This is a genomic window from uncultured Sulfitobacter sp. (assembly GCF_964021855.1).
Lineage (GTDB): Bacteria > Pseudomonadota > Alphaproteobacteria > Rhodobacterales > Rhodobacteraceae > Sulfitobacter.
Window position 1 is genome coordinate 346,030 of the sequence record NZ_CAXHZD010000001.1, and the last position, 56,458, is coordinate 402,487.

The following is a 56,458-nucleotide window of genomic DNA, read 5'->3' on the forward strand; positions in this document are numbered from 1 at the left end:
ACGCTGCCGATTTTCGCGCTAAACGGCGACGCGGCAGACCCGCCGGTCAGAAACACCCCTTCGAGGACGGGCAGCGCAGTGAAGTCGAGCGCGCCAATCGACCGCAGCTTTTCGGCGTTTTTCTGATCGGTGACGCCTTTGTCTTTCATGACGCTGATCATCTCGTCGATGATGCTGCGTTCGGACCCCAGAAAAACCGAAGCTGCGATGGTGTCTTCGGTCAGGTCAGCGGGTTGATCGAACAGCGCCAGCGCGTCACCCCATGTCAGCGGCACCTCGAACCCTTCGCGTTCGCCAACAATGGCGCGGGTCAGTTTGCTGAAATCCTCGCCAGTGTAATGCCGGGCAAGGGCGACCACGTACTGCCCATCATCGCCTTCCACCATTTTATCGACAATCTCGGCGCGCAACAGATCGGCGGCGCGGTCTTCGATTTCGGTGAACTGCGGGCTTACCCCGGCCTCAAGCGGGAAACGCCGCAGCAAGGACGCGCAAAACGAATGGATCGTTTGAATTTTCAGCCCGCCGGGCGTTTCAATCGCGCGGGCAAACAACGTGCGCGCCATGCGCAGCTTTTCGGGGGTAAATGCGTCGGTGACACCCAGTTCAGCCAGTGACGCGCGCAGATCGTTATCCTTAAGCATCGCCCAAGCGCCCAGCCGTTTGAACAACCGGTTTTGCATCTCTGACGCGGCGGCCTTGGTGTAGGTCAGGCACAAAATATGCTGCGGTTCGACCCCGTTCAGCAGCAAACGCGCAACGCGGTCGGTCAAAACACGCGTTTTACCGGACCCCGCATTCGCACCCAACCATGTGGACGCATCGGGGCGGGCGGCATCGATTTGCGCGCGGGTTGCATCATCGAAATGCGCGGTCATGTCAGATCCTCCGGCACGGGGTCGTTCGTGCCATCCCATTCGCCAAAGCGGGCAAGTTGGTCATAATCGCCCGCGAAATCGGTGGTTTTCACCATACGGCGGGATGTGAACCCCTGATCGTCGGACAGATAGCTGGTCATTAGCGCATGCAGCTTGGCCAGCACCTCGTGCGGCGGCTCTTCCTCTAGCGGGGCGGAAAGCTCGACCGGGTTGCTGCCCAGCCCGATATAGGCGGCATTGGCCACATGGGCGGGGCCGATCTGTTTGAAACCGCCTTCTTCGACCATCGCCGCCTCAAGAAGCAGTTGTTTATCAAAGGCTTTTTGTTCGGCCTTGCTGGGCGGCGTGCCGGTTTTATAGTCATAGATCAGGATGTCGCCGTCATCCGTCCGGTCGATCCGGTCGGCAAATCCGGTGAGGGTAAAGCCAAGATCGGCAAAGCTGTGGCTGCCTTTTGCGGCCTTTTCAAAGGCGGCTGGGCTGGAATAGCTTTGGCGCTTGGTCTCGTTCTCGATGAACCAATCGGCGATGCGTTCGATTTTGGTTAGCCACATAACACGGGCAGCGGGCCAGGGGGCCTCGGCCTCAAGAACTTGCGCGGCAGTCTCTAACAAGTGGGATTTTGTCAGATTTGCGGGGTTTGCGGCCACAGATTTGATGAAACGTTCCATGATTTCGTGCACAATAATCCCGCGCACAGGCGCGTCAGGCGATTGAACCAGCGGATTCAGCGCGCGCAGTTTCAGGCTGTGCTTGGCATAAACCGCATAGGGGTCGCGGATCAGGCGCTTGATCTCGGTCACCGACAGCGCATGTGGCCGCGCGGCCCGTGGTGGCCGGGGCGAGGGGCGCGTTGCGGGATCGACGCGGGTGACCGTTTCCAAGGCGCGCGCCTGTTCAAGCCAATGATCGCCACGTTTGATCATCGCATCCCACGCAGTTTTACCGCCCTGATCAGGCAACCCGTTCAGCAGATTGCCAAGCCGGTTCAGCCAACGCGATGGCACGGTTTCAGCCTCGTCCGATCGGATGGCGCGGGTCAGGCAAACCTCGGGCGCGGCGATGGATTGCTGATAGTCGTGGGCAGACAGGCCGATGCGCCGTTCCGGCAACAGCAACCCGGCCTTTAGACGCATTTGACGGTTCAGCCACGGATCGGGCGGCGGTGCCTCGGGCCAGGTACTGTCGTTCAGACCGCCCATAATGATCAGCTCGGCCCCTTGAACGCGGGCCTCCATCGTGCCCCAGATCATAACATGGGGGTGGGGGGTGTCGCGTTCGCGGATTTCACCGTTTTGCAGCAGGGCACTGACCAGATCGGCATAATCAGACGCAGACATCTCGCCGCCATACTGCGCGTTTTCAGCCAGATCGGTCATGACCTTGAGCGCTTCTTCGCCCGCCGTTTGATGCCACAGCCAGCTGTCGGATGTGGGGTTTGATCCGTCTGCGATGGCTTTGGCTTGGCTTAGATGTTGCGCCACCCAAGTGTCGAGCGGCAGGTCGCCAACGATCTCAAGATCGGTGAAATTCTCGCCGACCCAAGTGGCCCAAGCGTCCATCTGATCGGGCTGCTTTGACCGTGCCACGGATTTTCGCGCCAACCGCAGGATGCCTTCGGCGTCAGGATAGGGCAGGCCGTCGCGCCGCAACTGCAGTTCTAACCGCTGGGTGTTGAGCTGATGCAGGTTCCGGTCGCCGCCACTGTGGGTCAGCGGATGTTTAAGGATGGTTAACAGCGCCTCTGAATCCAGTTTGCGCAGGAACAGATCGGTTATGTGGCGCAGGAAACGGCCGGGGGGCGACAGGTGCAAGGGCGATCCGGCGCTGTCATCGGGCAGGATGTTCCAGCGGTCCAACGCCGACGTGACCTGCCGCGACAGCATCCGGTCCGGCGTGATTAACGCCGCAGTTTGCCCGTCTTCCACGGCTTGGCGCAGACGCATCGCAATGGCCAGCGCCTCGGCGCGGGGGGTCGGGGCCTGTATCAGGGTTAACCCTTGGGTTGCGCGGTTAAGATCGGGCAGTTTCGGCCCCTCGGTCAGCCACACATGGGTCACGGGGGCAGGGCGCAATGACAACGATACCAATGCGTTACGTTCGGGCGAGGGGGATGGTTGATCCGTCCACGCCGCGACATTTCTGTGTGACATATCAAGCGCGCGCAGCATGTCGCGGAACCGGTATTGCGGATGGTCTTGCGACAGTTTTTCCTGATCCTCGCCCAAATCTGTCCAGACATTTCCGGGCATTTCAAAGTCGAAACCGGGCAAGATGATCGCACCTTGGGGCAGTCGGGAAACGGCCTGCATCAACAGTGCTGATGTGCCGCGTGATCCGGTTGAACCGGCCACGATAATGGGGTGCTGGGGCGGGTTTTCTGCCCAGCTTGCAATCAGCTGTGCCGCGACCTGACGTTGGCGGGCGCGGGGATCAGGGCGGGTGACGCTTTCCCCCAGATACCGGTGCGCGATGTCCAGAAATTGCTTGGCGCGTTCCCAATGGCCTGACTGATCGCTGACATCCAGATTGGTAATCGCCTCGACCGGGACACCTTCGCCCTGCATTTCGTCGATCAAACCGGCCAAACTGTCGGACAAATCATAAAGCGATGCGCGCGGGGCCAGATCGGGCGCTTGATCCAGCAGTTTTGACACCAGCGTGATCAGCTCCAACCGCCGCCGCAACGCGGGGCTGGGGCGGGGCAGGGCCACTCCGGATGACAGGGTGTCAAGGTTGTCGATCATGTGGATGCGCGGCAACAGACTGGCCGGACCGGTATCAAAGAACCCACGCAGCCGGCGCTGCATACGGCGGGTGTTCACGACCAGATCAATGCGCGCAATCGCTTGCGGGGGATGCCCCTTTAGCCGGTCCAGCAGACCGTTCAGCAGCTCTTGGGGGAAATCCACGCCGGGGGCGAGGCCAAAGACGCGCGGCGTGTCAGAGGGTTCAAACATCGGCATCCTTTAGCATGTTTTCCGCAAGGGTTACCCCCTCGGGGTGGCCCACGTCGCACCATTTTCCAGTATAGCGCACACCGTACATGCGGCCCATCGTCAGCATCTTGTCCCACAGCAGGTTCAGGGAAAATGCGCGGTCAGGAATCGTCTCTAACAAGTCGGTTTTGATGATTTGCACGCCACCATAGATCACGCCGGGGCCACGGGTCAGCCGCCCGTTTTGATCCATAACAAAGTCACCCGTGCCTGAATGGCCGACAGCCTGCGCGGTGGGGATGCCGATCAGCAGCGCATCCATGATGGCGGGGTTCCACGCGTCTTGCAGCATCGCCAGCGGGTTCGGCCCGGCCCAGATGGCATCGGTGTTCATGGTGAAAACCGGCCCCTTGCCCAGCAACGGCAAGGCATTGCGCAACCCGCCGCCGGTTTCAAGGATATCCGGGTCCTCCACAGTGGTCTGAACGTTGCGCCCCTTAAGATGCGCCAGCAGCGGCTCGGGTTTGTAATGCAGGTTCGCGACGATGCGATCCGGCGCAATCGCGTTCGCCAGATCAAGCGCGTGATCGATCAGCGGCCGGCCGGCGACCTTGACCATCGGCTTGGGCTGATCTTGGGTCAAATGCTTCATCCGCGTGCCAAAGCCGGCGGCGAACATCATCACGGATTTGGGTGTGTCGCGCATCGTGCTTTCAAATCCTCAAGTAAATCGGGGCTGGGGTGGGGCAGGGTTTCGGCCAGAAATGCGGCCAGCTCTGCCAGATCGGGGTGTTCAAGATTGCGCTGTAGATAGCCCCAGACGCGGGGGATAAAATCCACATAATGCGCCTTGCCGTCGCGCAGGCAAAGCCGTGCAAATATCCCCAGAATGCGCAGGTTTCTCTGGGCCCCTATGATCGCATAGGCGGTATGAAATGACGCAATATTTGTGCGGGTGTTGGCGCAGTAACGGGCGATCATCTCGGCCTCGATTTCAGGGGCAACATCGCGGCGAGCGTCTTGGAGGATCGACACCAAATCATAGGCGGGATGGCCCAGCAGCGCGTCCTGAAAATCAAGCACACCAACGCGTGCGATGCCCGTGCGTTCGGGGAGCCATAGCAGGTTTTCAGCATGGAAATCGCGCAGGATCACGACGCGGGGAACGGGGTCAAGCAGCTGCGCCAAGGGGCGGAACAGCGTGTCAAAACGGGCAAAAGCCGCGCCATCATCCGCGTACCAGTCGAAAACCAGATCGGTCATGGCGACCAGCCAGTTGGAATCGCAGATCGGCAATTCCAGCGGTTCGGCCTTGTGCAAGCTCACCAGCATGTCGGTGGCGGCTGCATAAAGCGGGCCGGTCATTTCCGGCTGATCGACCATTAGCCGCGCAAATAACGCGTCGCCCAGATCCTCGATCAGTAGAAACCCGTTGTCCGGATCCTGCGCCAGAATGCGCGGGGCGCTCAGGCCGTTCTGGATCAAAAACGTGGCAATGCGCACAAAGGGGCGCACGTCCTCCCCCTTGGCAGGGGGCGCATCCATGAAAATCGCGGTGCTGCCATCCGCCGCTGTCAGGCGGTCATAGCGGCGGTTTGATGCATCCCCGGCCAGCAGGGATTGCCGGGCGTCGCCCCAACCCGCGGCTTTGATAAACTCTTGTGACGCGATCATGCGGTTGGTCATTTGCGCCAGCTTTTTAATTTGGCCACCCATTTATCGTCGTCCCAAGATGCGGTCAGCACCCGGCTGTCTTCGCCTGTCGTCTCAAGGGTGATTTCCAATGCGCCGTCTGGCTTCAACTCTCCAAGGCGATCGGGCCATTCGACCAAGCAAATCGCGTCCTGAAACGCGTCAGACAGGCCCAGCTCCTCAATCTCGAATGTGGATGTCAGGCGGTACAAATCGGCGTGCCAAATCGCCCCCGCTGATGTGTCATAGGTTTGTACCAGCGTGAATGTCGGCGATGGTACGTCTTCGGGTGTGGTCAGCAGGGATTGGATCAAGGACCGCGCAAAATGGGTTTTGCCAGCCCCCACGTCACCGGTTAACAAAATCGTATCGCCTGCCGTCAACGCGGCAGCAAGGGCGCGCGCCGCTTGGCTGGTTTCTTCCGCGTTTTGCAGATCAAGGGAAAGGGTGTGGTCAGACATGTGCCCAAGCTACTTGGCCGGGCAGGTGCGCCGCAAGGCGAAAGGCGACGTTAAACGTTGCTCAGCATATCTTGGGGCGATCCTAGGCGGGCGCGGGCATCAGGCCGTTTCACGATGTGAAACCTGATAAGCGTCGCACCGGCAACGATGGGCGAAATCAGGCATGTCATATGGGTACCGTCGGTCAGGTAGACCGGAATGCTCCAGCTTTTGCGGTCCTCGAAACTGCGCACAAAGCTTTCAATCTCGGGCCACATGGGGTTTTCCGCAGCCTTGCGTTTCCAGTCCTGAATGGAATCGTGGATTGTCACATCGGCAAAGCTGGTTTCGGCGTCCACCTTCCAAAGGCTTTGATAGGCTTTGTTCGAGAATGTCAGAATACCGGTGCCGGAGAATACCGCGATGCCGTCATCCAGCGTGTCGAAAATGGATTGCCCCAGCTCAAGCTCGGCCCGGAAATGACGTGTCAGGCTGACCTCGGCAGTGATGTCTTCGATCAGCAGGGCCGTGGCCCCATCGGGGTGCGGGCGGCCCTTTACCCGAAAGGTCTGACCTGAATCCAGCGACCACGTGTCATCATACCTGCCATCATTCGCCGCGTTTACCAGTTCGGAAATCGCAGTGCGCCAATTGGCATAGTTCTTCGGCTCGGGCATTTTGCGGGTTTCACGCAGGCGGTCAAAGAAGGTTTGCAGGGTGGGTCTGGTGCTTAAAAACTGCGCCGGGAGGCCGGTCAGATCGACCAGTGCCGGGTTGAACAACGCGAGCTGCCCGTTCCGGTTAAAGATCGCCAGCCCAATCGACAATTGCGCAAATGTCTTGGTCATGGTTTGCACGAAATTGCGCTGGGCCTCTTCGGCGTGGACAAGGTTACTGATGCAGATGGCTTGGTAATTCAGCACGCCGTCAACCTCGCGGTAGGTGACGTCGAACCATTCTTTCTTACCGGTGGAGACGTCGCGCACGGAAACCCGCTGGCAGGTTGTTTCGTCTTCAGGCGGAAAAATCAGCTTATCCTCGATAGGAAGGGCCGGAAAAACGCGGGCGTGCAGCGCCTCGTACGCGGGGTTCCACCAGATCAAGGCCCCATCGTTCGAGACCTGCCAAACAGGTATGGTCAGGCTGGCGGTCAAGCCATGCGACATGATCCGGCTTTCCAGCGCATCTGACGGTTGATCGTCTTCAAGGCTTAGAAATTGCACCCAGTTCAGCCCGTTGTCCCAACTGATGTTGATTTGTGTCGGCCCGTTCATGTCAATCGCATCAAGGGTCATACTGCCGGTGCCATAAAGCTTGGGCTGCTTTGGAAATAACGTAAAACGATCTACGATCTTTTCGCGCAGGTCGGTCCATTCATGAAAGCCAGCCTCGAGCGGGACCAGATTTTGGGTGGCTTCTGATGCATGTTGCAGGACGCCTTGATCAAAAAGATAAACCTGATCTGTCGTGGCCTCCGCAGGGCTGGGCGTGGGATGTTGTTGAGGGGTATTCAGCCAGGCAAACGCCATCGCACCGCAAACGGTGGCGGCGCAAAAGACTAAAAAGATATCAAAGAGCAGCATCAACCAACACTCCGGGCTTCTTAACGGAATGGTAGGTCCCCAGATATTAACTTTTCGTTAATCGCTTGAGTGGTGTCCGTAAGGTAAATACACCCTTAGGTAGTGATCGGCATGTTTTTACCGGTGGGGATCGACGTCTCGCCATACACGGCGTCAATCTTGCTACGGGGCCAGACCAGTTCGACCACGGCACCCAATTTGCGTTGGTCCGCCCGCGATGCGCTGTCTGATCCGTTGGCAAAGTGTAGCTCTGCGCCGGAGCGTTCCAACAAGGTTTTTGCGATGAACAGCCCCAGTCCCATCCCCTCGTATTCGGGGCGCTGGGGTGCGCTGCCGTGGGACCGGCGTCGGCGCATCAACGGGTCGCCAATGCGACCCAACAGATGTGGGGGAAACCCCTTGCCATCGTCAAAAATACGTATCGAAATCTGCGTGTCGGTCCAGTTCGCCTCGACCCAGACGGTGCTATCGGCAAAATCGACAGCGTTTTGTATCAAATTGCGCAGACCATGGATAATCTCGGGCTTGCGTAGAATTGACGGCTGATGGGACGTTGATCCGCTGTCTTGGCCAAAGGAAAACTCGATGGTTTTGCCGCGGGCGATATGGGGTTCGGCGGCCTCTTCGATGACCGCGCTCAGCGGGGCCTGGCGTAGGTGCAAATCGTCTTTGCCCGCGCGGCCCATGTCGCGCAGAATATCGCGGCACCGGTCGGCCTGATTGCGGATCAATGCGGCATCGGCGGCCAGCTCTGGGTTGTCCTTTAGCTCGTCCAACAGTTCGGCGCTAACCAGTTTAATCGTGGCCAGCGGGGTGCCCAGTTCGTGCGCGGCGGCGGCCACCACACCACCCAGATCGGTCAGCTTTTGTTCACGCGCCAGCGCCATCTGCGTGGCAACCAAGGCGTCTGACATCGAATGGATTTCGGTCGTCACCCGCCGCGAATAGGCGGTCGAAAACAGGATCGAGATCACAAGCGCAATCCAATGGCCGAACACGAAAATGCCGGGCATCACCAACACGCCGCCGTTTTGGGTGTTCAACGGAAAGTGATAGACGCCCAACAGGCTGGCAAGGCCGATTGCGGTGCAGCACAAGATCACCGTCGATCTCAGGCTCAGCGTCGTGGCCGAGATCGTGACCGGCCCCAGCAGCAGCAAGCAAAACGGATTGTGCAGGCCGCCCGTCAGGAACAACAAAAACCCAAGCTGAAGCAGATCGAACAGAACCATCGACAGGTTCTCGTACTCTGAAAGGCGCTTGTTTTCGGGAAAAACAAATATCGCGACCAGATTGCCCACCACCGAAACGCCGACGGCAAAATAGCACAGGCCCAGCTCAAGCTGGAGCCCGAACAGCCGGTCCGCCACAGTAATCGCAGTAAGCTGCCCCGCAATGGCGACCCACCGCAGCACGATCATGGTACGCAGCCTGATCCAATTCGCACGGGTGCGATCGCCCAACGGTTTGATTGTGGCCTGCGTCATTGGCGCACCTTTTCAAGTTAGCCCATTGCATTGATAGGTAAGAAGCGTAGGTCTGCCGTAATCAGTGATCAAGAGCGCCTTTCGGCGTAGGAGAATGGATATGAACAAAATACTGGCAATAGGTGCCGTCGTCGTAGCGGTCGGGTTTGTGGCGATTTCCTATGTAATGGGCCTGAATGGTGATGGCGATGACAAGTATGCGCAATGTAAAAATTCTGCCGTTGCCGGCGGGGATAATCTGGGCGGCCCGTTTGAACTGGTGAATGCCGAAGGTCAAACCGTGACCGATGCGGACGTTATCACCGAACCCAGCTTACTCTACTTTGGCTATACTTTCTGCCCTGATGTTTGCCCCCTTGATGTTGCCCGCAACGCAAGTGCGGTTGATGTGCTTGCCGAACGCGGCATGTCGGTCACGCCGGTATTTATCTCGATCGATCCGGCGCGGGACACACCCGAAGTCGTGGGCGATTTTGCGGACAATATGCACCCCAAGATGATCGGGCTGACCGGATCGCCCGAGCAGGTAAAGGCCGCAAGCGAGGCATATCGCACCTATTACAAGGCCCATGACGCCGAGGATGAATTTTACCTCGTGGATCACTCTACCTTTAGCTATCTCGTGATGCCCGGCGAAGGGTTTGTGGATTTCTTTAGGCGCGATGTCACGCCCGATCAGATGGCCGACAAGATTGGCTGTTTCATCGATAATCAGTGAAAATTTGACATAAATTGGGCAGCACTACATAGCTGCTTGGTAATGTGACGACGAAACCAATGATTGCGAGGCATGAAATGGCTGAGAATAACGCGCTTGATCTAGGTGAAGATCCGACATTGCTGTTGGTGGATGACGACGAACCGTTTCTACGTCGTCTGGCCAAGGCGATGGAAAAGCGCGGGTTTTCCGTTGAAACTGCCGGCTCTGTCGCCGCGGGTCGGGCCATCGCAACCGCGCGTCCGCCAGCCTATGCCGTGATCGATCTGCGTCTGGAAGACGGCAATGGTCTCGACGTCGTCGAGGTGCTGCGCGCCAAGCGTCCTGATGCGCGTGTTGTCGTGTTGACCGGATATGGGGCGATCGCGACGGCTGTGGCGGCCGTGAAAATCGGTGCGACCGATTACCTGTCAAAACCTGCGGATGCGAACGACATTACCAACGCCCTACTGGCGACGGGGGATGATCTGCCACCGCCCCCCGAAAACCCGATGAGCGCGGACCGCGTGAAATGGGAGCATATTCAGCGCGTGTACGAATTATGCGACCGCAACGTGTCGGAAACCGCGCGGCGCCTGAACATGCACCGCCGCACATTGCAGCGTATTCTGGCCAAACGAAGCCCGCGCTAGGGTTTAGATGTCGTACCGCTTGCTGATCCTGTCCACGACCAAGCCCGACGCAATCTCGACACCCTCGTCATAGTGCCAGTCGCGAAAGCCGCGGCTTTGGTAATAGGTCAGCCCGCCGGTATTATCGGCGCGGATTGTTGCGTTGATCCAGACATAGCCCAATTGTTTTGCCGCGTCAGAGGTGGCGTTAAACAGCCCTGACCCGATGCCAAGCCCCGTGCGCCCGACCTGCACGAATGTCGCGATATCGCAGGCCTCGGCTGGCAACTTGGTATGAGGGCTGATCCATTGAAACCCGACGACCTTTTCATCGCCGTCCAAGGCAACGTGCCATGCGCTTTGATCCGGGTTTGCTGCCATCCGTTCTTTTAGATCATCGCCGGTGACTGGCCGCGTCATTGCCGTGGTGCCGCCAATTTCAATAATCTCGTTCAGCAGCTGCGCCATACTTGCGGCGTCCAGTTCGCTGGCGCGTCTTACGTTGATCATGACATCTCCGATAGCAGGGCAGCGTGACGGGCCGTGAAATCATTGCGGGTTTCAACAGGCGGGCGCAGCACGATTGTCAGGTCTTGGGTAATGCTGGTATCGGGCTTGCCGAAAAACCGTGTGGCCTCGGCCTCTTCAAATCCGGCGATTTGGGTGGCTTCCATCCAGGCGCTGATCCGGTCGGCCTTTTTGATCTGCTGCTTGACCGTTTTGGGGATCGCTGCAGGCAGGCCAAACCGAATGTGTATCGCTGCGGTCAACCGTTCGTCCAGCGCGCCATACCCCGGCCCAACGGCCGCTTTGACCGGAGAAATCATATCGCCGATCACATATTCCGGCGCGTCGTGCAAAAGCGCGGCCAGCTTCCATTTCGTCGGTGCCTTTGGGTTCAGCCGCGCAAACAGCGTTTCCACCAACAGCGAATGTTCGGCAACCGAATAGGCGTAATCGCCGTGGGTTTGGCCATTCCAACGGGCAACAAACGCCAGCCCATGCGCGATATCTTCAATCTCGATATCGACCGGGGTGGGGTCCAGCAGGTCCAGCCTGCGACCCGAAAGCATGCGTTGCCACGCGCGGGGCTGCTGCGCCATATCGGTTCTCCGTTTCTGTGTGCCTGTCCGTTCTTCCCACGATGCCCGCGATCATGAAACCGTAAATACACGCGGCATCGGCGCAAAATAGCGGTGGTACGCCACCATTCCCATCAATCGTTGAGATTAAAGATTTAAAGTGCTACGCGCGTGGCAAATATCCGATCTTTTGAAAAGGGATGCCAAATGGCCAACGATTATATCGTTAAAGACATTAGCCTTGCCGCGTATGGTCGCAAGGAACTTGATATCGCCGAGACTGAAATGCCGGGCCTGATGGCGTTGCGTGCCGAATATGGTGAAAGCAAACCGCTGGCCGGTTCGCGCATCGTTGGGTCGCTGCACATGACGATCCAGACCGCTGTTCTGATCGAAACGCTGGTTGTGCTGGGTGCCGATGTGCGCTGGGCCTCGTGCAACATCTTTTCGACCCAAGACCACGCCGCCGCTGCAATTGCTGCGGGCGGCACGCCTGTTTTCGCGATCAAAGGCCAGTCGCTGGAAGAGCACTGGGATTACCTTGATAAATCCTTCCAGTTCCCCGAAGGCCCGAACCTGATCCTCGACGATGGCGGCGACGCGACGTTGTACATCCTGCTGGGCGCCCGCGCCGAAGCAGGCGAAGACGTGATCGCCGTGCCGACATCCGAAGAAGAAGTCGCGATCAAAGCGCAGATCAAAAAGCGCATGGAAGCCTCCCCCGGTTGGTTCACCAAGATGCGCGACCAGATCAAAGGCGTGTCCGAGGAAACAACAACCGGCGTTCACCGCCTGTACGATCTGGTGAAACAGGGCCAACTGCCTTTCCCTGCGATCAACGTGAATGACAGCGTGACCAAGTCGAAATTCGACAACAAATACGGCTGCAAGGAATCGCTGGTCGACGGCATCCGCCGCGCCACAGACACCATGATGGCCGGTAAGGTCGCCGTGGTTTGCGGCTATGGTGATGTTGGCAAAGGGTCGGCGGCATCGCTGGCCGGCGCTGGCGCACGGGTCAAAGTAACCGAAGCCGATCCGATTTGCGCGCTGCAGGCTGCTATGGACGGTTTCGAAGTCGTGCTGTTGGAAGACGTGTTGGCCACCGCTGACATCTTTATCACCACCACCGGCAACAAAGACGTGATCCGGATCGAGCATATGCGCGAGATGAAGGACATGGCGATCGTTGGCAACATCGGCCACTTCGACAATGAAATTCAGGTCGCCGCGCTGAAGAACCACAAATGGACGAACATCAAAGAACAGGTCGACATGATCGAGATGCCTTCGGGCAACCGCTTGATCCTGCTGTCCGAGGGTCGTTTGTTGAACCTTGGTAACGCCACGGGCCACCCGTCGTTTGTGATGTCTGCGTCCTTTACCAACCAAGTGTTGGCGCAGATCGAACTGTGGGAAAACACCGGCAAATACAAAAACGAAGTGTACATCCTGCCCAAGCATCTGGACGAGAAAGTCGCCCGCCTGCATCTGGATCGTATCGGCGTAAAGCTGACCCAGCTCAGCAGCGAGCAAGCGGCCTATATCGGCGTCAAACCCGAAGGTCCGTTCAAGCCGGAACACTACCGCTACTAAATCCGGGCCAACCCGCCCAAGATCGCGCCGCTTCGACATCTGTCGGGGCGGCGTTTTTCGTTTCAGGGGGCCGCAATTCCTGTCACCCTTTAAGCTTGGCTTTTGATCCCGGACCGCGTTATCAAAATAGGTGCAAACGCATGTATCTCATGCAAGGAGAGCCTGATGCCCATACGCCCCGCCCGCCGGATTACCGACACCAGCCCGAAAAACTTTGGGATGTTTGCCAAAGCGGTTGGGATGCCGGAGGATTTGATCCATCTTGAACTGGGGATGCCCGCCGAGGATACCCCCCAGCATATCAAGGACGCGACGATTGCTGCGCTGCAAGCTGGGGCCGTACATTATTCCGATCTGCAAGGGCTGCCCGAACTGCGCAGCGCGCTGGCGACAAAGCTGCGGGATCAGAACAAGCTGGATGTCACAGCCGACAATGTGCTGATCACCAACGGGTTGACCCAAGGGTCGTTTGCCGCGTTCATGGCGTTTCTGGATGACGGTGACGAGGCGCTTTTGCTGGTGCCCTATTACCCCCAACATATCGGCAAGGCAGAACTGGCGGGGGCCAAAGTGACCATCGCCCCTTTGGACGCAAGCAACGGGTTTTCCATCAATCGCGCCTTGATAGAGCCGCATATCACCCCTGCGACCCGTGTGATCGCCTTGATCAACCCCTGCAATCCGACGGGCCGAGTCTATACCCGTGCGGAACTGCAAATCATTGCCGATCTTGCGCAGGAACATGATCTTTTGGTGATCTCGGACGAGGTCTACGAAGAAATCACCTATGGCGAAACGCATATCTCGATCGCGTCCTTGCCGGGGATGAAGGAACGCACCATTTCGATGTTCGCCTTCACCAAAGCCTATGCCATGGACGGTTGGCGGCTGGGCTATGTGGTGGCAGACGCGGCTTTGATGGGCCCGTTGATGAAAATCACCACGAACGAGGTCACCCATGTGAACACGTTTATCCAGCACGGCGCGCTTGCCGCTGTCACGGGGGATGCGTCCGTTCTGGCTGGTATGGTCTCGCGGGATCGCGCCCGCCGTGATCTGGTGGTCGGGCGGCTGAACCAGATGCCCGGCGTCACCTGCGCCCCGGTTGAGGGCACGATTTACGCCTTTCCCAACATCGCCGCGACGGGCCTAAGCGCGCAGGATTGCGCGGACCGCTTGCTGGAAGAAACCGGCGTTGTGGTCGAGGCGGGCAGTTTTTACGGCGACGCGGGCGAGGGGCATTTGCGCGTGTGTTTCGGTTGCGCTGAAATTGATGTGCTGACCGATGCGATGGACAGGATGCAACGGTTCTTTAACGCGCTTTAGATCACCGCCTTCAGCGCCTGAAACAGACCCTCCACATGCGCGGCTGACGTAATCACCCCCGGCGACAAACGCAGGATCTGGCCGCGACAATCGACGTGGATATCCTGCGCGCGCAACGTGCCAACCAAGGCCTGCGCGTCAATGGTTTGCGGTAATTTTACCATAACAGACCCGCCGCGCTGTTCAGCATCCCTAGGCGTGGCAAGAGTTAACCCGGCATCATCTGCAGCCGCGATGATTTGATCGGTCAGCGCGCGGTTATGGGCCATTAGATCAGACTGCCCCGCATGCCAACGCAATGCGGGAATCGACCCTAAACAGGCCAAAACCGATGGTGTTCCATGGTCAAACCGCCGCGCATCGGGGGCATAGTCAAAGGCGTTCAAATCCCACGAAAACGGATTATCCTGCGAGAACCAGCCGCGCAGCTCGGGTGTAGTCTGTTCGATCAGATCACGGCGCATCTGGATGATGCCCGCACCGGGCGTACCGCACAGCCACTTCAAGCTGCTGGAAACCACAAAATCGGAGGCATAGTCATTCAGCGAAAACGGGATAATCCCGATCCCTTGGGTCAGGTCCACCCCGATCAACGACCCCATCGCGCGCCCATGTGCGATCAGCCGCTGCAAATCACAGCGGTGCGAACTGGTCGAGGTGACAAAGGTCAGCAGCGCCAGACCAACATCCGCGCCCCAAGTATCAAGCAGATCGTCATCCGTTACCCAAAATGCGCCGTCGCGTATCGGCACGGTATGCAGGGTGAACCCCATGCGATCCGCCAACCCGTTCAGCAGAAAATGCAGCGAGGGAAAGCAATCTGCCCCGATCAGCACGCGCTTGCCGCGCAATTGCCCCGCTGGCAGACCGCCAAGGATCGAAAACAGCGCCGTGGTGACATTTTCAGCGCTGGTCAGCGTCTCATCTGGCGCATCTATCAGATCGCGCCACAGGGTCAGGAACTCTTGTCTTTTGGTTAAAACCGACGGCCATTGCCCGTCATCCGGCGTGCCCCAGACATCGGAAAAATCAGCCAAAGCGGCGGCCATATCCTGCGCTTTTCCCGGATATTGACCGATAGAATGATAAAGAAAGTAGCCGCGATCAGGCATAAGTCCCTCAATTTATTGCGTAACTTTGTTAGCACGCTAATTTTATTGCAAATGCATATAACGCTACGTAGCATCCTTTATCAACAACAGTGCAACAGCATAACCACGGGAGATATGATGATGAGCGGCGCAGAAAGTCTGACGAACCTTGCAATGATGTTGGCGACCGGCGGTGTTGAGGTGATCGACTGTTCAAGCAGCCTTGGCCCTGACACCCCGATTTTAGAACTGCCCGAGGATTTTGCCAAGAACACCCCAAAGATCGAAATTCACAAGATCAGCGAATACGACAATGACGGCCCGTTTTTCGCGTGGAACTGGCTAAAGCTGGGCGAACATTCCGGCACCCATTTCGACGCGCCGCACCATTGGATTACCGGCAAGGATTACGAGGACGGCTATACCGACACGTTGGATGTGCAGCGCTTGGTCGCGCCGGTTAATGTCATCGATTGCGCCGCCCAATCCGCCGAGAACGAGGATTTCCTGCTGACCGCGGATGGTGTGAAAGCATGGGAAGCCGAACATGGCACCATCGGCAAGGGCGAATGGGTCGTGATGCGCACCGATTGGGACAAGCGCGTGCATGACGCCGCAAAGTTCCTTAACGCTGATGACGCTGGCCCGCACAGCCCCGGCCCGACGCCTGATTGCATCGAATACCTGCTGTCCAAGGGGATCGTCGGTTGGGGCACGCAATGTATTGGTACCGACGCGGGCCAAGCAGGCGGGATGGAACCGCCATACCCCGCGCATAACCTGCTGCACCTCAACAATTGTTTTGGCCTCGCCTCGCTTGCCAATCTAGACAAGCTTCCTGCCAAGGGGGCCATTCTGATCGCGGCACCGCTCAAGATTGAACGCGGCACAGGCTCCCCGATCCGTGCGCTCGCGCTGGTTCCAAAAGGTTAATTTACACTTCATGTTCGGCCCGATCACCCCTTCTGCATCAGGGAAAGGACCCTTGAATGGACGCCAAAGACAGCCCTGAAAAGCACGACGATACGACATTGGGCGAGGTGGGGCTGGATCAGTTCGCGCCCTATCTGATGAACCGGATTATGGGGCGCTATAATGCGGCCATGCAGGAAGAAATGGCCAAGCTGGGCCTGACAACCCCGCAGATGCGGTCGCTTGCGGTGCTGTCCGTGCGCGATGGTATTTTGATCCGCGAATTGGCCGTCTTTGCGGTTGTGCAGCAATCTACGCTTAGTCGGGCCTTGGATACATTGGCGCAAAACGGGTTGGTCCGGCGCCAGCCCGACCCCGACGACAGCAGGGCCACCCGCATCTTTCTGACCGACAGCGGGCGCGCGGCATTTCAGCGGCTTTGGCCGCATATGGCAGATGCCTATCAGGCGATGTTCGCGGGTATCGATGCTGCCGAAAAACAGGCCTTTGTCGGCACGTTGCAAAAGATGCTGAAAAACATCCGTAAACACGACTTTTGAAAGGGCCCAGATGGCCGAACGTTCCTTCAAAAAAGAGGTAGAACACCTGCGCAAAGGCGAGGGGGATGTCTTTACCGGCGAAGGCATATTGGCCCTGACCAAGGCGCTGTTGGAAAATGGCGTGGGCTATGTTGGCGGCTATCAGGGTGCGCCGATCAGCCATCTGATGGACGTGCTAGCCGATGCGCAGGATGTGCTGGGTGAACTGGGCGTCCGGTTCGAGGCAAACGCAAGCGAGGCTGCCGCCGCAGCCATGTTGGCCGCCTCTGTCCACTATCCGATCCGGGGTGCTGTCACCTTCAAGGGGCCGGTTGGCGTTAATGTCGCGTCTGATGCCTTGGCCAACCTCAGTTCTTCTGGCGTTACGGGTGGCGCGCTGGTGATTGTGGGCGAAGATTACGGCGAAGGATCGTCGATCATGCAAGAGCGGTCCCACGCCTTTGCCATGAAATCACAATTCTGGATGCTGGACCCGCGCCCGAATTTACCCAGCATTACCAAGGCTGTAAAGGATGGGTTCGAGCTGTCGGAAGCCAGCAATACCCCGGTGATGTTGATGGTGCGGATCAGATCGTGCCATGTGACGGGCAGCTTTGAAACCCGCGATAACGTCCCGCCGCCGCTGACCGTGCGCGACGCGCTGTCGGCCCCGCGCAGTGATTTCGCCCGCGTTGTGCTGCCCCCAATGAGCTATCTTCACGAGCAGGATAAAATCCAAAACCGCTGGCCTGCGGCTGAAAAATTCATCGCTGAAAACAAGCTGAACGAGGTGTTCGGCCCCGAACGTGCGCCGTTGGGCATTGTGGTTCAGGGGGGCATGTACAACGGCGTCGTGCGCGCGCTTCAGCGGCTGGGGCTGGCAGATATCTACGGCAACAGCGACGTGCCGCTTTATGTTTTGAATGTCACCTATCCCTTGGTCAAAGACGAATTTGACCGGTTTTGCCAAGGCAAAGAACACGTGCTGGTCGTCGAGGAAGGGCAGCCCGACTTTATCGAACAGCAGCTTGGCAGTTTTCTGTACAAATCGCGCAGTTCGGTCGAATTGCATGGCAAAGATATGCTGCCGATGGCGGGCGAATACACCGGTCAGGTCATGCTGGATGGTGTCACCGCGTTCCTGAAAACCGCCGCGCCCGAGATGCTGCCGGGCACGGTGCGCGCCCCAAATGCCGAGGCACTAAAGATACCGGATCTGTCGAAAACCGTCCCGATCCGGCCGCCCGGCTTTTGTACGGGATGCCCCGAACGCCCTATCTTCGCGGCAATGAAACTGACCGAACAAGAGCTGGGCAAACACCAGATCAGCGGCGACATCGGTTGCCATTTGTTCGCGGCGCTGCCCCCGTTTGAAATCGGGGGTGCTACCATGGGCTATGGGCTTGGTCCCGCCTCGAACGCCGCTTTTGATGGGGGCGGCGAACGGCGCGCGATCTCGATCCTTGGGGATGGTGGGTTTTGGCACAGCGGGCTTAGTTCCTCGATCGGGAACATGGTTTTCAACAAATCCGACACGGTCGCGGTGATCGTCGACAACTATTACTCCGCCGCGACAGGTGGTCAGGATGTCCTGTCGAGCCGCGCAAAAAACGATACTAAATCAACGAATAACCCCATTTCGGCGGCGCTCAAGGGGGTTGGCGTCGAATGGGTGCGCCAGATCGACCGTACCTATGACGTTGGCAAAATGCGAGAGGTTCTGCGCGAGGCGTTAACAACCGATTATGACGGGCCCAAGGTCATTGTCGCGTCGTCGGAATGTATGCTGAACAAGCAACGCCGCGAAAAACCGCTGCGCAATCAGGCGATCAAGGAAGGCCGCCGCGTTGATATCCCGCGCTTTGGCGTTGATCCCGACATTTGCACGGGCGATCACGCCTGTATCCGGCTGTCCGGTTGCCCGTCGCTGTCGTTGAAAAAGCTGGATGACCCGCTGCGCGATGATCCTGTCGCCCATATCGATCAAACCTGCGTCGGCTGCGGAAATTGCGGCGAGGTGGCGGATACCGCCATTCTGTGCCCGTCCTTCTATCAGGCCGATGTTGTGCATAACCCGACCCGGCTTGAGGCTTGGCGCACAAAACAGCGCAGTAAGGTGATTGGTTGGCTGCAATCCAGACGCGACGCCAAACGGTTGATGCTGCAATGAACGCGCTTTTCACGGAACAAACCGCTGATCCGCGTGCGGCCCAGATCACCAAACTGGCGGTCATGGCTGTGGGCGGGCAGGGCGGTGGCGTTCTGACGGGGTGGATCGAAACCATGGCCCGCGCCCAAGGTTATGCCGTTCAGGCCACCAGCGTTGCCGGCGTCGCGCAGCGCACCGGTGCCACGATCTATTACATCGAAATGACGCCAATGACCGATCAGCAGCCGATCTTTGCCTTGGCCCCGTCGGCCGGTGATGTCGATATTCTGATCGCGGCCGAGATGATGGAGGTCGGGCGCGCCATCCTGCGCGGCTTTGTCACGCCGGACCGGACCGTGCTGATCGGGTCAAGCCACCGCGCCTTGGCCGTGTCGGAAAAGACTGTTCCGGGCGACGGGATTGCCGATGCAGAAGAGGTCCGCGCAGCCGCTGAAATAGCCGCACAGAGACTGATTTTGGCCGATATGGAGCAGTTGGCGATTGATCAGGGATCGGTCATTTCGGCCAGCCTGTTTGGGGCGCTTGCAGGGACCGACGCCTTGCCCTTTCCCCGCGCCGCGTTCGAGGATGCGATCCGGCAAAGCGGCAGAGGTGTCGATGCCAGCTTGCGCGCTTTTCATGCGGGGTTTGATGCTGCGCGGAGTGGCGATGCAGGCAGGGTAAAGGAAGCAGAGACTCCGCCCGAAATCACAGGTCCGCAGAACTTGTTGCGCAGATATCAGGGGTTACGGGACCGTATCCATGCCATGCCGCCGATGGTACAGCAGATGGCCACCGCCGCCCTGCATAAGGTGGTGGATTTTCAGGACCACGCCTACGGCGCGTCCTATCTGGATCGGCTGGACGAGGTTATCGCCCGTGACAGCGTGGCGCATGATTGGCTGCTTAGCATCACAGCCGCAAAATATATGGCTAATGCAATGGCTTATGATGACATGATCCGCGTCGCTGACATAAAAACACGCGGCCCCAGATTTATACGCATCCGTGCCGAAATGGGCGCAGAACCGGATCAGGTCATGCAGCTGACCGAATATTTTCACCCAAGGGCCGAGGAAATCGCGGGGCTGTTGCCTGCAAGGTTTGGCGCTTGGGTCGAGGCGCGGCCAAAGATGATGGCATGGCTGGACCGGTGGTTTGACAAGGGGCGGCGGTTGCGCACCGACAGCTTGCCAGCATTCGTGATGTTATACGTCTTGGGCGGATTGAAATCCTATCGCCTGAAAACCCGCCGTCACGCGGTCGAGGTCGCACATCTTGAGGATTGGTTGGACCGCAGCCTTGCTCCGCTTGAGAAGGATTATGCGCTGTGCGTCGAGATGTTGCGCTGCCGACGTTTGATAAAGGGTTATTCCGATACCCATGCACGGGGGCTGACCAAATTTGACAGCGTGATGAATGGTGCGCAGATGGTGAAGGGGCGCAAAGATGCGGCAGATTGGGTCGCCCGTCTGCGCGAAGCGGCGTTGCAAGACCCCAAGGGAAAGGCGCTTTCCGGCGCGTTAGAGACTATTCGCAGCTTTGCCTAACCCAAATCGTGCGATCTGATGAAACCTGCTATCCATGTCTTCGCCGCATAGCGTCAGGCTATCAATATCAAACGGCGCGGGGATCGCGGGCATCAGATAGGCCTCGATCGCTTGACGCACTTGCGCCAGTTCCGCGTCAGGGATCGGCCCCGTCAGCGTGATGTGAAAGCGAAAGAATTCTTCGACATGGGGGTACCCCCATTGCCGCAATAACTGGCGCTGCCGAACCGACATATTGGGCCGGTTCTTGCGATTAAATTCCGCCTCGCCTAGGGGCGCGCGAAACGGGTCCAACGACTGCATTGCCGCTGATGCCAACCCGTTCAGCGCTGATGTGTCGCCCACGGGAGTCAGCGCCAAAAACCGGCCGATCTGCGTCAGCCCCAGCCCGCCCAGCGTAACGGAAGGATGGGCCGCACAAAACGCAGCCAGCGCGCCGGTTAATTCCTGCTCGGTCACGCCATCGGCAAGGGTACACGGTGCCTTGATCGTCGCATGTAACCCATATTTGCGCGGCCGTTCCGTGGTGGCCGCGACATTTACCCCTGGGATATCGGGATGCGGCACGGCGCACCCCTGCGCCAAATCCCACCCCAGCCAAGCGGTCGCCAATTGGCTGAAAGCACCTGGCGGGGGCGTGAAATATATGGCGTAGCGCTTGAACATAGGGTCAATTACTCCGCCATTGGCGATAGGTCAAAGATATCTGTTAACCAAGTTTTCCAACGCTTCTTGACGGCCAGATGCAGGCTGCGGGTCCAATGCATCCGCCTTGACCTGCGCGTTGATCGTCTCAAGGTCGGTATTCAACAGGCCCTGACCGCGCGCTGACCCCCAACCGGCGTACCGCGCCTTGCGGGCGTCCTCCAGCTTGCCGTCTTCCAACATTGCGGCAGCTGCCTTTAGCCCGCGGGCGCAAACATCCATCGCGCCGACATGGGCAAGGATCAGATCCTGCGCGTCCAGCGATTGACGGCGCAGCTTGGCGTCGAAATTCGTGCCGCCGGTCGTGAAACCACCCGCTTTCAACACTTCGTAATAGGCCAATGCGACTTCGGGCACGGAATTGGGGAATTGGTCGGTGTCCCAGCCCGATTGGTAATCGTTGCGGTTCATGTCGATGGACCCGAAAATCCCAAGCGCAGAGGCTAGTGCCAGCTCGTGCTCAAACGAATGCCCGGCCAGGATCGCGTGACCCTGTTCAATGTTTACTTTCACCTCGTTCTCAAGGCCGAAATCCTTGAGGAAGCCATAGACGGTCGCGACGTCGTAATCATACTGATGTTTGGTGGGTTCCTGCGGTTTAGGCTCGATCAGGATGCCGCCTTTGAACCCGATCTTGCGCGCATATTCGACAGCCATTTGCAGGAAGCGACCGGCCTGTTCACGCTCGCGTTTCATGTCGGTGTTCAGAAGGGTTTCATAACCTTCGCGCCCACCCCAAAGCACATAGTTTTCACCGCCCAGCTTGTGCGTGACGTCGATGCATTCTTTGACGGTCGCGGCGGCATAGGCAAACACATCGGGGTCGGGGTTTGTGGCCGCGCCCGCCATATAGCGACGGTTCGAAAACAGGTTCGCGGTGCCCCACAGCAGTTTGGTACCGGTCTGCTCCATCTTCTCGCCGAAATAATCGGTGATCTCGTGCAGGCGCGCTGTGCTTTGCGCGAAAGTATCGCCTTCGGGGCGCACATCGGCGTCGTGGAAACAGAAATACGGCTGGCCAAGGATTTTGAACATATCAAAGGCAGTATCGGCCTTGATTTTGGCGTGCTCCATCGTGTCGCCGAACCACGGGCGCACGAATGTTTGACCGCCAAACGGGTCGCCGCCTTCCCAGGCAAAGCTGTGCCAATAGGCCACGGCAAAGCGCAGATGCTCGGCCATGGTTTTGCCCATCAGCACCTCCTCAGGGTTATAGCTGCGATAGGCGAAATCGTGGCTCGCGTCGGGGTCATAGGTGATCGCCGGGATGCCGTCGAAAAAATCAGTCATGGGAGGGGTCCTTATCTCTAGGTCAACGCAAAGATTTGATTGCGCGGTATGTCTCGGAATAGCGGGCGTGGGCCTCTGCAAAGGTTGGAACCAGCTTTGAATCAGGCTCTATTACGCGGGAAATCGGGGGGGCGACGGCAATCTCGGCCCCTGCGCCGGTCGCTGCCATGCGGCCCAGACGGGCGGCCCCAAGGGCTGCACCAAAGTCGCCAGCCGCAGGCAGTTGAATGGGCATGTTCAGGGATGTTGCGATGGCCTGAAGCCAATAATCGGACTTTGATCCACCGCCGACGGCGATCAGGCTGTCGATCTTGGTGCCGGTCACAGCCATGGCGTCGAAACTGTCCCGCAGGGCGTGAGTGACGCCCTCAAGAACCGCGCGGACCATGGCGTTGCGGTCGGTTGCGTGGCCAAGATGCAGGAAACCCGCGCGGATTTGTGCGTCGTTATGCGGGGTGCGTTCGCCGCCCAGATAGGGCATGAAAATCGTCCGGCTGGGTGCCTGTAGTTGCCCCAAATCACCGGTCAACGTTTGCGCATCTTCTTGCAACACACCTGCCAGCCAGTTCAGCGCGTCGGTCGCCGACAGGATCACCCCCATCTGATGCCAAAGCCCGTGCAAGGCGTGGCAAAAACTGTGCAAGGCGCTTTCGGGTGCGGCGGCATAGCTGGGCGTGGCGGCGAACAACACGCCAGAGGTGCCCAGCGACACAAACGCCTGCCCCGGTTTCACAACGCCCATCCCGATGGCTGAGGCGGCGTTATCCCCGCCACCACCGGCGACAGGAATGCCCGCAGGCAGGCCAAGTTTGGCGGCAATTGATCCGCTCAGGGTGCCAGAAACGGCGGACCCTTCGACCAGCCGGGGCATTTGCGCCCGCGACAGGCCGGATAGCGCCAGCAATTCATCGGACCAATCCCGCGCGCCGGTATCCAGCCAGCTGGTGCCCGCGGCATCAGACATCTCGGACACGGCATCGCCTGTTAACCAAAACCGCAGGGCGTCTTTGGGCAGCAAAACCTTGTCGATCTTGGCAAATATTTCGGGCTCGTGCCGCCGGACCCATTCGACCTTGGGCGCGGTAAAACCGGGGAACACAATGTTGCCCGTTACCTGTCGCCAGACCGGATTGGCGTCGAATTCAGCCGCCTCAACAGCGGCACGGGTGTCATTCCACAGCATACAGGGGCGCAACGCCGCACCGTTTGCATCAATCAGCGTCGCACCATGCATGTGCCCGCTAAGCCCGATGCCCTGAACGCCGCTTAGATCAACACCAAGACCGGCGATTGCAGCCGCGCAGGCGGTGAACCAATCATCGGGATTTTGCTCGCTCCACCCGTCATGGGCGCGCGATACTTGCAAGGGCGCGCTGGCCTCGGCGATGATGTTTTCATCGGCGTCAACCAACAGCGCCTTCAGGCCCGAGGTGCCCAGATCAAGACCCAAAAACATGCGTTTTCCCCTTTGTCAGAGCCTAAGCAGCGTCGCGCGCTTTGCCCATGATGATCATGCTCAGGATGTCATCCTCGGTCACGTCACCGACCTTTTCGGTGCCGATCAATGTGCCGTTTTTCATCACCGACACACGGTCGCACAGGTCCAGCATTTCGCGGGTGTCGTGGCTGATCAAAAAGATACCCAAACCTTGGGCTTTCAGCTCTTTAATCAGGTCCGCGACCATCTTGCTTTCATGCACACCTAGGGCGGCAGTGGGTTCGTCCATAATCAGGATTTTGGCGTTGAAATACACAGCACGCGCAATCGCCACCGATTGCCGCTGACCCCCGGAAAGAGCTGAAACAGGCTCGTTTATCTTTTTGAAGTTGGGGTTGAGACGGGCCATGATCTTGCGGGTCTCGGCCTCCATCTGCGCATCGTCGACCAGACCGAAACGATTGGTTAGTTCACGGCCCAGAAACAGGTTGCTTGCCGCGTCAAGGTTATCGGCCAGCGCCAGCGTTTGATAAATCGTCTCGATATTATGACGGCGGGCGTCGCGGGGCGAATGAATGCTGGCTTTCTTGCCTTCGATCCAAATCTCGCCCTCGTCCATTTGATAGGCACCGGCAAGGATTTTGATCAGCGTTGATTTGCCCGCGCCGTTATGGCCCAGCAAGCCGACAACTTCGCCCGGATACAGGTCAAGCGACACGTTATCGACGGCACGCACACCGCCAAAAGACAGCGAGATATTCTTGAGCTCTACTAAAGGTGTCATCATTTCCCTCCCGTGCGGCGGCGATAGACAATGTCGATCCAGACGGCGAGGACCAGAACAGCCCCCACAACGATGTTTTGCAGCGGTGCGTCAACGCCGACCATCGCCATGCCCGATTGCAGCGACTGCATGATCAGCGCACCCAAGATCGCGCCGTGAATGGTGCCGATCCCGCCAGCAAGGGCAGTGCCCCCGATCACGGCCGCAGCGATGACGCGCAGTTCGTCCAGCGTGCCGATGTCGTTTGAGTGGTTGGTCAGGCGGGCCGATGCGACAACCGCAGACAGCGCCACCAAGGCACCCATCAGGGCAAATACCTTGACCGTCAACAGGCGTGTGTTGATGCCGGACAGCTCTGCCGCATCAGGGTTACCGCCGGTCGCAAAGATATAGCGCCCCAGCCGCGTGCGTTTGGCCATCACCGTCATGGCAATTGCAATCGCGATCAGCAGCAAGACGGAATAGGGAATGCCGTAAGCGGCGGCATAGCCGTCTGGCATCACCTCGCCGCGCGCCTTGAATTCACGGAGCAGACGGGCCGTTGGAACCTCGTAAGCGTTCAGGATCGCCACAAAGCCAAGGATACCCGCGGCGATGATCAGCCCGACGAGGGCTTCGGCCCAGACGGGTTTGACAGGAAAGCCATGCCCGATCTTGTTGCGCCGCGCGGCCCAGAGCGCCCAAAGCGCCAGCACCACCGCAATGATCCCGACGACCCAAGACCATGTTTCGCCTAAGGTACCGTTGATGCCGCCAAGTTTGCGGAATGTTTCATCAAGCGGGCCAATGGTTTGGCCGTCCGTCATGTACCACGCCACGTTGCGCCAAATCAAAAGGCCGCCCAGCGTCACGATAAAGGCGGGGATCGTGAGATAGCCAACCAGCCAGCCCTGAAGCGCGCCGATAATGGTGCCGATCAGCAACCCGACGGCAATGCTGATCCAAGGAATCAGCGGATGACCCAGGCCAAGCCCTAGCATTTTCGGCAAAATATCGGTCTGCGTCATGGCCATCGCGGCAGAACATGTCGCCAGCATGGCCCCTACAGACAGATCGATGTGGCGGGTGACGATCACAAACACCATGCCTGTGGCCATAATGGCGACACTGACGGTTTGGATGGTCAGGTTAAAAATATTGCGCGGTGTCAAAAACCGCCCATCGGTCAACACGTTGAACACCAGACACACCAGCACAAAGGCACCGATCATGCCCAACAGGCGTGTGTCGATTTCAAGCTGCGTTAGAAACGAACGTTTGGGGGCAGTCGGTGACGGATGTGTATCTGTCCCGGGTGTCGATGTGTCTGTCATGTAATTGGCTTCCGGATTGGGATGCGGTGTCTTTCAGCGGTGGGGGCACCCGTAGGTGAACGGCCCGCGCTTGAAAGGAAAATGGGGGTGCATCCCGGCCAATGCCGGGATGCGCTAGCTTAGTTTATTCGCAGGCTGCGACGTCTGTAACACCTTGGCAAAGCGATTCCTTGGTGATCCAGCCGGCGTCAAGCACAGCGTTCAGGTTGTCGAGGGTAACCGGCACGGGTGCCAGGAACTTGGCCGACAATGTTGTGCCGCCGGGCGATGTCCATTCGGACGCGCCGTCAATGGCACCCATTTCTGTACCACCGGCAAGGGCAACTGCGATCTCAGCAGCGTTTTTACCCAGATCGCGGGCATCTTTCCAAACGCTAACGGTCTGTGTGCCCTTGGCAACGCGGTTCAGCGCAGCATGGTCGCCGTCTTGGCCAGACACGGGTGTGCCTTCCATGCCTTGGGCTGTCAGTGCTGCAACAACACCGCCAGCTGTACCGTCGTTGGATGCAACAACCGCATCAACTTTGTTGTCTTGTGCGGTCAGGATCTGTTCCATGTTGCGCTGCGCGTTGGCAGGCAACCAGCCATCTGTGTACGCTTCGGCAACGATGGTGATGTCGCCCGCGTCAATCGCGGCTTGCAGCACTTCTTGTTGACCGCCACGCAGGAAATCGGCGTTCGGATCAGTGGGCGACCCCTTGATCATGACGTAGTTGCCTTTTGGCATGGCTTCGTAAACAGCGCGGGCCTGCATGCGGCCAACTTCGACGTTGTCGAATGTCAGGTAAAACGCACGTGGGTCTTCGATCAGGCGGTCATAGCCGACAACTGGAATACCTTCGTCAGCGGCGGCTGTGATGGCCGGGCCAATCGCTTGGCTGTCTTGGGCCAGAATGATCAGGGCATCAACGCCTTGGGCGATTAGGCTTTCCACGTCGGACAATTGCTTGGCCGAGGACGACTGCGCGTCGGAGCTGACGTATTTGGCACCAGCGGCATCCAAAGCAGCTTTGATCGCTGCTTCGTCAGTTTTCCAGCGCTCTTCTTGGAAATTGGACCAGCTTACGCCGACGGTAATGTCTTGCGCTGTGGCGGCATGGGTGAATCCGGCAGTGGCGACAGCCGCTGCCATAAAGAGTTTACGCATTTCTTTCCTCCCAGATGAAATGATTCCGATGTCCTAAGCGGCATCGATTTTTTCCGTGTACTGAGGTTGCGCGTTTTAATTCAGTTGTCAAAATAAATTTTTGATAATCGGACAAATAATTTGACAGGTATCGGCAAAATGAGGCCTATTTCGGAGGATCGAGGGAGAAGTGATTAGATCGAACGATCTGATGGGGGGATAAAGTTTGGCCAGCGAACTAATTCGGCAAGGCAGCCTTGAGAGCAGCGAAACGGCCACATTTGGCTGTGGGCCGCGGCTTATGCTGTCGAAAGACGACACACGCCCCCTGCGCCAACAGGTGTTCGAACAGGTGCGCGCGGCCGGTCATATGCCCCGCATGGATGTGGCACGCACCCTTGATATCAGCCCCGGTTCGGTCACCACCATCACATCCGATCTGATCACGCGCGGCCTGCTGCAAGAGGTCGAGGATAATCAGCGCGGCCCCAGCCGTGGCCGCCCGCCGATCGCGTTGCGCGTCGCACCTTGCAGCCGTTTTGTCATCGGGATGAAGCTGTCAGACGAACGCCATACCGCGATTCTGCTGGACCTTGCCGGGACCGTCATCGCCGAGGCCCATCTGGCCAGCGGTGCCTTGCGCCAGACCACGACCGAGGTGCTGGCCGAGGTGTCGAGCCTGATCCGCAAGCTGTTGCAAAAGGCCGGTCAAACCCATGATTCGATCAGCGCCATCGGCATCGGCTTGCCGGGTATCGTGGATGCGCAGACCGGTATTGTTCAATGGTCGCCTGTGTTGACCGATACCAATATTCCCCTGCGCGAAAAGCTGGCGCAGGAACTGGATTTGCCAGTGTCGCTGGACAATGACACCAACCTGCTGACGCTGGCCGAACTGTGGTTCGGGGCAGGGCGTGGCACGTCGAATTTTGTTGTCGTTACCATCGAGCGGGGCGTTGGCATGGGGCTGGTGCTGAACAACCGCCTGTTCCGTGGTGCGCTTGGTCCGGGGATGGAGCTGGGGCACACCAAGGTGCAGCTGGATGGTGCGCTGTGCCGTTGCGGCCAGCGCGGCTGTCTTGAGGCCTATGTCGCTGATTACGCCCTTGTCCGCGAGGCCGGAACCGCGCTGGATAGCGACCCGAGGGCCAGCAGTTCCGCAGTGACCATGATCGAAACCCTCTATGAAGAGGCAAACGCCGGAAACGAGGCCGCGCTGGCGATCTTTCGGCGGGCGGGGCGGTTTTTAAGCGTCGGCTTGGCAAATATCGTTCAGCTGTTCGACCCCGAGCGGATCATCCTAAGCGGGGAGCGGATGCGCTATGACTATCTGACCACGGACGACATGTTGGCGGAAATGAACAGCATGATTCTGCCCGCTGGCCGCACGCCCACCCCCGTGGATATCCACGCGTGGAGCGGCTCTGTCTGGGCGAAAGGCGCGGCGGCGCTGGCGCTGTCCGAGGTTACCGATGCGTTGCTGGGTGAAAACGCGGCATGATCCGCTGGTTACCCCTGATCGGTGTCATCGCGGCGGGATCAGTGCAGGCCAATCCGATCTTTCAAGACATCACCGACAGGGTGCCAAAGCACGAATACACCGGCGGGTGGGAGCATTTCGTCGGCGGTGGCGTGTCGGTCTTTGATTGCTCGGGCGACGGGTTGCCCGATATCGTGGCCGCTGGTGGCGCGTCGCCCATGACCTTGCTTAAAAACGTCTCTGACACAGGGGAAATTGCGTTTCAGCCGTTGCCCGGTTTGGTTGATATCACGGGCGTGACCGGGGCCTATCCCGTCGATATCGATGGCGATGCGGTTCTGGATCTATACGTGATGCGTGTCGGGCCTGATCGCGTGTTGCGCGGCGGGCCCGATTGCAGCTTTACCGATGTGACCGAACGCTGGGCCATTCCCCAAACCGATCAATGGACAACCGCCTTTACCGCGTGGTGGGATGTGGGCGCGCAATTTCCCACGCTTGCCGTGGGTCACTATGTGGACCGCGCAAACCCCGACGGGCCGTTTGGCACTTGCGACACACACACCATCCTGTCGCCATCTGCTGGAAGTGAACCAAGCTATAAAGCGATGACGCTGGAACCGGGCTATTGCACGCTGTCCATGTTGGCCGCCCAAGATGCACGCGGGGTGATGTCGCTGCGTATCTCGAACGACAGGCATTACTATTTGACCGGCGGGGCAGAGCAGCTGTGGGACATTCACGAGCGTCGTTTTCTAACCCCTGATGACGGGTTTCCGGCGGTGTCACTGTGGGGCATGGGGATCGCCAGCCGTGATCTGACAGGCGATGGCCGGGACGAGCTGATGTTGACGTCGATGGGCGATCAACTGATGCAGATCGCCCAACCAGACGGCACATATGCGAACGCGCCTTACGACATCGGCACCTATGCGCATAACCCCTATCTTAAGGGCGACGGGCGGCCATCAACGGGCTGGCATGCCACTTTTGGCGACGTGAATAACGACGCGCTGCCCGACCTATTTATTGCCAAGGGCAATGTGGATCAGATGCCGGGCATGGCCATGCGCGACCCGAATAACCTGCTGATCCAAGGGGGTGACGGCAAGTTTACCGAGGCCGGAGAGCATGCGGGCATTGCCGATGTTGCACGGTCGCGGGGGGCGGCGCTGGCTGATTTTGACGGCGATGGTCTGCTTGATCTGGTGGTGGTGAACCGCCGTGCGCCGATGCGGCTGTATCAAAACGTCACCCAAGGGGCGGGCAATGCCGCATGGGTGCAGGTGCAGGGCACAGGCGGCAACCGCTTTGCCATCGGCGCGCGGGTCAGCATCAACGCAGGCGATATGCAGCAAAGCCAACAGGTTACCATCGGCGGCGGGCATGCCGGGGCCGTTGCGCTGCCGCTGCATTTTGGGCTGGGGGATGCGGACAAGGCGCAGGTGACAGTCCGCTGGCCGGACGGGTCACAAAGCGATGGGTTTACCGTGAACGCGGGCGAAACCCTGACGATCCGCCAGGCCGATTAATCCGCGACACCGCCGACCGCCAAACCGCTGGGGACGGCATCTGGAATGCCCATGCGCCCGTTGAGCGCGGTGGCGTCGTCCAAGGTTTTCAGGAACGCGACCAAGGCCGCGATGTCTGGCGGATCAAGGGTGACGGGCGCGCGGATCAGCGCGGCCTGAACGATGCGATCGCGTGCCACCGGATCGTCCATCTCGCGCCAATCATCCGCCTCAAGCGGCGGAAGTTGCACGGTTTTACGCGCCTCTGGATCCGCCCCAAACCGGTTCGCTGCGGCGACGGGGTCAAGGTGATCGTTGATGAACTCATCAATCTTGCTATGGGCACCGGCATGACCCCACGGCCCGGTCTGCATGACATTGCGCAACGACGGTGTGCGAAACGCAAAATCATCTGCCGGATCGCCAGTCACCCTGTTCCGGCCCAGATCATGCGCATGGTTTTCAAACACCGCCGCCTTGCCGGGGCCAAGCTGGGGCGCGCCCATTGCGTGAAAGCTGTGATCCGTCTGAAAAGGTCCGCTGTGACAGCTGCTGCATCCCGCATCGCCATAAAACAGGTCCATCCCCTGTGCTGCATCGGCGGGGTATCCGGCATCTGGGTCGCGCAGATAGTCATCAAACACCGACGTGTCCGACCGCCATTCATGCGCAACAAACACCGCAATCGCGTTCGATATATCGGTAAAGGCGATCTGATCCGGGCTGTCGATGTGATCATAAACCGCCTGAAATTGCTGGGCATAGCCGGGCAGGGTGGCAACCCTGCGCGCCAAAATATCCCAAGCGCCGCCTTGGCCTGTGATCAGCCCCTGCCGCACGGCTTTGGACACGTCATTCTCAAGCTCTTGGCCAGCCATTTCATCGGGGCTGAGAACTGGAAACATGGTCTGCGCTGACAAAAGCGAGGCAAACCCGTCAAGCATGTCGTCGTCCAGTGGCGTGCGAAAGCCGGAGGGCGTGGTATCGTCGACCTCAATCCGGCCATCGTGGAACATGACCGTGAATTCAGCCGCACCAAGGTTAAACAACGCGGGCGAATTGCGCGGAATCCGGTCGGGTGGCATGTTGTTTGGGTCACCGCGCCGCGCTGGCCCCAGCCCAATGCCGCCTTCGCCGATGCCCAGCGACACCCCGTCGCTGGTGGCAAATTTCGGGTGGTGGCAGGTCGCGCAGGCAATGTTTTTGTTGCCCGACAGAATGGGGTCGTAAAACAGCAACTGGCCCAGCAATGCTTCGTCCATGTTTACAGGGGCATAGGCCGATGCCGGAACCGGATCAGGCAACGGCCCCGCAAAGGCACCAAGGGCGCTGGCGATAAGGATGAAAACTGAGGGGCGAAACAAAACCATGCGGTCAGCATTGCGCAGTTTCTTTCCGTCAACAAGGTGATCTAAGCTCCGCTCCGCGGTCATGTTTCACTCTGCAAACCGATAGTTGTTAAGAATTGGTTAACGTGGTTTCGGCCCAAGGGAACATAAATAACTTTTGCCAAAGCGAAATTCTGACTAGGGTCTAGCGCGAGGCCGCAATGAACGGTCAAGGACAAGCATGGAGCTAAGTAATGGGTAAGAGAGACGAATGGATCGCGAAATACGCGGATGATCTGACAAACAAATGTGGCATGACACCTGATATGCCGTTGCTGACCAAGGTGACAATCGGTTGCGGGCCTGCGATTTACAACGCGGATGCACAGACCGTCGCGGCCAGCCAGGACAGCGAACTTGAGCTGGTTAAACAGAACTTTCTGATGAAAAAGCTGGGCATGGCCGACGGCCCCGAGCTGATGGAAGCGATCCATAAAGTAATCGATATCTACGGCAAATCCGAGCGCAACAAATACCGCGCCGTGATCTATTACATGCTGACCAAACATTTCGGCAAAGAGGCTGTGTACGGCTAAGCCGCGCGCCCTTTCAAAGTGAACCCGATACAGGAGCGCCCAATTGGTTAATTGGGCGTTTCTTTATTACATCCCCTTTGAAACACTAGATTCTTGCGCTGAATCGTTCGGGGGGGTACCACAAACCAGTCGGCCAGGATGGCCAGAACATATTTCGATACACGCGAGGTGGCCTTTCGGGGAACGCGTGGGGTGAGAAAGGGTTCTGGCACTGCGCCGGAACCCTTTTTACATTTCAGACACCCAGTAAGTTACGCTTCGGTATCGCCCATGGCGCAGATCTGTTGCCACTGCTGGTCTGTGACAGGCTGCACCGACAATCGCGGGCTTTTGACCAAGGGCATGTCGTCAAATCGACCATCACCCTTAATCTGGTCCAGCGTGACCGGGTTCTTAAAGGGCCGTACAGCTTTGATATCGACGCAGGTCCAACGCGGATCATCGGTTGAACTGTCCTGATGGGCCTCGGCGCAGACCTCAACAATGCCGACAATGGCGCGTTCACCTTGAGAGTGATAGAAAAACCCACGGTCGCCGATTGCCATGTCGCGCATGAAATTACGTGCCTGATAATTGCGCACGCCGTCCCATTCCTCGCCCGCGTCCCCTTTGGCGACCTGATCATCCCAGCCCCATGTGGATGGTTCGGATTTGAACAACCAATACGCCATCAGCCGATGACCCTGTTCCACGCGACCAATTGCACATCTGCAAACAGACCGGCCTTGGCATAGGGGTCATTATCCGCCCAGCTTTGCGCGCCGGCCATATCGGCGACATCCAAAATCACCAGCGATCCGCACATTTGACCGTCGTCATCCAGCAAGGGGCCCGCCTGCGCAACACAACCAGTTGATTTCAGGTAATCGACATGGGCCGGGCGGTTTTCCTGACGCACAGGCAATGCGCCGGGTTTGTCATGGGCAAATAGGGCAACGAGCATATTATTCTTCCTTTAGCGGACGGGTCAAAAGCGATTTCATAGCGCTGGGCACATCTAATCGGTTCTCGACCAACCCTGCAACGGCCGCGGTGATAGGCAGATCAAGGCCCTGTTCCTGCGCAAGCGCATCAACAGCGCGGGCGGTGGCCGCCCCTTCGACGGTTGTGGTGCTGTCAAAGGGCTGGTTTTCCCCAAAGGCGAGGCCAAGTCGATAGTTCCGCGACTGGGCAGAGGTGCAGGTCAGCACCAGATCGCCAAAGCCGGAAAGGCCAGCCAGCGTTTCAGGCCGGGCCTTTAGATGCTTGGCCAGCCGCTGCATTTCAGCAAATCCACGGGTTAGCAAAGCGGCGCGTGCGCTTTCGCCCAAACCGGCACCCATCACGGCACCGCAGGCAATCGCGACGACATTCTTTAACGCACCGCCCAACTCAGCGCCGATTGTATCGGTTGTGCGGTAAAGCCGCAGGTTTTCTGTTGTAAGTGCGGCTTGCAGCGTTTTGCCCACGTCGGCGTTTTCACATGCCAGTGTTAGCGCGGTCGGCAAGCCCCGCGCGATATCCGCGCCAAAGCTGGGGCCGGTCAGAATGGCGGGCACCGCTTGCGCCAGTGTTTCGCGGATCACGGCGATGGGGCCAAGCCCGGTTTCCAGTTCGATCCCTTTGCAGCAGGCGACGATATTTTTGCCATCCAGAAATCCGGCGTTCTGGGTCAGAAACCCCCGCAGCTTTTGCATGGGCACGGCGACCAAAATAATGTCGGCCTTTGCGGCATCTGCAATGGATTCGGTCACAAACAGCTGGTCGGGAAAGGGGCAGCCCGGCAATCGCTTTGTGTTTTCGCGCGTTTGCGCCATGCTGCCGCTGTCACGCGCCCACAGCGAAACCGGCCCTTTATGCGCCAGCGAAATGGCCAGTGCTGTCCCGAATGCACCTGCGCCAAGAACTGCGATACTCATGCCTTTGCCCCTTTTTTGCCGCTGCCCAACATCGATGGTTGGTTGGTATCCAGCGGCCAGCGGGGGCGGGCGGATAGCGTCAGATCGTCGGGGTCGCGCAGGCTGCTTTGCTCTGCCGCGGCATATGCGATCATGGCGGCATTATCCGTGCACAGCGCAAGCGGCGGCGCGATGAAACGCGCGTTGTTCTTGGCCGAAACAGTCTCTAACCCGTGGCGAATGGCCGTGTTCGCGGCAACACCGCCCGCGACGCACAGGGCGGGGTCAGCGGGGGTGTGCTCCATATAAATCGCCATGGCGCGCCGAGTCTTTTCCGCCAATACATCCACAACGGCGGCTTGAAATCCGGCGGCAAGGTCGGCCTGATCCTGAACGGTCAGCCCACCCTTTTCTGCGATCACTTTGTCACGGGCGCGCAGCACGGCGGTTTTCAAGCCCGAGAACGACATGTCGCAATCGGGCCGATCCAGCAGCGGGCGCGGCAGGGCAAAGCGTTTCGGATCACCGCTCAACGCCGCCTTTTCAATCGCGGGGCCACCGGGTTGTGGCAGGGAAATCAGGCGCGCGACCTTGTCGAAGGCCTCGCCCGGGGCATCATCGATGGTCCCGCCCAGCCGTTCAAACCTGTCTGCCCCATGCACCAGCAGAAACTGACAATGCCCGCCCGACACCAAAAGCATCAAATAGGGATAGGGCACGTTGTCGGTCAGGCGCGGCGTAAGCGCGTGACCTGCCAGATGGTTAACGCCGTATAGCGGTTTGCCAGTTGCGGCCGACAACCCCTTGGCGCACATGACGCCAGACAGTACCCCGCCGATCAGACCCGGCCCGGCCGTCACCGCGATCACATCGATTTCTCCCAGTGTTAGAGCCGCTTTTTCTAAGGCCTGCTCAACACAAAGATCCAGCTTTTCCGCGTGGGCGCGGGCGGCAATTTCAGGGACAACACCGCCAAAAGCCGCGTGCAGATCGGTTTGCCCAACCACAACAGATGACAAAACAACCCCATCTGCGCCGGGTTGATGGCGCACGATGGCGGCAGCGGTATCGTCGCAGCTGCTTTCTAATCCTAGAACAATCATGGCCGTTTCCGTTGCAAGGGTGACCTTGGCCAAGTAACACCTTGGGACAGACGGAACAATCCTTGGGGTGCTGCTGCCGAATGTCGCTGCCTGTGCTGATCATGACCCGACCTGCCCCGGATTCCGAACGGTTCATCGACGGGATGAAGCCCGAAGTGCGGGCAAAGCTGTCGGCTCTTATCAGTCCGTTGCTGGAAATCGCGCCGACTGGGGCCGATCTGGATATTGCCCGCTATCGCGGCGTTATTTTCACCTCGGCCAATGGTGTGGCATATTCACCGCCGGGGACGGGGCGCATTGCCTATTGTGTGGGCGAACGCACCGCCCATGCCGCACGTGAAAACGGATGGAACGCCAGTGTTTCGGGCCAAAATGCAGAAGAGTTGATTAAAGAGCTGGCGAATACGCCGCCCCTAGGCCCCTTGATCCATATCAGCGGTGTGCATCAGCGCGGCGATATCGCGGCGCGGCTGTCAGGCGCGGGCGTTCAGACCGATGCCATCGCGGTTTACGATCAACAGCTTTTGCCGCTTTCCCCCGCCGCGCAGCAGGCGATATCCGCAAAAGCGCCTTGCATTGTAACGATCTTTTCGCCCCGGACAGCGACGCATTTCGCAACCTTTTGCACAAACGTTGAAAACCTCGTTATCATCGCGCTTAGCGATGCCGTTGCGAAACCTCTTGCATCTTGTGGCGCAAGGAAATTGATAGTGGCTGACGCGCCCAACAGCGCATCCATGTATGATGCACTTGAAACTGCTCTGGATTGGGCCACGTTATCTTGAAGACCAACCCAAATGCTGTCTAAGGTTGTGTAATACTGCCTGACAATTAACGAGAATCGGAAAGGTGCCAAGCGTGGCGAAAGCGAACACTCCGAGCACGGGCGGGGAGAAACCTGCGGAAAATCCAACTTCGCGCGCCTCCACCGCCGCAGCCAAGCCAAAAACCGCCGGTAAAACGACGGCGAAAACGGCCAAGCCGACGGTAAAGACTGAAGCTGCAAAAGCACCTGCACCATCGTCTAGCACGGCATCCACCCCCCCGGCGGCAAAGGCCGCTTCGACGGGAGCGGCCAAGACGTCGACCGTGGCGAAACCTGCCGAAAAAGCTGATGCGCCCAAGGCGGACAGCCCGAAACCTGCGGAGCGCGGGCAAACGGTGACCAAGACCGAAACAGCTACGACCGAGCCCAAGGCTGAGAAATCACCTGCGGCTGCAAAAGCTGCGGCACCGACCACCCCCTCCAGCCCCCCTGCGGCGTCACCTGACACCAAAGCTGCGCCAGAAAAGCGGGGCAGCGTGTTTTTCCCATTGGTCTTGGGTGGACTTGTTGCGGGCGGGATCGGTTTTGCCGCTGCCGAGCTGGACCTGTTGGGATTGCGCGGTGAAACAGACACGCAAACCCCGCTGGTGCAGGACCTTGCCGCGCTAGAGGGGCGGATCGCAACGCTTGAACAAACGACCGCAGAACCGGCACCCGCGCCCGATACCAGCGCCATTGATTCCGCGATTGCCGATCTGACTGCCCGTGTCGACGAAATCGCAAACCGTCCCGCACCTGTTGCGGGCGAGGCTTCGCAGCTTGATACCTCAGGGCTTGAGGCGGATTTGGCTGCGTTGAAAACATCCGTTGAAATCCAACGGGCAGAGATCCAGAAAATGCTGGAGGATGCCCTAAGCGTTGAAGAAGCCACGGAGCAAGCGGCCCAATCTGCGGCGGCGCAAACCGCCCTTGCACGGATTGTTGCAGCAGTAAGCACCGGCCAGCCCTTTGCCGCCGAGATTTCCGATTTGCAGGCCAATGGCGTTCAAGACGTGCCGCCAGCATTGATCGATGCCGCTGAAACCGGCGTTGTCACCATGACCAATTTGCAGGACCGTTTTCCAGATGCGGCGCGTGACGCATTAACTGCCGCGCGCGCTGATGCGCCCGCAGGTACCGGCGGTGGGTTGGGGCAATTCCTGAAAAACCAGCTTGGCGCGCGGTCTGTTACCCCACGTGCGGGCGATGACCCCGATGCGATCCTGTCACGCGCCGAAGACGCAATGCGCCGCGGTCAGCTGGCCGAGGCATTGACCGAGGTTGACGCATTACCCGATGGCGCAAAAGCCCCTCTTGCCGATTGGATTGCGGATGCGCAAACCCGCCAAGCTGCGCAAGATGCCCTTGATACCCTGTCGCAGCGCCTGACGGCAAACTAAGGAACCTAATATGCTTTGGTCACTGATTAAGATCGTTCTGTTCGTTGTTGCGATTGCTGCGCTGGCATGGGGCGCTGGTTTCCTTATGGAAAGCACGGGCGGGTTGCAGGTCACGGTCATGGGCACCGAATACAGCTTTGGCCCGCTGCAATCTGTCATTGCGGTTATTTTGTTGGTGGTTGCGGTTTGGCTATTGCTCAAGATCATCGCGCTTTTGGTGGCGACCTGGCATTTCCTGAATGGTGATGAAACCGCGATGTCGCGCTATTTTGACCGCAACCGCGAAAGAAAAGGCTACGAGGCGCTGTCCCAAGGGTTGATGGCGTTGGCCAGCGGCGAAGGGCATGTCGCGCTCAGCAAAGCAGCCAAGGCTGAGAAATATCTGGAAAAGCCGGAACTGACCAACCTGTTGATCGCGCAGGCCGCCGAGATGGCTGGCGACCGCCGCTTGGCCGAAGAATCCTATCGCAAGATGGTGGAAAATGACGCGACACGTTTTGTCGGCGTGCGTGGCATCATGAAGCAAAAATTGGCCGATGGGGATACGGATACGGCGCTGAAGCTCGCGCAGAAGGCCTTTGCCCTAAAGCCCAAGCATGAAGAGACGGGCGATGTGCTGCTAAAGCTTCAGGCCGAAAAAGAAGATTGGAAGGGTGCCCGCGACACCCTGAACACCAAGCTGAAAAACGGGCAACTGCCCCGTGATGTGCACAAACGTCGCGACGCCGTTCTGGCCCTGTCCGAGGCAAAAGATGTGTTTGCCCATGGCAACAGCATCGAAGCACGTGAAGCGGCGATCGAGGCGAACCGCCTGTCGCCCGATCTGATCCCTGCCGCCGTCATGGCCGCACATGGGTTTATCGACGAAGGCAAACCAAAATACGCCACGCGGCTGCTGAAAAAAGCATGGGCCGTTCACCCGCATCCCGATCTGGCCGCCGCCTTTGCCGCCATCGCGCCCGACGAAAGCCCCAGCGAGCGGTTGAAGCGGTTCACCACCCTGACCAAACTGCAGCCGGATCATCCGGAAACCAAGATGTTGCTGGCCGAACTGAACATCGCAAACGAGGATTTCCCCCAAGCGCGGCGGTCCTTGGGTGATCTGGTGGAAACCGACCCCACCGCGCGGTCCGTCACCTTGATGGCCGCAAGTGAGCGGGGCGAAGGCGCGTCTGACACCATCGTCAAAGGCTGGCTTGCCCGGGCGCTGACCGTGTCGCGCGGCCCGCAGTGGATTTGCGAGAATTGCCAGCATATTCACGCGGCATGGGCCCCGACCTGCGAAAATTGCCACAGCTTTGATACTTTGGCGTGGAAAACTCCGCCCCTATCCGAAGTCGCAATGCCCGGCGGGCTGCAAATGCTGCCGCTGATTGTGGGCGGTATAGAGGATAAATCCGGCGCAGATGCCAAACCGCCTGTCGCGACCCGGTCTGACATTGAAGACGCCGAATTGATCGACGATCCCGATGACAGCAGGCCCGGCGATACGAAAGAACCTTGATCCGCCGTTGAACACTATCGGTTCAGGTGCAGTGAGTAATACCGGCGTGGGCTAATCCGCTGACGCCGGTTTTTTATTGGGGTGTCCTCACGATGTGCGTTACCCACTGTTCAACTTTGTATCCGGCATCATATATGGGTGAGGTACACCAGATTTAGGATGCATGTTATGGCGCTGGATCAAACACAAACCCTTTCGATCAATGGAATGACCTGCGGCGGATGTGCCGCGCGTGTTGAAAAGGCGCTGCGGTCGGTGCCCGGCGTGACCGAGGTCAGCGTTAATCTGGCGAGTGACACGGCGATGGTGACCTATCCGCAGGGTGCCTTGAGGATCGACGCGCTTACCAAAGCGACGAGCGACATTGGGTATCCCGCGACGGCGGCGACCAAAGACACGACCCAGAACCAAGCCGTAAAACGGCGTGAAGAAGCTGAGGAAGGCGCGCGCGCCTTCTATTTCGCAGCCGCTTTGGCGCTGCCTGTGGTCGTGTTGGCCATGGGCGCACATATGTTCCACGCGATGCATATGTTGATTGCCAGCACCATCGGACAACAGGGCAGCTGGCTGATACAGTTTGTGCTGACGGCGGTGCTGATCCTTGGGCCGGGACGCAAGTTTTATACGGTTGGCATACCCGCGCTGTTGCGCGGTGCGCCTGACATGAACAGTCTCGTCGCCTTGGGCACCGGTGCGGCGTTTACCTATTCGACCGTCGCGTTGTTCCTGCCGCAGCTTTTGCCCGCCATCGCCCGCGAGGTGTATTTCGAGGCCGCAGCCGCAATCATCGCGCTGATCCTGCTGGGCCGCTGGCTTGAGGCGCGGGCAAAGGGGCGCACGGGGGCGGCGATCCAGAAATTGATGGGGCTGCAACCCAACACCGCGCGGGTCAAACGCGGGTCGGACTGGGTTGATGTTGATATCGCGGATCTTGTGGTCGGGGATGAAATCCTGATCCGTCCGGGCGAACGTTTGCCAACCGATGCCACGATCATCAGCGGTGAATCCGGTATCGACGAAAGCATGATCACCGGCGAACCCATGCCGCTGCGCAAAACGGCGGGTGACCCTGTTACCGGCGGTACGGTGAACGGCACCGGCAGTCTGACCTGCCGCGTGACATCGGTGGGCGACGATACGACCCTCGCGCAGATCATTCGGATGGTGCAGCAGGCCCAAGGCGCGCGGCTGCCGATCCAAGGGTTGGTCGACCGCGTGACGCTTTGGTTTGTGCCCGCTGTTCTGGTTGTGGCGCTGTTGACCGTGGCGGTCTGGGCAATATTCGGACCGTCGCCGGTGCTGTCGCATGCGTTGGTCGCGGGCGTGTCCGTGCTGATCATCGCCTGCCCCTGCGCGATGGGTCTGGCGACGCCGACATCGATCATGGTGGGCACAGGCCGCGCGGCTGAACTGGGCGTGTTATTCCGCAAAGGCGATGCTTTGCAGGGGCTTGGCAGTGTCGATATCGTGGCCTTTGATAAGACCGGCACGCTGACCCAAGGACGCCCGGCGCTGACCGCATTGATCCCCGCATCAGGCCGGTCGCGCGACAGCCTGTTGGCGCATGTCGCTGCCGTCGAAACGCAGTCAGAACACCCGATTGCCAGCGCGATTACCGCCGCGGCCAAGAACATGACCCTGCCCGAGGCCACGGGGTTTCAGGCCATCAACGGCCAAGGCGTCACCGCATCGGTGAACGGGCAGGAAATTCACATCGGCAACGCACGGCTGATGGAGGGGTTGAAGGTCGATACATCCGAGTTCGCGACCGAATTTGATACCCGCGCGGAGCAGGGCGAAACGGTGTTTTATGTCTCAATCGCTGGGAAAATGGCGGGGTTGATCGCGATATCTGACCCTATCAAACCAGACAGCAAAGCCGCGATAGAGGCATTGCATGATCGTGGGATCAAGGTTGCGATGATCACTGGCGATGACCCTAAAACAGCGCAAAGCGTCGCGGCGCGCTTGGGGATTGATCATGTGGTCGCAGGGGTGTTGCCCGATGGCAAAATCGCCGCGTTGGACCAGTTGCGCGGGCAGGATAGTCACATCGCCTTTGTCGGGGACGGGATCAATGATGCGCCTGCCTTGGCCCATGCTGATGTGGGCGTTGCGATTGGCACCGGCACGGATGTGGCCATTGAATCGGCTGATGTGGTGCTGATGTCGGGCAGTTTGACCGGGGTAAACAGCGCCATTGCGGTGTCGCAGGAAACCCTGCGCAACATCCGTCAGAACCTGTTCTGGGCCTTTGGGTATAACGTGGCGCTGATCCCTGTTGCGGCGGGCGTGCTGTATCCGCTGTTCGGCATCTTACTGTCACCGATCCTTGCCGCGTCAGCGATGGCGTTTTCATCGGTTTTCGTGCTGACCAACGCCTTGCGGCTGCGGCGCATTAAAGTGCAGGTTTAATCCATAATCAGATGACGCCGGCAAAATTGGGCGCTATCCCTTGGCCTAAACGGCTAAAAGGATCCGCCCATGACCTCTGATACTTACGCATTCGCCCCCCCCGAACAGGCAAGCCTGGCGATCAAGGGTTCGGACAAGCGGTTTCCGGTAAGGCGTATCTTTTGCGTCGGGCGCAATTACGAGGCCCACGCGATTGAAATGGGCAAAGACCCGACGCGCGAGGCCCCGTTTTTCTTTACCAAACCGGCCGATGCCGCGCTGGATACGCCGTGCACCGTCCCCTATCCACCGCTGACCGAAAACCTGCATTACGAGATCGAGTTGATCATCGCCATTGGCAAAGGTGGCCGCGATATCGCCGAAGATGACGTGATGGATCATGTCTGGGGCGCGTCGGTCGGGATCGACCTGACCCGCCGCGATCTCCAGAACGAGGCCAAGACGATGGGTCGCCCGTGGGATTGGGGCAAAGCCTTTGATCACTCAGCCCCCATCGCGCCGATTGTTCCGATTGCTGACGTACCTTCGGTGGAAAACGGGCGCATCTGGCTGGCCGTGAATGGTGAGACGAAACAAGATGCCGATCTGGCCGATCTGATCTGGTCTGTGCGCGAACATGTGTCGATCCTGTCGCGATCAATGACGCTGGCACCGGGCGATATCATCATGACCGGCACACCGGCGGGCGTTGGCGCAATCGTCGCGGGCGATGTGGTCACGGGCGGCGTTGACGGCATCGGTACGCTAGAGGTCACAATCGGCCCGCGCGCATGACCGGTCTGGCGCTGCATAACTATTTCCGCAGCTCAACCTCGGTTCGGGTGCGGGCGGCGCTGAACCTCAAGGGGTTGGCGTTTGATTATATCCCCCTGTCCCTGCTCAAGGGCGAACAGGCGAGCGCAGCGCATCTGGCGCTGAACCCGTCAGGGCTGGTGCCAACCTTGGTGACGCCGCAAGGCGCATTGCCGCAATCGCTGGCCATTATCGAATGGCTGGACGAGGTGCATCCCGAGCCACCGTTGCTGCCTGCTGATCCTTGGGGCCGTGCGCGGGTCCGCAGCCTTGCGCATATTGTCGCATTAGACATCCATCCGGTGAACAATCTGCGCATCCTAAAACACCTCGAGTCCGAGTTCGGCGTCGACGCAAATGGCAAGGCCGCGTGGTTTCGGAAATGGGCCAGCGCGGGCATGGGGGCACTGGAAAATCGCCTGTCATCCGAGCCTGAAACAGGCGATTTTTGCCATAAAAACAAGGTGGGATTGGCCGATTTGTGTCTCTATGCGCAGGTTATCAATAACGCACGGTTTGACGTGGATATGACCCCCTATCCAACGATCCGGCGCATCCATGAAAACTGTTTGGCGATCCCTGCGCTGAACGACGCATTGCCCGAATTTCAGCCCGACGCCAGTTAGAACCCGCCGACCTGCCGATGTTGACTAGTGCCACCCTGCGCTATCTAGATCGTATAGGTTTCTAGGGAGATTACTGATGAAATTGATCTATACAGCACTTGTAGCAACTGTCTTTGCCGCACCGGTTTTTGCAGGCAGTCACAGCGCGGGCGATATCGCCGCGGGTGAAAAGAACTTTCGCAAATGCAAGGCGTGCCATGCGATTGTGGATGACGCGGGCGAAGTTATTCAAAAAGGCGGCAAAACCGGCCCGAACCTTTATAATGTTGTCGGGCGTCAAGCGGGATCCGCTGAGGGTTTTAAATACGGTAAATCGTTGGTTGCAGCAGGCGAGGCTGGCCTGATCTGGGACGAAGCAACCCTGGCCGCCTATATGACCAACCCTGTCGATTTCCTGCGCGAAACACTGGATGACAGCAAAGCCAAATCCAAGATGTCGTTCAAGCTGCGTAAGGGCGGTGAGGATGTCGCGGCCTATTTGGCAAGCGTGTCCCCTGCAGCGGTCGAAGACATGGGCGAAGAAGAAGCACCCGCAACCGAATAATCGATCCTAACATGTAGAAAAAGCCCGCCCGTTGGAAAACTTGGGCGGGCTTTTTTATGCGCTTTCGCTTACCGTGATCCCACCGTAGCCCGTGTGTTTTCAGCACGCGCGCGGGCCTTGGCCGCCTGTTCGGGCAGGCCGGATTTTTCATAGATATCCCCCAGCAACAGGTTCAACGGCACGCCGTCGGGGTCATAGGTCCGGCGCATTTCCAGCACTTGTTGCGCGGCAGAGGCGCGGCCATCCTGAACCAAGGCATCCAGATGGATTTGTTCAAACAGGTCGCGCTGCGCATGACTGCCGCCACATTCCGCCATGCGGGGCAATGCCTGACCCAGTTGCGCAATCGCGGTGGGCCAATCCCCCTCGCTGTGGGCGATGATCCCACGGGCGGCGGGCAAGGCGACCTCGGCCCAAGCGACGTGATCATATTGGGTAGTATCTGCGGCACGTGCCTCGATCGCGGCCATCAAGGATTGCGTTTCGGGCCGGGCGGTGCGGCCAAGCGCATAGAGATATTGCAGCGTTAGAAAGGCGCTGACCGTGTCCTGACCGCGCAGCGCGATGTGATCCGCCACATCATCCCAACGATCGCCGACGCTGACCCCTGCAAACTCCATCCGCGCCAGCATTGAAACCGCGCCGACCTGATCCTGCGAATAATCCTTTTCGAGGCCCCAAATATGCGTGTCATAAGCGCGGCGCACGTCCTCGTGACGGCCCTGCGACAGGTAAAACAACGCCAGATGCCACCAGTTGTGGCTGCGCATGAAGGAATTGAGCTGTTGCCAAGTATTCGCGACGCTTTCCAGAAACTCTGCCCCTTCGGACACGCGCCCTTGGGTCAACATAACATGGGCCAATGCATGGTGCGCCCAAGGTTCGTCATGGCGCAGGGCCATGGCCTGCCGCGCGGCGGTTTCGGCGTCGTCCAGCAGGTGGCATTGCTCGTATCCAAAGGCGATCATGCCGTGGACATAAGGAATATCGGCGGCGTCCGGCAGCGCCTTGAGGGCAAAGCGCAACATGCCCGCCGCATCGCCTGTGTTGAACAGATGGTACTGCGCGAGCTTGAGCATCACCACATCGCGGGGGTGTTCGGTTGTGATGGCATCACACCCCGCAAGCATCGCAGGGATATCGCCATCAACCCAGTGACCGATAGCGTCGATCACCTGCGCCTCGCGCGCGGTGCCCGGCGTCGCAGCGCGGGCGCGGGCCATATAGGGCGCGGCCTTTGCAGGGGCGGCGGGGGCTTCGAGGAACATCCACAGCATTGCGGCATAGGCATTGGCCAGCCCGCAATCAGGGTCCGCATCGGCGGTCGGGATGATATTGGGGGCCTTGGTCTCATAGGCGATAAAGCCGTGGATGAAATCATTGATCCCCTGCACCGTCTGCGGGTTCTGCGTGGTGATTGGCAAGCCATATAGATCGGTGGTCATAATGCCCCCTTTATCGGATGGGTCTGTGCAAGGGTTTTCACATGTGCGGCAACGGTGTCAGCGGCGTCCCAATGGATGGAATGCCCCGCGTTAGGGACGATATGAACCGGCAATCCTTCCAGTGCTGATTGGGCCAAGGGCAGCGGAATAAGCATGTCATCTGCGGCCAGTAAAGCTTGGGCAGGGACGGGCCATTCAGCTGGCAGAGTTGTTGGTTGATAGCCCTCTAACGCCTGCAACTGATGCGCCATGCCCTGCACCGTTTGCGCATGGGCATAGGCCAGTGACGCAGCAGTGGCATCATCCACGGCCCCCGGAATATCGTAGACGGCAGGGGCGAAAAGCCACGGAAAGAACGCGCGCAGCCACGTATCTGGGGCTGCATCGCTTTGACGGATCGCAAGCAGTGCTTTGAACAGGTGCAAGTTGCGGGTCAGGCGGATGGGCGCAGTGGCGGCAAGGGTCAGGCTGGCGATTTTTGTGGGCAATTCCTGCATCATTTCAAGCGCGATCATTCCGCCCATTGAGTGACCCAAAACATGGGCCTGCGGTATGTCCAGATGATCCAAAAGCGCGGCGCAATCTTGTGCGTAAATGCTGACCGAGACTGGCGCATCAACCGGCGTGGTCCGGCCCGTTGTGCGATTGTCGGGCCGGATCAGGGTAAAATGAGGCTCTAACAAGGGAATTAGTGGTGCCCAGCTTGCGCTGTCGCTGACCATACCTGCGATCATCAACAGCGGGGGGCCAGTGCCGCTGACCTCGTAATGCAGGGCGATGTCAGGCAGGGACAGCTTAGGCATTCAAGTCTCTCCAGCAGGGCAGCAGGTCATTGGAGGTTGGGGTCGCCTCGTACGCCGCGCGGGCAATTGCGCGGGCAAGGCACAGGGATGCGGCGTGGCCGATAAGCAGGAGCATGCGATCATCAACCTCGTGATCTGCGGTGCTGAGCGCAAAGACCAGATCACCATCATGGGGCGTGTGTGCGGGGACGGTTGCGCGGGCGATGCCGTCATGGGCCGCAACGGCCATCCGCTTGCACTGTGCTTTGGTTAGGGTCGCATCTGTGGCAACGATTGCAATGGTGGTGTTTTCGCGCGGCGACATGGCGGCGGTTTTGCGGCTGTCCATACTCAGCCCCAAGCCGCTGCTCATATCAGGCCCTAAACCGCCAAATTCGCCGTTCATCTCGAACGGGGCGGCATAGAAATGGCGATCCCCGGGCGTGGTCACGGCACCCACGGGGTTTGCTGCGACCAACGCGCCAACCATAGTGCCGTCGGGAAGCTGCAAAGAGGCGGAGCCGAGCCCGCCCTTGACCATCGCGCTGAGCGCGCCTGTCCCTGCGCCCACTGTGCCGAGCGCGAAACTGTCGCTGGCGTCATCTAGTGCTGCACGGCCAAGGGATCTGTAGGGGTTTTCGCCCCAGTCTTTTTCCCCGCCGTTCAGCAGATCAAACAGGATCGCGCCGGGCACCAAGGGAATTGTGGCAGGCCCCACCTGAAACCCGCGCCCCGCAGCGCGCAGCCCGTCCACCACGCCGGAACAGGCATCCAGCCCATAGGCAGAGCCCCCGGACAATACCAAGGCATCCACGGCAGCGACGGATTTATCAGGGGCCAAAAGATCGGTTTCGCGGGTGCCCGGCGCGCCACCCATGACATGAACAGACGCGGTGAATGGATGGTCGCCCAGCAGAACGGTCGTGCCGGATTTCAGGGCATCATCTTGGGCATTGCCGACATAAAGGCCAGCGACATCGGTAATCAGGTTTTTGGGCCCGGTTTTCATAAATCTGTGCCTGTTGAGAGTGCGGGACGCTCCGCGGGGAGTTTAGTTGGCAAAATGAAAGACCCCTAGATACAACGGCCGCCGTCGACTTCCATTGCGACGCCGGTGATCATGCTTGCCTCGTCCGAGCACAGGAATAGCGCCGCGTTGCCCATGTCTTCGGGTTGGCTGAAACGGCCCAGCGGGATGGTCGACAGGAATTTGGCGCGTATTTCGGGAGTGTCTTCGCCCATAAAGGTTTTCAGCAGGGGCGTTTCGCCGGCAACGGGGTTGATCGCGTTGACGCGGATGCCTTGGGGGGCAAGTTCAACGGCCATCGTTTTTGTGGCGGTGATCATCCAGCCCTTTGAGGCGTTATACCAGTTCAGATTGGGCCGTGGGGAGACGCCTGCGGTGGAAGCAACATTGAGGATCGCGCCGGACTGGCGCTGTTTCATATGCGGCACGATGCTGCGGGCGGTGAGGTAAACAGATTTCATATTCACCAAAGTGACCCTGTCAAAGTCTTCTTCGCTGATGGTTTCAAGGGGTGCAGGCATGTGGGATACGCCTGCGTTGTTGATCAGGATGTCGATATGGCCCCAAGCATCAAGCGCGGCTTGGGTCATCGCTTGGACCGATGTGCCATCACCGACATCGACCTGTTGGGCAAGGGCGTGATCGCCCATTTCAGTCGCGAATTGCTGGGCAGCGTTGCCGTTGATATCGGCCACCATGACACGCGCGCCTTCTTGGAGAAAACGGCGCACGATGCCCGCCCCAAAGCCGGAGGCACCTCCGGTCACGATTGCGGTTTTTCCTGTCAGTCGCATGTTGGGGCTCCTTTTTTGGTGGGTGTCGGGTGCATGCTACGCAGGTTCTTGGCCCCCGCCAAGTGGCGTAAGAAAGAAGTTATGGGTGCATATCTTGTGACATTTCGGGTTAAGCTATTGGCGTTCAACCCTAAAATTGAAGCTGCCACATTGATGCGGCGTTTTGGGCGGGCCAGTCGTAATCTCGCAGGCATTTTCACATTCGGCCAAGCATTGTTCCCAGAACGCCATGCTGCCGGGTGAATTTTCGACGACGCCCAGCGTCCAATCCCCACCAAGCGCGTTGAACACCAGATAGGCCGCTTGCGTGCCGACCCCTTGACGCCGGTGATCTGGATGGATCGTGAATTCGGCCAGTTCATGGGTGCCATCGGGGTGGTTCCAGACAAGGGCAAAGCCGATGGGCGCACCATCAAGATTGATCACATAAGGATGCCGGCCCTTTTCAATCCAGTAGCGGTTCAGCGCGGAGGGGTAATAGTTGGGCCCGTCTGGGAAGATTTCGGCGAAATATGCCTTGGCGAGGTCATCCAGGACGGCGCGATCTTGTTCGGAAACGGGGGCGATGGACAGGGTCATGGGGTCGCGCCCCCGAGTTCCGGCAGGACTGGCGCGGCCGCAAGAAGCGCCTGCGTATAGGGATGTTGTGGGGTTTCGAACACGGTTTCGGTGTCGCCCTGCTCAACGATCTGGCCGGATTTCATGACCAACACGCGGTCGGTGATGGTGCGCACGACGGACAGATCATGCGAGATGAACAGGTAGGTCAAATCGTAGGCCTTGCACAGATCGGCCAGCAGATCGAGGATTTGCGCGCGAACGGAGACATCAAGCGCGCTCACAGCTTCGTCGAACAGGATCAGGTCGGGGCGGATGATCAGAGCGCGGGCGATGGCGATGCGTTGGCGCTGACCGCCCGAGAATTCGTGAATGTATTTATGCGCGTCGTCTGGTGTCAGGCCGACGGCGGTCAGCGCCTCGGCGATGGCATCGTCGCGGGCGGCCCCTTTGGGTGGGTCGGCTAGCAGGTGAAATGGTTCGGTAATCAGGCGGTCGACACGGTGGCGCGGGTTGAAGCTGCCAAAGGGGTCTTGGAACACGACCTGCATTTTGCGACGCACGGCGAGGTTCGGTTTGTTTCCGGTGAAAACAGGTTCCCCGTCCAAGGTGATTGCGCCGTCTTGTACTTGTTCTAGCCCTAATATTGCCCGTGTTAGGGTCGATTTTCCGCAGCCGGATTCACCGACAAGGCCCAAACGTTCGCCGCGTCTTAGGGTAAAGGATACGTTGTTAACGGCGCGGAATGTGCCGGGGCTGCCAAAGACGGTGGTGCGCGGCAGGCGGTAATCGCGGCTGACATTTTGCACCTCAAGCAATGGTGTGGGCGGGGGTGCTGCGGGCAGTGCGACCTTGTGATTGGATGCCGCAAACAGCATTTGCGTATAGGGGTGGCGCATTTCGCGCAGGAGCGCTTGGGTCTCGCCTTGTTCGACGATTTCGCCCTTGCGCATGACGATAATCCGGTCGGCCATGTCGGCCACAACGGCCAGATCATGGGTGATCATCAGCAGGCCCATATTGTCGGCTTTGGCCAGTGATTTTAGCAGGTCAAGGATTTGCGCCTGCGTGGTAACATCCAGCGCCGTGGTCGGTTCATCGGCGATCAGCAACCGGGGCCGCAGGGCGATGGCCATCGCGATAACAACGCGTTGACGTTGGCCGCCGGACAATTCGTGGGGATAGCGGCTGAGCGGGAATTTGGCCTGAGGGAGCCCGACCCGTTCCAAGGTTTCGGCCGCGCGGGCCGAGGCATCACGGCGCGATACAGACCGGTCATGCACGCGGATCGTTTCGGCGACCTGATCGCCGATGGTCTGCACAGGGTTTAGCGCGGTCATCGGTTCTTGGAACACCATACCGATGTCGTTGCCGCGGATGTTGCACAGTTCCTGTTCAGACAGTTTTAGCAAATCCTGATCGCCCAGCATAATGTGGCCGGTGGCTTGGGCACCTTTGGGCAGCAATTGCATGGCGGCGAGGGCGGTCATGGATTTTCCCGACCCACTTTCCCCCGTCACGGCAACAATTTCGCCCGGATCGACGCAGATCGTCACATCATGCAAGATCGGATAGGCGTGAATGGCGATCGACAGGTTGGTGATGCTAAGCAAGGTCATACGCGCGTCACCCGCAGCCGTGGGTCCAGATAATCGCGCAGCCCGTCGCCCATCAGGTTAAGCCCCAACACCGTCAGGATGATCGCAAAGCCGGGGATCAGCGCCATATGCGGCGCGATTGACACCAACGTTTGCGCATCGGCGAGCATCCGGCCCCAGGACGGTGTTGGCGGTTGGGCACCCAAACCGACGTAGGACAGGCCAGCCTCGGCCAGAATACCCAGACTGAACTGGATGGTGCTTTGAACGATCAGCAGATTGGTGACGTTGGGCAGGATATGTTCGACCGAGATGCGCGTGGCGGATTTTCCAGCGACGCGGGCGGCAAGGATGAATTCACGCTCCCACAGGCTGAGTGCTGCGCCGCGGGTAATGCGGGCAAAGACGGGGATGTTGAAAATACCGATGGCAATAATGGCGTTGATCGCGCTGGCGCCAAAGATCGCCGTGATCAGAATGGCAATAACGAGTGACGGAAAGGCAAAGATCAGATCGTTGCCGCGCATGATCACCTCGTCCACCCATGACCCGCGCCGGGCGGCGGCCCACAGGCCCAGCGGGATACCCAGCCCCATGCCGATCCCCACAGCAACCAGCGCCACAGCGATAGAGGTACGCGCGCCGACCATGATCATGCTTAGAATATCGCGGCCAAAATGGTCGGTGCCCAGAATATGTTCGCCGCCGATTCCCTGCAGCTTGTTGGGGATATCCATCGCGGTGTGATCAAAGGGCGTCCAAATGAACGACAGCAGTGCGGCCAGAATGAACACGCCGGTCAGGGCAGCGCCGATAATCAGATTGCGGTTCATGTGCGTGACCTTAGACGCGGATCGACGGCGGCATAGGCCAGATCGACCAAGAAATTGACCACGATCACGGAAAACACCAGCAGCATCACGACGGATTCAACGACAATCAGATCGCGTGCCGAGATTGATTGGAACACCAGCCGTCCCAACCCCGGCAGATAGAACACCTGTTCGATGATGATTGCGCCCGCCAGCAGGAACGAAAACTGCAAACCGATGATGGTCAGCACGGGGATCAGCGCGTTGCGCAGCCCGTGCCGCCACAGCGCCTGCCGCGCGGTCAGACCTTTGGCGCGGGCGGTGCGCATGTAGTCTTCGCCCAGAACATCCAGCAATGCAGACCGCATGACCCGTGCCAGAATGGCGGCTTGCGGTAGGGCCAGAGCGATTGCCGGCAAGGTGAGCGCGTGTAGGCCGGCCCATAGCCCCTTGTCCCAGCCGACAAACCCACCAGCGGCGAACCACCTTAGGTTGATAGCAAAGATCAGCACCAGCATCATGGCGAACCAGAAGTTCGGGACCGCGACGCCCAGCTGCGTGGCCCCCATAACGCCCAGATCGCCAGCACCGCCCCGGCGGGATGCGGCGTAAATACCAGCGGGAAATGCGATCAACGTGGACAGCGCCAAGGCATACAGCGCCAGCGGCAGCGACACCCATAACCGTGCCGCGATCATATCGGCGACGGGGGTCCGGTAGGTATAGGAGGTGCCAAAATCACCGGTCAGCAACCCGCCGACCCAAGACAAGTACCGTTCGACCTTGGAGGATTCTAACCCCAATTCAGTCCGCAGCGCGGCCAAAGTTTCGGGCTGTGCGTTTATGCCCAGCATGAACGATGCCGGATCGCCGGGCGCGATTTCAATGACAGTGAAAATGACCAAAGACGCCACAGCAAGGCTGATGCAAAGAGAGATCAATCTTTTCATTGTGTAGCGCAACATTTCGCTAGGTTAGGCGCGGATTTTCCATGCGTCCAGATAAGAAAGCGTTGAACAGCGCTGAATTGACGGCTTTTAACCGCCTGAAATAAAAAAGGATATCAGAACAGGCAATAAAAATCGGAACCTTTAAGCAAATGGTCGAGTTGAGACGGCAGAAATGAGTGATAAGGAGCTTAACGATGACTACTACTTTTAAAACAATCGCATTCGCCACCCTGATGGGTACCATGTCCGCACCAGCATTTGCGGCGGCTCACGCCGATCCAAATATGACTTGCGCCCAATTCAACCAACTGTCTTCTGAGGATCAGGCAACTGTTGCCGCACTGGCAATCGCCGAGATCAACGACGGCTATAACGGTGAGTCCATGGAAGACAGCGCCAAGGCGACAGACACATCCACAGACGTAACAGCACGCGCAGCAACCGATGGCGCTTCTGAAGAAGGCTCACTGATTGATGGCGAAGCCAAAGCCGTTGCAGCAACCGGTGGCAACACCGCTGCATCGAATGCCACAGCAGAAGCCCAAGTTGTAACCGCAACCGAGCAGCTGTACCGCACTTGCGAGATCAACCTTGACGCGACTCTTGGCGAAGCCGCAGCTGGCCTTCCCGGCACCAAGTAAGCGTATTTGAGTAACGAGTATCAACGGGCGCAGTGTTGCGCCCGTTTTTTCATTTAAGGATCGTGCTAATTTTGGACATACTGGGATCAGGCCTATTAACGCCTGCCTAGATATCGCGGTTGTTGTCCATCTTCTGGCGCAGCTGCTGAAGTATCGGTAAAATGCCCTCAAGCCCGTCTATATCAGCGGCAAGTTGCGAGATGGGTTCTTGCATTTCCGCAATGACCTGAAGGTATAAGGTCCGGCCAGCATCGGTCAGGAATATCTGTTTTTTGCGCATATCATCGGGATGGATATGCATCGTGATCAGCCCACGTTTTTCAAGCTGCATCAGTGTGTTTGTCATCGACGGTTTGGGCACCTGAAATGCGCGCGCCAGATCGGCGGGGGTTTTTCCATCGCCAAGTCGGGCAAGATTTCCCAGCAGATTGAACTGGGACGGGTGCAGCCCGTCGGGCAACCGCCGTGCAAGCACAGCGGTCCCCAATTGTGTGATAATTCCGATCTCGTTGAAAATGCGGAACAGTGTTGTACGTGGATCGTTCAAAGGCGGCCTCAGATCAATTTTGCCTCTAGGGGCCAACGCGGGCTTGGGGCAATAGAGGCTGCATAGCCTATTCTGGCAAGCATTTGAACCGTTCCGCCATCGGGCGCGAATTGCGTATGAACGTCCTCATAGATGCCTTTCATTTCAGGATATTCCTGAAGCGCCTGACTGAGCGGTTGAATTGCCAACCCCTGAGAGGTCGCGGCCAGGTTGATACGCAGCCAATCGCGACCGGCGGTAATCTGGTCGAGCCGCGAATTCGCGGGGGTTACTTGCCACAAATGGCCCATGGCGGTGTCCGTATTGGCAAAGATCGCTTTCATCCCTTCTTTGTAAGAGGCCGACGATGTATCCAACAGCGCCTCGCGTTCCATCATCCCGGCAGCGCCCAAAAGTTCAAACACAGGTCCGGTGAAATCAATGCCATCTGGGTTTGCGTCCACAGCTTTTGCACCAATGCGGAACAGATCGACGCTTTCGACATAGGTTCTTGGGGTTTCGACCTCGATCCGTAATGCCTCGTGGGTCAATGTGCGCAACGCTTGGACATGCCTGGGCAGGACGCTGCCATTGACTTGGGTTTGGACAGCGGCGTCTAGCACGGTTTGCAGGGTATCCGGTGCCACGGCTTTTGATGTATCAAACGGCACCTTGTGAGAGCGACGGTTCAAGGCATATGCGAAAAGCGGATCTTTCGGTGCGGTGCCGCTAAATTTCAGGATGGCGACGGGTCTGCCATCAAGCGCTGCGGCGTCTGATCCGTCAGGAAACAGTTGTGCCGTCATGCGGATACCATCCTGAGAGGCAGCCAAGCGCGCCATTTCGATAAAGCAGCCAAGCCCGATGGTAATTTGCCGGTTAAACGGGTCCGTGTGCGGCAACATCCGGCTGGTATCGACATAGAGGGTCGCCTGATCCGGCTCGGAAAGATCAACCATCCAAGGCTGACGGTTATGCGGGTTCGGGGCCAAGATGGCCCAAGACAGCGCACGTTTGCGCGGGTCAGAATACTGGGTGCCCGCCGAGTCCCAAGGAAGAAGCGCGGTTTGTGTTTTACGGGTTGCGATCACGCCGGTTGCGGCCGAAACGGCGACAATTGTGCCGCCTCCGATAAGGCTAAGAAAATGTCTGCGTTTCATTGAGAATCTCCATTCATTCGATATCGAACATTAATAGTTCGAGATCGAACTAAGTCAACAATGAAGTTCACAGCCGTTGAAAAACGGGCGCTGAAATGAAAAACGCCCCCGCAAAGCGGGGGCGTTTAAAGCATAATACTCAGTGTTGTGGTGCTTTAGTCGGCCCAGCTGACGCCAGTCAAATCTACCGCTTGGGTCGGCGCATTTGTCCAAAGCCCTTGAACGCCAGACTTGGCAACCCCCAACGCAGCAAGCTGGAACAGGTAACCGTTCACATAATCCTGCGAGATGATTTGCTGCGCTTCGCCCATCATCTGGGTGCGCATGTCTTCGTCTGTGGTTGCGTTCAGTTTGGTCATCAGCGCCTGGAAATCAGGATTATCATATTGGAAGTAATAATCCGGGTTGGCGTAAATACCGATGTCCATGGGTTCGGTGTGGCTGACGATGGTTAGGCCAAAGTTCTTGCCCTTGAACACAGTCTCAAGCCATTGCGCCCATTCGACGTTGTTGATCTTGGCCGTGATCCCCACATCGGCCAGCTGTGCGGCGATAATCTCGCCTCCACGGCGCGCATAGGATGGGGGCGGCAGGTCAAGCGTCGTTTCGAACCCGTCGGGGAAACCCGCCTCGGCCAGCAGAGCCTTGGATTTTTCAGGGTCAAACGCGCTGATCCCGGTTTCATCGACATATGCCGGGTTATGCGGTGCGAAATGGGTGCCGATGGGCGTGCCATATCCGAACATCGCGCCGTCAATGATGGCTTGGCGGTTGATCGCGTGGGCGACCGCTTCGCGGACTTTGACGTTGTCGAACGGCGCTTGCTTGTTGTTCATCGCCAGAATGGTTTCGCCTTCGGTCGATCCGACCAACACTTGAAAGCGTGGGTCAGCCTCGAACTGGGGCAGGTTTTCGGGCGCGGGGAAACCGGTGAACACGTCGACATCTTCGGCCATCACCGACGCAAAAGCGGCGGTCGGATCCGAGATGAATTTGAACGTCGCCACGTCCAGCGCAGCAGGCGCACCCCAATAGTTGGGGTTCTTTTCGATCTTGATATTGTCGCCTTGGGTCCAGCTGGTGAACTTGAACGCGCCAGTGCCGATGGGCAGCTGTTTGATGTTATCGATGCTTTCAGGTGCCACGATCACGGCATCACCCCAAGCAAGGTTAAACAGCATGTTACCGTTTGGCGCGCTCAGCTTGATTTCCACAGTCGACGGATCAATCACGTTCACTTCGGAAATGGCGCTGAACAGGGCCTTTTGGGCGTTGGCGCTGTCTTCGGCATTAATGCGGTCAAGGCTGAACTTCACATCATTGGCGTCCATTGTGGTGCCATCGTGAAAGGTCACGTTCTCTTGCAAACGGAACGTATAGGTCAGACCATCTTCGGAGATTTCCCAAGATTTGGCGAGGCCGGGCACGACCGAACCGTCCCCCATAAAGCGGGTCAGCCCTTCGAATACATTCGAATACAGAACTGAATCGATTGCGCCCGCAGCGGCGCTGGTTGGGTCAAGATGCGGCGGCTCTAGCTGCATCGCGACGGTGATATCGCTTTTTGCAACGGCACCGCCGGCCATCAGCGCGGCAGTACAAGTGCCAAGAATAAGTGAGCGAAGATGGAACATCGGTGTCTCCTGTTAACTTTATGGGCCGAAGACTACTCAGTTAGATACAGTTTGGCCAGCGCTGCCTTGCTGGTTACAGATTTGTATTGTGCCGACTGTTCTGGCGGTTTATGCGCCAGCTTCGCTTTATCTGGCAGGGGTGCATTATGGCCGCGGTATCTTCCACTTTGGGCATTGATTTCGGCACGTCCAATTCGGCGGCGGGGTATGCCATCGATGGCGTGCCCCACCTTATTGATGTCGAATCGGGCGAAAACACCCTGCCCACAGCGCTGTTTTTCGACGCCGAAGAAAAACGGATCATCTATGGCCGCGGTGCCCAAAAGGCACTGATCGGCGGCGATGAGGGGCGGTATATGCGCGCGCTCAAAAGCTTGCTTGGGACATCATTGATGCGCGAAAGCCGGATGTTGCTGGGCAAACGGATGGATTTTATCGCCATCGTTGCCAGTTTTCTGGCCGAGCTGAAGAATCGTGCTGAGACCGCCACAGGGCAAACATTCGACCGTGCGCTGTCGGGCCGTCCGGTGATGTTTCACAGCGCCGATGCCGCGCGAAATGCCCAAGCGCTGACCGATCTGACCGAATGCTATCATTTGGCCGGGTTCAAAGACGTGCGTTTCATGCCCGAACCCGAAGCCGCAGCGCTGGCCAACCGCGCGGTGCTGGAGCCGGGCGATCTGGGACTGATCGTGGATATCGGTGGCGGTACGTCGGATTTTACGCTTTTCCGCCAGCAAGGTGACGCGGGCATTGATATTCTGGCCAGCAAGGGCCTGCGCTTGGGCGGCACTGATTTCGACCGCGAGCTAAGCTTGCATCACGTCATGCCGCATCTTGGCATGGGCAGTCAGATCAAACATGTGTTCGGCAGTGAAACCCATGCCGCCCCCCATGCGGTTTTCACCGATCTGGCGACATGGCAAAAGATCCCGTTCCTGTATACGCGCGAACAACGCCGTGCGGTGGATGATTTGGCGAAATATGCGGTTGAACCTGATTTGCTAAACCGTCTGGTCAAGGTGCTGGAAGACGAGCTGGGCCACGACATCGCCTTTGCGGTCGAGGCAGGGAAAATCGCCGCGAATGATATGGCTGCGACCGCGCCGCCCGAGATCAAGTTGGATATTCTTGAGCGGGGTCTGCGCGTGCCGCTGCCGCCCGCGATGATGGCCGCAACCTTGAATGAGATGGCGAACAGCATTGCGCAGGTGGCGACCGACCTTGTGGCGCAGACCGACCTTGAACCTAAAGATGTGAACAAGCTGATTTTCGTTGGCGGGTCGAGCCTGATGGGCGTG

52 protein-coding genes (2 of these 52 running past the window's edge) are annotated in these 56,458 nt (G+C 58.6%); 20 read left to right on the forward strand and 32 right to left on the reverse strand.

Translation table 11 applies throughout. The features are described 5' to 3' along the window. From addA to AADJ11_RS01670, 7 genes are all read right to left on the reverse strand, one after another. Positions 1-878, reverse strand: partial view of a double-strand break repair helicase AddA gene (gene addA / locus AADJ11_RS01640; RefSeq protein WP_341232818.1) — the start only. It extends 2,500 nt beyond the left edge of the window; only the first 878 of its 3,378 coding nucleotides appear in the window; the start codon lies at positions 876-878; its stop codon lies beyond the left edge, outside the window. Beyond that, on the reverse strand, positions 875-3,838 hold the full coding sequence (gene addB, locus AADJ11_RS01645) for a double-strand break repair protein AddB (protein ID WP_341232819.1): 2,964 nt from the start codon (positions 3,836-3,838) through the stop codon (positions 875-877). Before addB ends, addA begins: the two co-directional genes overlap by 4 nt. Beyond that, entirely contained in the window at positions 3,831-4,523 is a 693-nt protein-coding gene (locus tag AADJ11_RS01650) for a nucleotidyltransferase family protein (RefSeq protein ID WP_341232820.1), read from the reverse strand. The genes addB and AADJ11_RS01650 overlap by 8 nt, the downstream gene beginning before the upstream one ends. Continuing rightward, on the reverse strand, positions 4,499-5,533 hold the full coding sequence (locus AADJ11_RS01655) for a phosphotransferase (RefSeq protein WP_341232821.1): 1,035 nt from the start codon (positions 5,531-5,533) through the stop codon (positions 4,499-4,501). The genes AADJ11_RS01650 and AADJ11_RS01655 overlap by 25 nt, the downstream gene beginning before the upstream one ends. Next, positions 5,500-5,970 (reverse strand): tRNA (adenosine(37)-N6)-threonylcarbamoyltransferase complex ATPase subunit type 1 TsaE, encoded by a 471-nt coding sequence (gene tsaE / locus AADJ11_RS01660; RefSeq protein ID WP_341232822.1) that lies wholly within the window; start codon positions 5,968-5,970, stop codon positions 5,500-5,502. Before tsaE ends, AADJ11_RS01655 begins: the two co-directional genes overlap by 34 nt. A gap of 50 nt (positions 5,971-6,020) precedes the next feature. After that, complete coding sequence (locus AADJ11_RS01665) at positions 6,021-7,532, reverse strand: PAS-domain containing protein (RefSeq protein WP_341232823.1); 1,512 nt, start codon at positions 7,530-7,532, stop codon at positions 6,021-6,023. 95 nt (positions 7,533-7,627) lie between these two features. Continuing rightward, positions 7,628-9,019 carry an ActS/PrrB/RegB family redox-sensitive histidine kinase gene (locus AADJ11_RS01670; RefSeq protein ID WP_341232824.1) on the reverse strand — a complete coding sequence of 464 codons (1,392 nt, stop codon included), beginning with the start codon at positions 9,017-9,019 and terminating at the stop codon, positions 7,628-7,630. A 100-nt stretch (positions 9,020-9,119) separates the two neighbouring features. Between AADJ11_RS01670 and AADJ11_RS01675 the strand changes: the two genes are divergently transcribed. Both AADJ11_RS01675 and AADJ11_RS01680 read left to right on the forward strand, forming a co-directional pair. Continuing rightward, positions 9,120-9,737, forward strand: coding sequence for an SCO family protein (locus AADJ11_RS01675; RefSeq protein WP_341232825.1), 618 nt, complete (start codon positions 9,120-9,122; stop codon positions 9,735-9,737). A 77-nt stretch (positions 9,738-9,814) separates the two neighbouring features. Beyond that, positions 9,815-10,369 carry an ActR/PrrA/RegA family redox response regulator transcription factor gene (locus AADJ11_RS01680; protein WP_341232826.1) on the forward strand — a complete coding sequence of 185 codons (555 nt, stop codon included), beginning with the start codon at positions 9,815-9,817 and terminating at the stop codon, positions 10,367-10,369. A gap of 3 nt (positions 10,370-10,372) precedes the next feature. Here the strand turns inward: AADJ11_RS01680 and AADJ11_RS01685 are convergent, their stop codons facing one another. Together AADJ11_RS01685 and AADJ11_RS01690 are read right to left on the reverse strand one after the other, a co-directional pair. Then, positions 10,373-10,858 carry a GNAT family N-acetyltransferase gene (locus AADJ11_RS01685; protein WP_341232827.1) on the reverse strand — a complete coding sequence of 162 codons (486 nt, stop codon included), beginning with the start codon at positions 10,856-10,858 and terminating at the stop codon, positions 10,373-10,375. Continuing rightward, the gene (locus AADJ11_RS01690; RefSeq protein ID WP_341232828.1) at positions 10,855-11,451 is read right to left on the reverse strand and encodes an HD family hydrolase; all 597 of its coding nucleotides are present in this window, start codon (positions 11,449-11,451) and stop codon (positions 10,855-10,857) included. Before AADJ11_RS01690 ends, AADJ11_RS01685 begins: the two co-directional genes overlap by 4 nt. Before the next feature lie 186 nt (positions 11,452-11,637). On the opposite strand from AADJ11_RS01690, the gene ahcY reads away from it, so the two are divergent. Further along, entirely contained in the window at positions 11,638-13,026 is a 1,389-nt protein-coding gene (gene ahcY / locus AADJ11_RS01695; RefSeq protein ID WP_341232829.1) for an adenosylhomocysteinase, read from the forward strand. 165 nt (positions 13,027-13,191) lie between these two features. Continuing rightward, the gene (locus tag AADJ11_RS01700) at positions 13,192-14,352 is read left to right on the forward strand and encodes an aminotransferase class I/II-fold pyridoxal phosphate-dependent enzyme (protein WP_341232830.1); all 1,161 of its coding nucleotides are present in this window, start codon (positions 13,192-13,194) and stop codon (positions 14,350-14,352) included. Here the strand turns inward: AADJ11_RS01700 and AADJ11_RS01705 are convergent. Next, positions 14,349-15,464 (reverse strand): aminotransferase class V-fold PLP-dependent enzyme, encoded by a 1,116-nt coding sequence (locus tag AADJ11_RS01705; RefSeq protein ID WP_341232831.1) that lies wholly within the window; start codon positions 15,462-15,464, stop codon positions 14,349-14,351. The two genes, AADJ11_RS01700 and AADJ11_RS01705, sit on opposite strands and share 4 nt — an antisense overlap. Positions 15,465-15,584: 120 nt before the next feature. Between AADJ11_RS01705 and AADJ11_RS01710 the strand changes: the two genes are divergently transcribed. The 4 genes from AADJ11_RS01710 to AADJ11_RS01725 are packed head-to-tail and all read left to right on the forward strand — an operon-like array spanning position 15,585 to position 20,593. Continuing rightward, positions 15,585-16,376, forward strand: a complete 792-nt coding sequence (locus AADJ11_RS01710; protein ID WP_341232832.1) for a cyclase family protein — start codon at positions 15,585-15,587, stop codon at positions 16,374-16,376. 56 nt (positions 16,377-16,432) lie between these two features. Continuing rightward, on the forward strand, positions 16,433-16,915 hold the full coding sequence (locus tag AADJ11_RS01715; protein WP_341232833.1) for a MarR family transcriptional regulator: 483 nt from the start codon (positions 16,433-16,435) through the stop codon (positions 16,913-16,915). Between the two features lie 10 nt (positions 16,916-16,925). Further along, the gene (locus AADJ11_RS01720) at positions 16,926-19,064 is read left to right on the forward strand and encodes an indolepyruvate ferredoxin oxidoreductase subunit alpha (protein WP_341232834.1); all 2,139 of its coding nucleotides are present in this window, start codon (positions 16,926-16,928) and stop codon (positions 19,062-19,064) included. After that, positions 19,061-20,593, forward strand: coding sequence for an indolepyruvate oxidoreductase subunit beta family protein (locus AADJ11_RS01725; RefSeq protein WP_341232835.1), 1,533 nt, complete (start codon positions 19,061-19,063; stop codon positions 20,591-20,593). The genes AADJ11_RS01720 and AADJ11_RS01725 overlap by 4 nt, the downstream gene beginning before the upstream one ends. Here the strand turns inward: AADJ11_RS01725 and AADJ11_RS01730 are convergent. The 6 genes from AADJ11_RS01730 to xylF all read right to left on the reverse strand — a co-directional run bounded on the left by AADJ11_RS01730 (position 20,567) and on the right by xylF (position 27,270). Then, positions 20,567-21,259, reverse strand: coding sequence for a DUF1045 domain-containing protein (locus AADJ11_RS01730; RefSeq protein WP_341232836.1), 693 nt, complete (start codon positions 21,257-21,259; stop codon positions 20,567-20,569). The genes AADJ11_RS01725 and AADJ11_RS01730 overlap by 27 nt on opposite strands. A gap of 30 nt (positions 21,260-21,289) precedes the next feature. Continuing rightward, entirely contained in the window at positions 21,290-22,588 is a 1,299-nt protein-coding gene (gene xylA / locus AADJ11_RS01735) for a xylose isomerase (RefSeq protein WP_341232837.1), read from the reverse strand. A 22-nt stretch (positions 22,589-22,610) separates the two neighbouring features. Beyond that, complete coding sequence (gene xylB, locus AADJ11_RS01740) at positions 22,611-24,044, reverse strand: xylulokinase (protein WP_341232838.1); 1,434 nt, start codon at positions 24,042-24,044, stop codon at positions 22,611-22,613. Positions 24,045-24,066: 22 nt separating this feature from the next. Continuing rightward, positions 24,067-24,810 carry an ATP-binding cassette domain-containing protein gene (locus tag AADJ11_RS01745; RefSeq protein WP_341232839.1) on the reverse strand — a complete coding sequence of 248 codons (744 nt, stop codon included), beginning with the start codon at positions 24,808-24,810 and terminating at the stop codon, positions 24,067-24,069. After that, positions 24,810-26,123 carry a sugar ABC transporter permease gene (locus AADJ11_RS01750; protein ID WP_341232840.1) on the reverse strand — a complete coding sequence of 438 codons (1,314 nt, stop codon included), beginning with the start codon at positions 26,121-26,123 and terminating at the stop codon, positions 24,810-24,812. The genes AADJ11_RS01745 and AADJ11_RS01750 overlap by 1 nt, the downstream gene beginning before the upstream one ends. Before the next feature lie 124 nt (positions 26,124-26,247). After that, entirely contained in the window at positions 26,248-27,270 is a 1,023-nt protein-coding gene (xylF, locus tag AADJ11_RS01755) for a D-xylose ABC transporter substrate-binding protein (RefSeq protein WP_341232841.1), read from the reverse strand. Between the two features lie 280 nt (positions 27,271-27,550). Between xylF and AADJ11_RS01760 the strand changes: the two genes are divergently transcribed. Further along, the gene (locus AADJ11_RS01760) at positions 27,551-28,750 is read left to right on the forward strand and encodes an ROK family protein (protein WP_341233643.1); all 1,200 of its coding nucleotides are present in this window, start codon (positions 27,551-27,553) and stop codon (positions 28,748-28,750) included. Next, the gene (locus tag AADJ11_RS01765) at positions 28,747-30,261 is read left to right on the forward strand and encodes a CRTAC1 family protein (RefSeq protein ID WP_341232842.1); all 1,515 of its coding nucleotides are present in this window, start codon (positions 28,747-28,749) and stop codon (positions 30,259-30,261) included. The genes AADJ11_RS01760 and AADJ11_RS01765 overlap by 4 nt, the downstream gene beginning before the upstream one ends. Here AADJ11_RS01765 and AADJ11_RS01770 read toward each other — a convergent pair. Next, a complete protein-coding gene (locus AADJ11_RS01770; protein WP_341233644.1) occupies positions 30,258-31,610 on the reverse strand; it encodes a cytochrome c peroxidase in 1,353 nt (450 codons plus the stop codon). The genes AADJ11_RS01765 and AADJ11_RS01770 overlap by 4 nt on opposite strands. A gap of 212 nt (positions 31,611-31,822) precedes the next feature. Here AADJ11_RS01770 and AADJ11_RS01775 point away from each other — a divergent pair, with 212 nt between their 5' ends. Continuing rightward, positions 31,823-32,164 carry a DUF2853 family protein gene (locus AADJ11_RS01775; RefSeq protein ID WP_341232843.1) on the forward strand — a complete coding sequence of 114 codons (342 nt, stop codon included), beginning with the start codon at positions 31,823-31,825 and terminating at the stop codon, positions 32,162-32,164. A 251-nt stretch (positions 32,165-32,415) separates the two neighbouring features. On the opposite strand, the gene AADJ11_RS01780 is transcribed toward AADJ11_RS01775, so the two are convergent. From AADJ11_RS01780 to tsaD, 4 genes are read right to left on the reverse strand one after another with little or no spacing between them, the layout of a single operon-like run. Further along, entirely contained in the window at positions 32,416-32,835 is a 420-nt protein-coding gene (locus tag AADJ11_RS01780; RefSeq protein ID WP_341232844.1) for an EVE domain-containing protein, read from the reverse strand. Then, a complete protein-coding gene (locus tag AADJ11_RS01785; protein ID WP_341232845.1) occupies positions 32,835-33,107 on the reverse strand; it encodes a YciI family protein in 273 nt (90 codons plus the stop codon). The genes AADJ11_RS01780 and AADJ11_RS01785 overlap by 1 nt, the downstream gene beginning before the upstream one ends. Before the next feature lies 1 nt (position 33,108). Continuing rightward, entirely contained in the window at positions 33,109-34,062 is a 954-nt protein-coding gene (locus tag AADJ11_RS01790) for an NAD(P)H-dependent glycerol-3-phosphate dehydrogenase (RefSeq protein WP_341232846.1), read from the reverse strand. Continuing rightward, positions 34,059-35,144, reverse strand: a complete 1,086-nt coding sequence (gene tsaD, locus AADJ11_RS01795) for a tRNA (adenosine(37)-N6)-threonylcarbamoyltransferase complex transferase subunit TsaD (protein WP_341232847.1) — start codon at positions 35,142-35,144, stop codon at positions 34,059-34,061. The genes AADJ11_RS01790 and tsaD overlap by 4 nt, the downstream gene beginning before the upstream one ends. Before the next feature lie 80 nt (positions 35,145-35,224). Between tsaD and AADJ11_RS01800 the strand changes: the two genes are divergently transcribed. The 7 genes from AADJ11_RS01800 to AADJ11_RS01830 all read left to right on the forward strand — a co-directional run bounded on the left by AADJ11_RS01800 (position 35,225) and on the right by AADJ11_RS01830 (position 43,230). Beyond that, on the forward strand, positions 35,225-35,929 hold the full coding sequence (locus tag AADJ11_RS01800) for a uroporphyrinogen-III synthase (RefSeq protein ID WP_341232848.1): 705 nt from the start codon (positions 35,225-35,227) through the stop codon (positions 35,927-35,929). Positions 35,930-36,002: 73 nt separating this feature from the next. After that, positions 36,003-37,349 carry a mitofilin family membrane protein gene (locus AADJ11_RS01805; RefSeq protein ID WP_341232849.1) on the forward strand — a complete coding sequence of 449 codons (1,347 nt, stop codon included), beginning with the start codon at positions 36,003-36,005 and terminating at the stop codon, positions 37,347-37,349. Between the two features lie 10 nt (positions 37,350-37,359). Next, the gene (locus AADJ11_RS01810) at positions 37,360-38,853 is read left to right on the forward strand and encodes a heme biosynthesis HemY N-terminal domain-containing protein (protein ID WP_341232850.1); all 1,494 of its coding nucleotides are present in this window, start codon (positions 37,360-37,362) and stop codon (positions 38,851-38,853) included. Between the two features lie 168 nt (positions 38,854-39,021). Next, a complete protein-coding gene (locus AADJ11_RS01815) occupies positions 39,022-41,268 on the forward strand; it encodes a heavy metal translocating P-type ATPase (RefSeq protein ID WP_341232851.1) in 2,247 nt (748 codons plus the stop codon). 69 nt (positions 41,269-41,337) lie between these two features. Further along, positions 41,338-42,042, forward strand: coding sequence for a fumarylacetoacetate hydrolase family protein (locus AADJ11_RS01820; RefSeq protein WP_341232852.1), 705 nt, complete (start codon positions 41,338-41,340; stop codon positions 42,040-42,042). Further along, complete coding sequence (maiA, locus tag AADJ11_RS01825; RefSeq protein WP_341232853.1) at positions 42,039-42,686, forward strand: maleylacetoacetate isomerase; 648 nt, start codon at positions 42,039-42,041, stop codon at positions 42,684-42,686. Before AADJ11_RS01820 ends, maiA begins: the two co-directional genes overlap by 4 nt. A 76-nt stretch (positions 42,687-42,762) precedes the next feature. Continuing rightward, positions 42,763-43,230 carry a cytochrome C gene (locus tag AADJ11_RS01830; protein ID WP_341232854.1) on the forward strand — a complete coding sequence of 156 codons (468 nt, stop codon included), beginning with the start codon at positions 42,763-42,765 and terminating at the stop codon, positions 43,228-43,230. Between the two features lie 68 nt (positions 43,231-43,298). Here the strand turns inward: AADJ11_RS01830 and AADJ11_RS01835 are convergent, their stop codons facing one another. The 8 genes from AADJ11_RS01835 to AADJ11_RS01870 form a co-directional block, all read right to left on the reverse strand. Then, a complete protein-coding gene (locus tag AADJ11_RS01835; RefSeq protein WP_341232855.1) occupies positions 43,299-44,675 on the reverse strand; it encodes a tetratricopeptide repeat protein in 1,377 nt (458 codons plus the stop codon). Continuing rightward, positions 44,672-45,478, reverse strand: coding sequence for an alpha/beta hydrolase (locus AADJ11_RS01840; RefSeq protein WP_341232856.1), 807 nt, complete (start codon positions 45,476-45,478; stop codon positions 44,672-44,674). Before AADJ11_RS01840 ends, AADJ11_RS01835 begins: the two co-directional genes overlap by 4 nt. Then, positions 45,471-46,466 carry a P1 family peptidase gene (locus tag AADJ11_RS01845; RefSeq protein ID WP_341232857.1) on the reverse strand — a complete coding sequence of 332 codons (996 nt, stop codon included), beginning with the start codon at positions 46,464-46,466 and terminating at the stop codon, positions 45,471-45,473. The genes AADJ11_RS01840 and AADJ11_RS01845 overlap by 8 nt, the downstream gene beginning before the upstream one ends. 65 nt (positions 46,467-46,531) lie before the next feature. Continuing rightward, complete coding sequence (locus AADJ11_RS01850) at positions 46,532-47,278, reverse strand: SDR family oxidoreductase (protein ID WP_341232858.1); 747 nt, start codon at positions 47,276-47,278, stop codon at positions 46,532-46,534. Between the two features lie 114 nt (positions 47,279-47,392). Continuing rightward, positions 47,393-47,857 carry a GNAT family N-acetyltransferase gene (locus AADJ11_RS01855; RefSeq protein WP_341232859.1) on the reverse strand — a complete coding sequence of 155 codons (465 nt, stop codon included), beginning with the start codon at positions 47,855-47,857 and terminating at the stop codon, positions 47,393-47,395. Beyond that, a complete protein-coding gene (locus tag AADJ11_RS01860; protein WP_341232860.1) occupies positions 47,854-49,455 on the reverse strand; it encodes a dipeptide ABC transporter ATP-binding protein in 1,602 nt (533 codons plus the stop codon). The genes AADJ11_RS01855 and AADJ11_RS01860 overlap by 4 nt, the downstream gene beginning before the upstream one ends. After that, complete coding sequence (locus AADJ11_RS01865; RefSeq protein ID WP_341232861.1) at positions 49,452-50,267, reverse strand: ABC transporter permease; 816 nt, start codon at positions 50,265-50,267, stop codon at positions 49,452-49,454. The genes AADJ11_RS01860 and AADJ11_RS01865 overlap by 4 nt, the downstream gene beginning before the upstream one ends. Then, on the reverse strand, positions 50,264-51,211 hold the full coding sequence (locus AADJ11_RS01870; RefSeq protein ID WP_341232862.1) for an ABC transporter permease: 948 nt from the start codon (positions 51,209-51,211) through the stop codon (positions 50,264-50,266). Before AADJ11_RS01870 ends, AADJ11_RS01865 begins: the two co-directional genes overlap by 4 nt. A 179-nt stretch (positions 51,212-51,390) precedes the next feature. On the opposite strand from AADJ11_RS01870, the gene AADJ11_RS01875 reads away from it, so the two are divergent. Further along, entirely contained in the window at positions 51,391-51,837 is a 447-nt protein-coding gene (locus AADJ11_RS01875; RefSeq protein ID WP_341232863.1) for an HdeA/HdeB family chaperone, read from the forward strand. A 106-nt stretch (positions 51,838-51,943) separates the two neighbouring features. Here AADJ11_RS01875 and AADJ11_RS01880 read toward each other — a convergent pair whose 3' ends face one another. The 3 genes from AADJ11_RS01880 to AADJ11_RS01890 form a co-directional block, all read right to left on the reverse strand. Next, the gene (locus AADJ11_RS01880) at positions 51,944-52,384 is read right to left on the reverse strand and encodes a MarR family transcriptional regulator (RefSeq protein ID WP_341232864.1); all 441 of its coding nucleotides are present in this window, start codon (positions 52,382-52,384) and stop codon (positions 51,944-51,946) included. Positions 52,385-52,392: 8 nt separating this feature from the next. After that, complete coding sequence (locus tag AADJ11_RS01885; RefSeq protein WP_341232865.1) at positions 52,393-53,523, reverse strand: twin-arginine translocation pathway signal protein; 1,131 nt, start codon at positions 53,521-53,523, stop codon at positions 52,393-52,395. Positions 53,524-53,678: 155 nt separating this feature from the next. Further along, positions 53,679-55,157 (reverse strand): ABC transporter substrate-binding protein, encoded by a 1,479-nt coding sequence (locus AADJ11_RS01890; RefSeq protein WP_341232866.1) that lies wholly within the window; start codon positions 55,155-55,157, stop codon positions 53,679-53,681. 146 nt (positions 55,158-55,303) lie between these two features. On the opposite strand from AADJ11_RS01890, the gene AADJ11_RS01895 reads away from it, so the two are divergent. Next, positions 55,304-56,458, forward strand: partial view of an Hsp70 family protein gene (locus tag AADJ11_RS01895; protein ID WP_341232867.1) — the 5' portion only. 117 nt of this gene lie beyond the right edge of the window; only the first 1,155 of its 1,272 coding nucleotides appear in the window; the start codon lies at positions 55,304-55,306; the stop codon falls past the right edge of the window.

Excerpts from the sequence above, each read along its gene's own strand:
- addB (WP_341232819.1), bottom strand. The coding sequence starts at position 3,838 with ATGTTTGAACCCTCTGACACGCCGCGCGTCTTTGGCCTCGCCCCCGGC.
- AADJ11_RS01650 (WP_341232820.1), bottom strand. The coding sequence starts at position 4,523 with ATGCGCGACACACCCAAATCCGTGATGATGTTCGCCGCCGGCTTTGGC.
- AADJ11_RS01655 (WP_341232821.1), bottom strand. The coding sequence starts at position 5,533 with ATGGGTGGCCAAATTAAAAAGCTGGCGCAAATGACCAACCGCATGATC.
- tsaE (WP_341232822.1), bottom strand. The coding sequence starts at position 5,970 with ATGTCTGACCACACCCTTTCCCTTGATCTGCAAAACGCGGAAGAAACC.
- AADJ11_RS01665 (WP_341232823.1), bottom strand. The coding sequence starts at position 7,532 with ATGCTGCTCTTTGATATCTTTTTAGTCTTTTGCGCCGCCACCGTTTGC.
- AADJ11_RS01670 (WP_341232824.1), bottom strand. The coding sequence starts at position 9,019 with ATGACGCAGGCCACAATCAAACCGTTGGGCGATCGCACCCGTGCGAAT.
- AADJ11_RS01675 (WP_341232825.1), top strand. The coding sequence starts at position 9,120 with ATGAACAAAATACTGGCAATAGGTGCCGTCGTCGTAGCGGTCGGGTTT.
- AADJ11_RS01680 (WP_341232826.1), top strand. The coding sequence starts at position 9,815 with ATGGCTGAGAATAACGCGCTTGATCTAGGTGAAGATCCGACATTGCTG.
- AADJ11_RS01685 (WP_341232827.1), bottom strand. The coding sequence starts at position 10,858 with ATGATCAACGTAAGACGCGCCAGCGAACTGGACGCCGCAAGTATGGCG.
- AADJ11_RS01690 (WP_341232828.1), bottom strand. The coding sequence starts at position 11,451 with ATGGCGCAGCAGCCCCGCGCGTGGCAACGCATGCTTTCGGGTCGCAGG.
- ahcY (WP_341232829.1), top strand. The coding sequence starts at position 11,638 with ATGGCCAACGATTATATCGTTAAAGACATTAGCCTTGCCGCGTATGGT.
- AADJ11_RS01700 (WP_341232830.1), top strand. The coding sequence starts at position 13,192 with ATGCCCATACGCCCCGCCCGCCGGATTACCGACACCAGCCCGAAAAAC.
- AADJ11_RS01705 (WP_341232831.1), bottom strand. The coding sequence starts at position 15,464 with ATGCCTGATCGCGGCTACTTTCTTTATCATTCTATCGGTCAATATCCG.
- AADJ11_RS01710 (WP_341232832.1), top strand. The coding sequence starts at position 15,585 with ATGAGCGGCGCAGAAAGTCTGACGAACCTTGCAATGATGTTGGCGACC.
- AADJ11_RS01715 (WP_341232833.1), top strand. The coding sequence starts at position 16,433 with ATGGACGCCAAAGACAGCCCTGAAAAGCACGACGATACGACATTGGGC.
- AADJ11_RS01720 (WP_341232834.1), top strand. The coding sequence starts at position 16,926 with ATGGCCGAACGTTCCTTCAAAAAAGAGGTAGAACACCTGCGCAAAGGC.
- AADJ11_RS01725 (WP_341232835.1), top strand. The coding sequence starts at position 19,061 with ATGAACGCGCTTTTCACGGAACAAACCGCTGATCCGCGTGCGGCCCAG.
- AADJ11_RS01730 (WP_341232836.1), bottom strand. The coding sequence starts at position 21,259 with ATGTTCAAGCGCTACGCCATATATTTCACGCCCCCGCCAGGTGCTTTC.
- xylA (WP_341232837.1), bottom strand. The coding sequence starts at position 22,588 with ATGACTGATTTTTTCGACGGCATCCCGGCGATCACCTATGACCCCGAC.
- xylB (WP_341232838.1), bottom strand. The coding sequence starts at position 24,044 with ATGTTTTTGGGTCTTGATCTGGGCACCTCGGGCCTGAAGGCGCTGTTG.
- AADJ11_RS01745 (WP_341232839.1), bottom strand. The coding sequence starts at position 24,810 with ATGACACCTTTAGTAGAGCTCAAGAATATCTCGCTGTCTTTTGGCGGT.
- AADJ11_RS01750 (WP_341232840.1), bottom strand. The coding sequence starts at position 26,123 with ATGACAGACACATCGACACCCGGGACAGATACACATCCGTCACCGACT.
- xylF (WP_341232841.1), bottom strand. The coding sequence starts at position 27,270 with ATGCGTAAACTCTTTATGGCAGCGGCTGTCGCCACTGCCGGATTCACC.
- AADJ11_RS01760 (WP_341233643.1), top strand. The coding sequence starts at position 27,551 with ATGCTGTCGAAAGACGACACACGCCCCCTGCGCCAACAGGTGTTCGAA.
- AADJ11_RS01765 (WP_341232842.1), top strand. The coding sequence starts at position 28,747 with ATGATCCGCTGGTTACCCCTGATCGGTGTCATCGCGGCGGGATCAGTG.
- AADJ11_RS01770 (WP_341233644.1), bottom strand. The coding sequence starts at position 31,610 with ATGGTTTTGTTTCGCCCCTCAGTTTTCATCCTTATCGCCAGCGCCCTT.
- AADJ11_RS01775 (WP_341232843.1), top strand. The coding sequence starts at position 31,823 with ATGGGTAAGAGAGACGAATGGATCGCGAAATACGCGGATGATCTGACA.
- AADJ11_RS01780 (WP_341232844.1), bottom strand. The coding sequence starts at position 32,835 with ATGGCGTATTGGTTGTTCAAATCCGAACCATCCACATGGGGCTGGGAT.
- AADJ11_RS01785 (WP_341232845.1), bottom strand. The coding sequence starts at position 33,107 with ATGCTCGTTGCCCTATTTGCCCATGACAAACCCGGCGCATTGCCTGTG.
- AADJ11_RS01790 (WP_341232846.1), bottom strand. The coding sequence starts at position 34,062 with ATGAGTATCGCAGTTCTTGGCGCAGGTGCATTCGGGACAGCACTGGCC.
- tsaD (WP_341232847.1), bottom strand. The coding sequence starts at position 35,144 with ATGATTGTTCTAGGATTAGAAAGCAGCTGCGACGATACCGCTGCCGCC.
- AADJ11_RS01800 (WP_341232848.1), top strand. The coding sequence starts at position 35,225 with ATGTCGCTGCCTGTGCTGATCATGACCCGACCTGCCCCGGATTCCGAA.
- AADJ11_RS01810 (WP_341232850.1), top strand. The coding sequence starts at position 37,360 with ATGCTTTGGTCACTGATTAAGATCGTTCTGTTCGTTGTTGCGATTGCT.
- AADJ11_RS01815 (WP_341232851.1), top strand. The coding sequence starts at position 39,022 with ATGGCGCTGGATCAAACACAAACCCTTTCGATCAATGGAATGACCTGC.
- AADJ11_RS01820 (WP_341232852.1), top strand. The coding sequence starts at position 41,338 with ATGACCTCTGATACTTACGCATTCGCCCCCCCCGAACAGGCAAGCCTG.
- maiA (WP_341232853.1), top strand. The coding sequence starts at position 42,039 with ATGACCGGTCTGGCGCTGCATAACTATTTCCGCAGCTCAACCTCGGTT.
- AADJ11_RS01830 (WP_341232854.1), top strand. The coding sequence starts at position 42,763 with ATGAAATTGATCTATACAGCACTTGTAGCAACTGTCTTTGCCGCACCG.
- AADJ11_RS01835 (WP_341232855.1), bottom strand. The coding sequence starts at position 44,675 with ATGACCACCGATCTATATGGCTTGCCAATCACCACGCAGAACCCGCAG.
- AADJ11_RS01840 (WP_341232856.1), bottom strand. The coding sequence starts at position 45,478 with ATGCCTAAGCTGTCCCTGCCTGACATCGCCCTGCATTACGAGGTCAGC.
- AADJ11_RS01845 (WP_341232857.1), bottom strand. The coding sequence starts at position 46,466 with ATGAAAACCGGGCCCAAAAACCTGATTACCGATGTCGCTGGCCTTTAT.
- AADJ11_RS01850 (WP_341232858.1), bottom strand. The coding sequence starts at position 47,278 with ATGCGACTGACAGGAAAAACCGCAATCGTGACCGGAGGTGCCTCCGGC.
- AADJ11_RS01855 (WP_341232859.1), bottom strand. The coding sequence starts at position 47,857 with ATGACCCTGTCCATCGCCCCCGTTTCCGAACAAGATCGCGCCGTCCTG.
- AADJ11_RS01860 (WP_341232860.1), bottom strand. The coding sequence starts at position 49,455 with ATGACCTTGCTTAGCATCACCAACCTGTCGATCGCCATTCACGCCTAT.
- AADJ11_RS01865 (WP_341232861.1), bottom strand. The coding sequence starts at position 50,267 with ATGAACCGCAATCTGATTATCGGCGCTGCCCTGACCGGCGTGTTCATT.
- AADJ11_RS01870 (WP_341232862.1), bottom strand. The coding sequence starts at position 51,211 with ATGTTGCGCTACACAATGAAAAGATTGATCTCTCTTTGCATCAGCCTT.
- AADJ11_RS01875 (WP_341232863.1), top strand. The coding sequence starts at position 51,391 with ATGACTACTACTTTTAAAACAATCGCATTCGCCACCCTGATGGGTACC.
- AADJ11_RS01885 (WP_341232865.1), bottom strand. The coding sequence starts at position 53,523 with ATGAAACGCAGACATTTTCTTAGCCTTATCGGAGGCGGCACAATTGTC.
- AADJ11_RS01890 (WP_341232866.1), bottom strand. The coding sequence starts at position 55,157 with ATGTTCCATCTTCGCTCACTTATTCTTGGCACTTGTACTGCCGCGCTG.